The sequence below is a fragment of the Ruegeria sp. AE3 genome, from assembly GCF_056542225.1.
The window spans coordinates 57,672-108,148 of sequence record NZ_JBQFZL010000010.1 but is presented as its reverse complement, the minus strand read 5'-3'; the positions used below and the strand labels follow the sequence as shown (position 1 = coordinate 108,148).

The 50,477-nt window shown below is 55.5% G+C and carries 38 protein-coding genes and 1 pseudogene (1 of these 39 only partly in view); 23 read left to right on the top strand and 16 right to left on the bottom strand.

Translation table 11 applies throughout. The features are described 5' to 3' along the window. Positions 1 to 746, top strand: a pseudogene (locus ACR0NZ_RS16075) (hypothetical protein); the annotation flags it as partial. Between the two features lie 79 nt (positions 747 to 825). Continuing rightward, positions 826 to 2,793 (top strand): hypothetical protein, encoded by a 1,968-nt coding sequence (locus tag ACR0NZ_RS16070; RefSeq protein WP_480520318.1) that lies wholly within the window; start codon positions 826 to 828, stop codon positions 2,791 to 2,793. Between the two features lie 25 nt (positions 2,794 to 2,818). On the opposite strand, the gene ACR0NZ_RS16065 is transcribed toward ACR0NZ_RS16070, so the two are convergent. From ACR0NZ_RS16065 to ACR0NZ_RS16045, 5 genes are all read right to left on the bottom strand, one after another. Then, positions 2,819 to 4,918: a hypothetical protein gene (locus ACR0NZ_RS16065; RefSeq protein ID WP_480520316.1), complete on the bottom strand. Its 2,100-nt coding sequence runs from the start codon at positions 4,916 to 4,918 to the stop codon at positions 2,819 to 2,821. 8 nt (positions 4,919 to 4,926) lie between these two features. Next, complete coding sequence (locus tag ACR0NZ_RS16060) at positions 4,927 to 6,270, bottom strand: glycosyltransferase family 87 protein (protein WP_480520314.1); 1,344 nt, start codon at positions 6,268 to 6,270, stop codon at positions 4,927 to 4,929. Positions 6,271 to 6,470: 200 nt separating this feature from the next. Beyond that, positions 6,471 to 7,412: a sulfotransferase family protein gene (locus tag ACR0NZ_RS16055; RefSeq protein ID WP_480520312.1), complete on the bottom strand. Its 942-nt coding sequence runs from the start codon at positions 7,410 to 7,412 to the stop codon at positions 6,471 to 6,473. Beyond that, positions 7,396 to 8,418 (bottom strand): glycosyltransferase family 2 protein, encoded by a 1,023-nt coding sequence (locus tag ACR0NZ_RS16050; RefSeq protein ID WP_480520310.1) that lies wholly within the window; start codon positions 8,416 to 8,418, stop codon positions 7,396 to 7,398. The genes ACR0NZ_RS16055 and ACR0NZ_RS16050 overlap by 17 nt, the downstream gene beginning before the upstream one ends. Beyond that, entirely contained in the window at positions 8,418 to 9,851 is a 1,434-nt protein-coding gene (locus ACR0NZ_RS16045) for a hypothetical protein (protein ID WP_480520308.1), read from the bottom strand. The genes ACR0NZ_RS16050 and ACR0NZ_RS16045 overlap by 1 nt, the downstream gene beginning before the upstream one ends. An 879-nt stretch (positions 9,852 to 10,730) precedes the next feature. On the opposite strand from ACR0NZ_RS16045, the gene ACR0NZ_RS16040 reads away from it, so the two are divergent. After that, on the top strand, positions 10,731 to 11,249 hold the full coding sequence (locus ACR0NZ_RS16040; RefSeq protein WP_480520306.1) for a VPLPA-CTERM sorting domain-containing protein: 519 nt from the start codon (positions 10,731 to 10,733) through the stop codon (positions 11,247 to 11,249). Positions 11,250 to 11,323: 74 nt separating this feature from the next. Here ACR0NZ_RS16040 and ACR0NZ_RS16035 read toward each other — a convergent pair whose 3' ends face one another. From ACR0NZ_RS16035 to ACR0NZ_RS16020, 4 genes are all read right to left on the bottom strand, one after another. Then, on the bottom strand, positions 11,324 to 12,202 hold the full coding sequence (locus tag ACR0NZ_RS16035; protein ID WP_480520322.1) for a glycosyltransferase family 2 protein: 879 nt from the start codon (positions 12,200 to 12,202) through the stop codon (positions 11,324 to 11,326). Then, positions 12,189 to 13,013, bottom strand: coding sequence for a CpsD/CapB family tyrosine-protein kinase (locus ACR0NZ_RS16030; RefSeq protein WP_480520304.1), 825 nt, complete (start codon positions 13,011 to 13,013; stop codon positions 12,189 to 12,191). Before ACR0NZ_RS16030 ends, ACR0NZ_RS16035 begins: the two co-directional genes overlap by 14 nt. 31 nt (positions 13,014 to 13,044) lie before the next feature. Further along, entirely contained in the window at positions 13,045 to 14,457 is a 1,413-nt protein-coding gene (locus tag ACR0NZ_RS16025) for a GumC family protein (protein WP_480520302.1), read from the bottom strand. A gap of 130 nt (positions 14,458 to 14,587) precedes the next feature. Further along, a complete protein-coding gene (locus tag ACR0NZ_RS16020; protein WP_480520300.1) occupies positions 14,588 to 15,364 on the bottom strand; it encodes an ExeA family protein in 777 nt (258 codons plus the stop codon). 744 nt (positions 15,365 to 16,108) lie between these two features. On the opposite strand from ACR0NZ_RS16020, the gene ACR0NZ_RS16015 reads away from it, so the two are divergent. The 7 genes from ACR0NZ_RS16015 to ACR0NZ_RS15985 all read left to right on the top strand — a co-directional run bounded on the left by ACR0NZ_RS16015 (position 16,109) and on the right by ACR0NZ_RS15985 (position 26,313). After that, entirely contained in the window at positions 16,109 to 16,798 is a 690-nt protein-coding gene (locus tag ACR0NZ_RS16015) for a sugar transferase (RefSeq protein WP_480520298.1), read from the top strand. 83 nt (positions 16,799 to 16,881) lie between these two features. Continuing rightward, complete coding sequence (locus tag ACR0NZ_RS16010; protein ID WP_480520296.1) at positions 16,882 to 19,323, top strand: tetratricopeptide repeat protein; 2,442 nt, start codon at positions 16,882 to 16,884, stop codon at positions 19,321 to 19,323. Positions 19,324 to 19,429: 106 nt separating this feature from the next. Then, positions 19,430 to 20,044 carry a polysaccharide biosynthesis/export family protein gene (locus tag ACR0NZ_RS16005; RefSeq protein WP_480520294.1) on the top strand — a complete coding sequence of 205 codons (615 nt, stop codon included), beginning with the start codon at positions 19,430 to 19,432 and terminating at the stop codon, positions 20,042 to 20,044. A gap of 179 nt (positions 20,045 to 20,223) precedes the next feature. Continuing rightward, entirely contained in the window at positions 20,224 to 21,645 is a 1,422-nt protein-coding gene (locus ACR0NZ_RS16000; RefSeq protein ID WP_480520292.1) for a hypothetical protein, read from the top strand. A gap of 134 nt (positions 21,646 to 21,779) precedes the next feature. Next, positions 21,780 to 23,399, top strand: a complete 1,620-nt coding sequence (gene xrtD / locus ACR0NZ_RS15995; protein WP_480520290.1) for a VPLPA-CTERM-specific exosortase XrtD — start codon at positions 21,780 to 21,782, stop codon at positions 23,397 to 23,399. Positions 23,400 to 23,626: 227 nt separating this feature from the next. After that, positions 23,627 to 25,174 (top strand): hypothetical protein, encoded by a 1,548-nt coding sequence (locus ACR0NZ_RS15990; RefSeq protein ID WP_480520288.1) that lies wholly within the window; start codon positions 23,627 to 23,629, stop codon positions 25,172 to 25,174. 38 nt (positions 25,175 to 25,212) lie between these two features. Continuing rightward, entirely contained in the window at positions 25,213 to 26,313 is a 1,101-nt protein-coding gene (locus ACR0NZ_RS15985) for an acyltransferase family protein (protein ID WP_480520286.1), read from the top strand. 7 nt (positions 26,314 to 26,320) lie between these two features. Here the strand turns inward: ACR0NZ_RS15985 and ACR0NZ_RS15980 are convergent, their stop codons facing one another. Both ACR0NZ_RS15980 and ACR0NZ_RS15975 read right to left on the bottom strand, forming a co-directional pair. Then, the gene (locus tag ACR0NZ_RS15980) at positions 26,321 to 27,571 is read right to left on the bottom strand and encodes a glycosyltransferase family 4 protein (RefSeq protein WP_480520284.1); all 1,251 of its coding nucleotides are present in this window, start codon (positions 27,569 to 27,571) and stop codon (positions 26,321 to 26,323) included. Continuing rightward, positions 27,564 to 28,826 (bottom strand): nucleotide sugar dehydrogenase, encoded by a 1,263-nt coding sequence (locus ACR0NZ_RS15975; RefSeq protein ID WP_480520282.1) that lies wholly within the window; start codon positions 28,824 to 28,826, stop codon positions 27,564 to 27,566. Before ACR0NZ_RS15975 ends, ACR0NZ_RS15980 begins: the two co-directional genes overlap by 8 nt. Positions 28,827 to 29,240: 414 nt before the next feature. On the opposite strand from ACR0NZ_RS15975, the gene ACR0NZ_RS15970 reads away from it, so the two are divergent. The 5 genes from ACR0NZ_RS15970 to ACR0NZ_RS15950 all read left to right on the top strand — a co-directional run bounded on the left by ACR0NZ_RS15970 (position 29,241) and on the right by ACR0NZ_RS15950 (position 34,475). Further along, positions 29,241 to 30,749 (top strand): oligosaccharide flippase family protein, encoded by a 1,509-nt coding sequence (locus tag ACR0NZ_RS15970; RefSeq protein ID WP_480520320.1) that lies wholly within the window; start codon positions 29,241 to 29,243, stop codon positions 30,747 to 30,749. 100 nt (positions 30,750 to 30,849) lie between these two features. Next, the gene (locus tag ACR0NZ_RS15965) at positions 30,850 to 31,842 is read left to right on the top strand and encodes a glycosyltransferase family 2 protein (protein WP_480520280.1); all 993 of its coding nucleotides are present in this window, start codon (positions 30,850 to 30,852) and stop codon (positions 31,840 to 31,842) included. Then, on the top strand, positions 31,839 to 32,771 hold the full coding sequence (locus tag ACR0NZ_RS15960; RefSeq protein ID WP_480520278.1) for a sulfotransferase: 933 nt from the start codon (positions 31,839 to 31,841) through the stop codon (positions 32,769 to 32,771). Before ACR0NZ_RS15965 ends, ACR0NZ_RS15960 begins: the two co-directional genes overlap by 4 nt. Further along, complete coding sequence (locus tag ACR0NZ_RS15955) at positions 32,771 to 33,793, top strand: lipid II:glycine glycyltransferase FemX (RefSeq protein WP_480520276.1); 1,023 nt, start codon at positions 32,771 to 32,773, stop codon at positions 33,791 to 33,793. The genes ACR0NZ_RS15960 and ACR0NZ_RS15955 overlap by 1 nt, the downstream gene beginning before the upstream one ends. Position 33,794: 1 nt before the next feature. After that, on the top strand, positions 33,795 to 34,475 hold the full coding sequence (locus tag ACR0NZ_RS15950) for a polysaccharide deacetylase family protein (protein ID WP_480520274.1): 681 nt from the start codon (positions 33,795 to 33,797) through the stop codon (positions 34,473 to 34,475). 5 nt (positions 34,476 to 34,480) lie between these two features. Here ACR0NZ_RS15950 and ACR0NZ_RS15945 read toward each other — a convergent pair whose 3' ends face one another. The 4 genes from ACR0NZ_RS15945 to ACR0NZ_RS15930 form a co-directional block, all read right to left on the bottom strand. Next, positions 34,481 to 35,410 (bottom strand): sulfotransferase domain-containing protein, encoded by a 930-nt coding sequence (locus ACR0NZ_RS15945; RefSeq protein WP_480520272.1) that lies wholly within the window; start codon positions 35,408 to 35,410, stop codon positions 34,481 to 34,483. 53 nt (positions 35,411 to 35,463) lie between these two features. Then, a complete protein-coding gene (locus ACR0NZ_RS15940) occupies positions 35,464 to 36,765 on the bottom strand; it encodes an O-antigen ligase family protein (RefSeq protein WP_480520270.1) in 1,302 nt (433 codons plus the stop codon). Positions 36,766 to 36,948: 183 nt separating this feature from the next. Further along, the gene (locus ACR0NZ_RS15935; RefSeq protein ID WP_480520268.1) at positions 36,949 to 37,740 is read right to left on the bottom strand and encodes a sulfotransferase family 2 domain-containing protein; all 792 of its coding nucleotides are present in this window, start codon (positions 37,738 to 37,740) and stop codon (positions 36,949 to 36,951) included. Positions 37,741 to 37,889: 149 nt separating this feature from the next. Next, on the bottom strand, positions 37,890 to 39,914 hold the full coding sequence (locus ACR0NZ_RS15930) for a right-handed parallel beta-helix repeat-containing protein (RefSeq protein ID WP_480520266.1): 2,025 nt from the start codon (positions 39,912 to 39,914) through the stop codon (positions 37,890 to 37,892). Positions 39,915 to 40,720: 806 nt separating this feature from the next. On the opposite strand from ACR0NZ_RS15930, the gene ACR0NZ_RS15925 reads away from it, so the two are divergent. From ACR0NZ_RS15925 to ACR0NZ_RS15895, 7 genes are all read left to right on the top strand, one after another. Further along, positions 40,721 to 41,125 (top strand): SxtJ family membrane protein, encoded by a 405-nt coding sequence (locus tag ACR0NZ_RS15925; RefSeq protein WP_480520264.1) that lies wholly within the window; start codon positions 40,721 to 40,723, stop codon positions 41,123 to 41,125. Positions 41,126 to 41,134: 9 nt separating this feature from the next. Further along, the gene (locus ACR0NZ_RS15920) at positions 41,135 to 41,284 is read left to right on the top strand and encodes a DUF5989 family protein (protein ID WP_480520262.1); all 150 of its coding nucleotides are present in this window, start codon (positions 41,135 to 41,137) and stop codon (positions 41,282 to 41,284) included. A gap of 9 nt (positions 41,285 to 41,293) precedes the next feature. Continuing rightward, positions 41,294 to 43,135: a carbamoyltransferase family protein gene (locus tag ACR0NZ_RS15915; RefSeq protein WP_480520260.1), complete on the top strand. Its 1,842-nt coding sequence runs from the start codon at positions 41,294 to 41,296 to the stop codon at positions 43,133 to 43,135. Between the two features lie 81 nt (positions 43,136 to 43,216). Further along, complete coding sequence (locus ACR0NZ_RS15910) at positions 43,217 to 44,743, top strand: alginate O-acetyltransferase AlgX-related protein (RefSeq protein WP_480520258.1); 1,527 nt, start codon at positions 43,217 to 43,219, stop codon at positions 44,741 to 44,743. A 9-nt stretch (positions 44,744 to 44,752) separates the two neighbouring features. Continuing rightward, positions 44,753 to 46,315: a carbamoyltransferase C-terminal domain-containing protein gene (locus tag ACR0NZ_RS15905; RefSeq protein WP_480520256.1), complete on the top strand. Its 1,563-nt coding sequence runs from the start codon at positions 44,753 to 44,755 to the stop codon at positions 46,313 to 46,315. A gap of 97 nt (positions 46,316 to 46,412) precedes the next feature. Beyond that, positions 46,413 to 47,675: a right-handed parallel beta-helix repeat-containing protein gene (locus ACR0NZ_RS15900; RefSeq protein ID WP_480520254.1), complete on the top strand. Its 1,263-nt coding sequence runs from the start codon at positions 46,413 to 46,415 to the stop codon at positions 47,673 to 47,675. 104 nt (positions 47,676 to 47,779) lie between these two features. Then, entirely contained in the window at positions 47,780 to 48,184 is a 405-nt protein-coding gene (locus ACR0NZ_RS15895; RefSeq protein WP_480520252.1) for a GtrA family protein, read from the top strand. Here the strand turns inward: ACR0NZ_RS15895 and ACR0NZ_RS15890 are convergent. Further along, positions 48,152 to 49,849, bottom strand: a complete 1,698-nt coding sequence (locus ACR0NZ_RS15890) for a hypothetical protein (RefSeq protein WP_480520251.1) — start codon at positions 49,847 to 49,849, stop codon at positions 48,152 to 48,154. The two genes, ACR0NZ_RS15895 and ACR0NZ_RS15890, sit on opposite strands and share 33 nt — an antisense overlap. 162 nt (positions 49,850 to 50,011) lie before the next feature. On the opposite strand from ACR0NZ_RS15890, the gene ACR0NZ_RS15885 reads away from it, so the two are divergent. Then, positions 50,012 to 50,477: the 5' portion of a glycosyltransferase family 2 protein gene (locus tag ACR0NZ_RS15885; RefSeq protein WP_480520249.1), read on the top strand. Its footprint extends 569 nt past the window's final position; the window shows 466 of its 1,035 coding nt (coding positions 1-466); it begins with the start codon at positions 50,012 to 50,014; the stop codon falls past the right edge of the window.

Sequence of the window (50,477 nt, the reverse complement as noted above, 5' to 3'; positions counted from 1 at the left end):
TGCGTCATTGGGACGAAAGCGGTGACAAAACAACCGAACGGGTCGAGGGTGAGGAATTCATCAATTCGATGGCCGTGCGCGATCTGATCCATTCCTTTGATCCACCACCACCGCCCGAGGTGGTCGAGGCTGCCGATCGCCTGAAGTATCGTGATTTCCTGATCGTGACCCTGATCCTGGATCACGCCGATCCGTTCCCGGACAACTGGATTTACATCCACAGTCCCAAGGTGAAGGTCGGTCGCATTCAGAATTTCCGCGCCTGGTCCAAGGAGATGCTGCCCGATCAGAATACCTCGTCCATCGGGATGGAGTATTTCTGTCAGAAGGGCGATGGCCTGTGGTCTTCTTCTGATACGGATCTCAAGGAACTTGCCAGCCACGAACTGGAACAGCTGGGCTTGGCCAAAGCTTCCGATGTCATAGACTTTAGCGTGATCCGGCAGCCCAAGGCCTATCCGGTCTATGATAGCGAATATAAACAAGCGCTGGACACTGTCAGTAACTGGCTGAGGACGCTTGAGAATTTCCAGACCGTCGGTCGCAACGGCCTGCATCGTTATAACAATCAGGACCATTCGATGTTGTCTGCCATGTATGCGGCGCGCAATATTATGGGTGAGAAAAATGACATTTGGGATGTAAATGTCGAAAGGTCCTACCATGAGGAGTTCGAGGCAAAGCCCGGGAAAAAAACCTCTGAAAGAGTGTTTGACAAAGGACGCCGCACTCGAATGAGCGGGTGAGCTTCGGGCTCACCTGTCTGTGCAGGTGTTTTTGGACGAACAGCCTCCTGATTTTCGAAACGACGGATCGACTGGAACAGTGAAGCAATTTCGATATCTTGTCTTGCTGGCACTTCTGGTCGGTATTGCTTGGAGTGGGCAGGATATTGCAGGCCCGATTGCGGCAAAAGTCGCATTTGCAGACGAACCCTCGCCCTATTTCATCGCTGGCGATGCGCTGTTTTTGTATGTTTGGGTGCCTCTGGTAGCCCTGTCGGCGTCGGCGCTTATTCTTGCCCCCGGTCTGCTGTTGGCGCTGGGGATTGCCCGGCCCGATGACCGTTTCGAGCTTATCCTGCTAAAAGGGTTTACGCTGTCCCTGTTCGGCGTATCCACGCTAGCGGCCATCGTGCAGGCCATCAGCGGCATCCAGATGACGGGAACGGCCTTCATCCTGCTGACCGCTCTGCTTTGTCTGCCCGGGATTGTCTTAATCCGGAGAAAGCCTGCGTCAGACATCTTCCTGGGCCGGGGGGGGGATGTGGTTGGCATCCTGCTGCTGCCCCTGCTGGTTTTGCTGTTTCTGACGCCCAAATTTTATTGGGAAGCGCTTAATGATGACGGGGCGCACAGCTTACTGAGCGCGACCCTGTTCATCGCCCGTGGTCTACCGTTCTGGCCTCCGGATTCTGGTCCGCTGACCAGCTATCCAAATCCGAAAATGATGACCGAAGTTTTCCTGCAAACCAGCTTTATTCGGGTGTTTGGTTCGTCCGAGGCTGCCCTTCGGTTCGCGTATCTGCCCGGCGTGTCTGTTTTGTTCGGCGTGACGCTGGCATTTATCCGTTTACCGGAAAACCGCACGACTGTGTGGGGCGCTTGCGGGCTGGGTGCGGCCTTGCTTCTGTTTTCTTTCGCGATGGCGTTTAATCCATCCTACAACCCGTATTTTGCTGATATCGCCATGCCGATGACGCGTGAGCCGCTTATCCTGCTTGGGGTTCTGGGCTATATCCTGTTCTTCCGTGACAGAAAATTCGGCTGGATGGCGGGTGTTTCGACGCTGGCCCTTTGCACGGCACCGAACGGCATTCTGCTGATTGGGTTCTTCTTGGTGGCGCATCTGCTTTTGGGCCGGTTCCAACCCATCAAGCAGGTGATCCTGGGCGGGCTGATTGCCCTGGCGGTTTTGATGTTGACCTCTTTGGCCATGGCCGTGCTGGAAAAAACGGGCCTGACAGGCGTTTCCGGCGAATTCAGCACAGGCGCCATTCTGCGACGTCTGCGCTATGTAACGATATTCGATACACATCGGTTTTTGTTCTGGCTGTTGCCCTGTGGGGTTTTACCCGGTCTGGCGCTGTTGGCGTGGCGCTGGCAGGACACGCTGTCCAGAACGCTGACACTGATGACTGTAGCCTATGTTCTGTTCTTCTACGTTCAGGCCTACCGCATTCTGCCACATCATTTTGCCCCGGTGATTGTGTTTCCGTTGGTTGTGTTCTGGCGATTGCGCCCGGTTCAGGCTGCTCCTGCCCCTGCATTTGCCTTGGCGTTAGTGGGTCTTGTCTGCGGTGCCTGGCTCAGCTGGCCCGAGACATTGCGCCCCTTTACCGTGACCCGGGATCTGGGGCAGCGCATTGCGATTGAAATCGAAGCTGACCCGTTTTTTGACCTTGAGGAGATCCGGGTCACGCCGACCCTGATCCGAAATGCTTTTCCTCCGGTATGGTCCGACGCCGAATTGCAGGACCAGTACGTGGCGGGAAGCGTCTCGGTCTATATGTATGCGCGGGGGACGGTTCCGGCTGACGTCACGCCCAACTATTTTGTTCGGCTTGAATCCGTGCCTCTGGCTGCTGGGGAAACACTATTGGGCGACGCCTTCGAAGGAAGAATTCTGGTGACAAATCATTTGCCCACCTATGAAGCGGATCTTCGCAATGCGGATACTCCGGTCAGCATTGCGCCCGCCTACCAAGTGCCACTGGAAATCATTTTTGGTCGTGGGGCCCAAAGCGGTCCGCGACAAGTCTGGGATATCGCAAGGCTGTTAGGGCTCAGATAACCGGGGCCGGGCAAGGTACCTATTTCTAATGAAACGTTTCTTCGCGTTCATCGTAGTAAAGGACGGGACGGCCTGGAAAGGCTTTGATCACTGTCTCATTTGCTTCGTCCCCCAAATTCTTAGCGTAAACCGGCTTGTCTAATGGGAACCAGGGATCATTGAAGAAAAGAGCCGAGGCGATCTGGCTTTTGGCACTGATAAGTACAAGCGGTTGGGCGTCGCCTTCCGTTTCGGGCAACACAAGAGAGCGGTAGTGGTCGTCGTAAGTGCGGTGGTCGTGATACCTTGTGACCCCCCGATAGGACAGAAAGATCGCCACCGAAAACAAACACAAAACAAGAAGTACGGCGTTTAGTTTGTCCAGATTTGACACAAGGCCAAGGGTTTTTAATCGGTTTCCGGTTTCCATAAATCCCCTAGCACTAAGGAACACCAGAGGTACGATCATCATGAACCAATATCGTGGTCCCACATAGAAGATGGAGACGAACCAATAAAAGGTATGCGCACCAGCAATCACCAAAACGACCGCAAGCATCATTCGGTCAGTTACATTGATGCGCCCATAGATCAGTAAAACCCAGACGAATACGAGCGACCCTATCCCCCAACCCATGAAATCAGTATGAAGTGCGCTGATAGTTGTTAGCGTGTTCACCAAACCCTCAAACAGGGAATGCTCGTGCGGGCGCAACTCCATGTTGCCCCAGCCTTCCGGTGCGCCTATGTTCTGGCCGAAGCCAAAGGCGTTGGATCCATCGATCCAGACCCGGTGATAATAATCCGACAATGTTGTCAGAAGCGGGTCGCCAGTGAAGTAGTAATTGTAGAAAAAGATTAGGCTCCCGGTTGCTACACATCCCGCGCTGTAGCTGATCACGATCAAAGGGTGGCGTAAAACACCACCGCGCCACAAAAGAAACAGACCTGTCAGAATGCCAAGCAGCAGGCCGTCGAGGTTGCGGGTCAAAAACAACCACCCCAACGCCAACCCGGCAACGAAGACCGGTAAAACAGCCCGTCTCAGTTCACCTTCGTCGGCGCACAGGATCAGAAGCCACGCCAGCAAAAGCAGAAACAGCGCAAATGTATGGGCCATCAGGGACGCTGACATTGCAATGAACCAGGGGGATGTTGCCAATAGCAGGGTGCTGATGCTGGCCGTGCGGTCATTTGCTAACCGTTGCACCACGCCCTGCGCTAGAAAGATAGACGCCGTGCCTAGGATTGGGTTCACCAGCCACGGCGCGCCCAAAAGAACCCCCACTGCCAGGACCGCTGGCCAGCCGGGCGTGAAGACGGATATCCAACGCCCGTTATGATGGTCGAGCAGGTAGTGTTCAAAAGCTGCCCGGGGGCCTTCCGGTAGTGCTGGCACGTGCAGGGCACCACCCGCATAGGTCTGGGCCTGAAACATATAGGCAAGCTCATCCTGAACATGAGGAACCCGCTCAAAGGCGAACCATTCTGTTACCAGCGTCGCAATCAGAAAGACGGCCGCCATGCAGCCTGCCCATCGCCAGCCTGCGGGTAGCTTTACCCCTTTAGGCAAGGTGGTGGCGAGCGCTATCACCGTCACCAGATTGATGAGCACAAGGATCAACCCCGCCACAAGCTGAAGGGCATAGACGTCGATTTCGTTCAGGCGCAGATGGTTGAGGATCGGCACGGTGAACGCGCCGCTGAGCAAAAGGAATGCAGCGGTGCGTTTCGGGCCCAAAGCTCCAATAATCTGCAAGACTTTGGAGTCGCCAGAATGTCTGAACAGCACAAAGGCCGAAAGAACGGCCTGTCCGGCAATTATGGCATACATTGCCATTTCGATTGCCGATCTGGGCGGTAGGCGCAGAGCGGGATACCAAAGCGGTTGCGTCACATAAAGCTGCGATGCTCCGCCCACAAACATAAGCAGCAACAGCAGACCCGGCAGTGTCAGATTCCTCAGCGCAAAAAGGGAGAAGACGGCCAGCGACAGCGCCACCATCAGCACCCACCAATGCGCCAGATCACGGACACCAGATAGGGCACCCTGTGCAGAACCGGCCAATATCAACACCGCAGCCAGCCCGGCAAAAGCGGCAAGCACAAATCTCAACCGTTGTGACGGCGTGGGCGATGAGTTCATAAAGACGGTCATGCGCGTGAAGGCTTGTTTGATGCGCCGGTGTTTGGGCTGTTCAGGCGCAGAACAGTATCAAGGACCGCTACCAGAAATAGCAGGGCACCGATGGTCGCCAAACGCGAGCTTGGAAAAATCTCGACCCCGTCCACATGAAAGGCCCAGATATCGACAAGGTTTTCCGACCTCCAGATCAGCAAGGCGCCAATCCCTGCAAACAGAGTGCTAACGATCCGCCCCCTGAAAAGCAGCGCAAGCGGGGCGGCCAGCAGCACAAAGTCATAAATATGCAGCGGGGCCAACGCGACGATCACTGCGCTCGCCAACCCGAAAACCTGCCAGGAACTTTCGTTGGCATCGCTGGCCCGCGTCAGCCGGGTGGGGCCATGACAAAGCGTCAGAATGATCACGAGCGTTATTAAAGTCGCCGCAGTGCTCCCGATATCGATATCCGTAAACTCCCATATGATCAGCCGGAGGCCCGTCATGGATTGCGGAAGATTGGCAATTGTAAAGCCGTCATAGGCGGCCAGATTGCGGAAGAAGTCCAGTATGGTGCTTGGGGCGGTGAAAAGCGATGGCAGCGTGAGAAGGACAGAAAAAAGAATGGCCATTAAAACCGCTTTCCGGGACCGCGCATCGAACAACAGGTACAGAACCACAAAGGGTGCACCGATCTGCGGTTTCAGCAATACCAGTGTCAGCCCAACGGCATCAAAGAAGATGTGCTGGTTGACGCGGCCCCACAGCATCAGGGTAATGCCAAGACCTGCGACCAGCGTCGTCTGACCAACGGAAAACAGAATTGCAGTTGCTTCGAGGACCGCCAGAAGAAAGAACAACACGCTGAAGAGGGGGAAATAGGTCTGTCCCCCTGTGAACTCGGCGAGCATCTGACTGCGCTCGGGAAATGTGGTTGTGAAGGCGCTGGTCAGCAAGCCGCAGATTGCAATCACGATGCTAAGGCCGAAGACATTCCAGACGGCATTTGCCGTGTTCAGGTCCAGTGCTCCCAACGGTGCGGCAAACACCCACCATGTCGGTGGATAAGGCCACAGAACCGGGACATGTCCAACGTCTATTTTGGCTTCACCATGCGCCAGATATGTTGGCCCGTAAGGGTTTATGCCTGCATGCCACATATCGCCCGCCACCCAGATGAACCGGAAATCATACCCTGCGGGTAGGGCAGTCAGTTGCATGATCTTCAGCAGCAGATAGGCCAGCGCCAAGGCGCACATGAGCAGCGAAAGACAAAGGGTGACGCGCCGTGCGAGAACGGGGCTCATGAACAAGCGTTGCGGTGTGCTGTCCGGGGTCATTCCGGACGAGGCTGTTGCTTTGTCAGTTTTGCCCATGAAAAACCGTCACCATTAAACTGCCCTTGTCCGGCGTAAATTACGATCAACCGTGTAACAGGCTTAAAAACACAGGGTCTATCCTAGAGCATGCTGCTCAAAATCAAAGTATAGTCGGTTGTGCGAAGGCAAAAATCCAACGCATTGAGCGCTGCATGCATATTCTGTGAGTTTTCGGGAAATTGTTGCCATACGCGCGATCAGGCCCGCCAGGTACTCAGGTCGCGATCCAGAAGGTGTTCCAGATCCTCTATTTCAGGCAGCAGCCTTTCGCGCAGGATCATGCGGGCATGGTCCGGCATCTCAATCTCGCGTTTGAGGTTGAACTGCGACAGGCGATCCCTGATTTTCCAACGCAGTTCCTGTGACATGACGCGGGCAATCATGCCGGTGATCGGGTTGGGCTTCATCAGGAAATCCTGAAACAGACGGCTGCGGGGCACACCGCCTGCATTCACTCGCGACGACAGATCGGACTGGAAACTTGTATCGGCACCGATGAACGCTGTGATGCTGTCGATGACGCCTTCCGGATCGTTCTGGAACTCTTCATAAGTGCGGATCAGAAATTGGCTGCGATCGAACAGGTCAAAATAACGCGACAATTGCTGCGCATAGAGCGGAAAGCGGGAGTATCCGAACAGGGGTTGCCAACCTGCGGCAAGCCGTTCGTCTTCGGCATCCAATGCCGCTGAAAAATCCTCCAACGGCTCAATCCGTTGTTTGACCGCATACAGATAGTGGGACAGGGCCTGATCAATCGGGTTACGCAGAATAACCACCATGCGCACCTGCGGGATACGACGGTAAATGCGCTCGGGTGCTTTGGGCGCATAAAGATAGAGCGGGGACGCTTCTCCGCAGATGCTGTTGCCTGGGGCATTCGCAAACAGGGAGCAATAGGCTTCGATATTTGTGACCGAGTTGTTGACATAATCCGCTCCAGGGCCGGTATACGCCAAAGTTTCACCTTCGAAGGCGAAAAAATTTGGCTCCTTCGCCGTGGGCATGAAAATGCTCGGGTTCTGCCGTAAATAGTTGTAAAGCGCGGTCGTTCCCGCACGCGCCGCACCAATGATCAAAAAATCGGGCAATCTTGTATTGGGTGCTGCCTGCGATGAGGTTTTAATTGCGTGTGACATGGAGTTTCTGTTTCTGCCCCAGCACGTGATATTCGAACAGGCACCAGACATAGATGGTGGCCGAGTAGACATAATAGACCTGGTGATAGAGCAGGCATTTGAATGCGAACCACGGTCCGCCATGCCCGGACATGGCGCGCACCAGATCGAAATTGGCGACAAAGGCGGCTGCAAGCAGCAATAAGGGTAGGGGCCATGCCCCCGGCCAGAATGGCAGGGCCAATATCGACAATAGCAACAGCCCGGCGATTGCCGCCCGTGCCCGCTCGGCCATCGAGGTGTTCAGGTCATCCGTCAGCCCCTCGCGCGAGATCATCAGCCGGGCCCAGGGCAGGGCGCGACAGAAGATATCCGTGCTCAGGCTGTTGCGGATGGTCCAGACTTTCAGATGCTTGCCCTGCAAAAGCGGCTCGACCAGGATGCGGCGACCGGTGCCCGCGATCCGATAGCCCAGTTCGATATCCTCGATCGAGGGGACCTCATAGGTTTTCACGTCGAACCCGCCAACCTCAAGAAACACGTCGCGCCGGATTGCGCCGCACCCAGCCCAGAAGGTGCACGCCTCGCGCCGGGCGCGCTGATGGTGATAGCGGTGCAGAAGGTTCTTGTAACGCGAGAACCACGATTGCCCATCCGGCGCGTCGTCATAGGATCCAAACACCGCCCCAACATTATCCTCGGACATGGCACGGCGGATATGCTCTGGGCCATCGGGCCATGCGATGACGTCGGAATCGACGAACCACAGGATGTCACTGGTGGCGTGTTCGGCGGCCAGGTTGCGCGCAGCCCCCGGCCCGCCATTGACCGGCGTGGTCAGAACCGTGGCCCCCATTTCACGGGCAAGGGCCGCAGTCCCGTCCGGGGACTGGTCATCGATGACCAGAACCTGCTGCACCTGGCCGGTGTTCAGCATTTCAATCAGGGGTGTCAGGACACGGGGCAGCAGATGCTCGGCCTTGTAGGCGGGCATGACGACGCTGATGGAAAGGGTTTGATCCGACATCAGAGATCCTTTTTAGTGGCACTGCGCCGGGTGGCGGGCCACCTTACGACAAGAAGGAAAGCTGCTGTGAAGGGCAACAACCACATCACGCGCGCGCCATAGCGGTCCGCAGGTTGCGATATGCCGCCACAAACCAGCGCGTTGACCGCAATCCCGATCAGAATGAACAGGGCGAACAGTTTGATGTCCCGCGATACGCTGCGTGGTATCAGCAACAGAATCACAATGACCGCAAATGAGGCAGCATAGGTGGTGCCGTGCAGAGTATCGGCTGCCACAATCCACCCACGATCTTTTGACAAGAGGCCGGCCTGGATCAGATTCACTTGCGAATCATCCAGTCTGGCAAGATGACGGGCATTGTCTAGCGCCCGCTCTGTCGGGATTGTCATCCTGATACTGTCACGCAGTATTTGACGATAACCGTTTTTGGCCAGTGCCAGGGACGTGGCCACAGGGTGAGAAAGAAAGACCGCCTTGGCGAATTCGCGCTGGGAAAGTGCGACGTTTTTCTGGTCTTCCGCTGACATGAGCCGGAATGACCCGAGTTTGGGGGAGCGTTCGAAAATGATATGTGATGCTGTCAGCCGGTAGGGGTCATCAGACCACGAAAGCGCCTCGTGCAGGGCGCAGGTCGGTATGTTTTTGTCCGGGCAGACTTCGTTCAGGTAATTCATGCCCGGTCCGTCAACTATCAGCCGCGCAGTGATATGAGGTGTGTAGACAACTTCTTTGTTTGTCTTGGTCTCCACGGCGATCTGAAAGGCTTTACGCTCGGCTACGGCAATCGAGAGAACCATTATAACCAGTATCACCACCCGCCAGCGCCCCGGTGCTTTCACACTCAGGGTGGCTAGAATGACAAAGGGTACCATAAGCCCTGTGATGGCCAGATGCGACGGATGTGAAATGACGGAAAACACAGCCAGACCCGACATTAGCAGCAGTTCCCAAACCCGCATCGATCGACCGAATGCCGTCAGCGCTGCTATCACAATCAACAGAACCGGCGCAAATATGTCTGGCATCATATAAGCGATATAAAAGGGCAACGAGGTGGCTGCTGCAGCCAGCAGCGGAACCGTGATCATCAGAGCTGTGTTATGAGGCGCCTCAAGCGACCGTTTGGCCGCTCGTGCCAGCACCCATACTGTCAGCAAAACCCCTGCCAGATGAAAGAAAGGGATGGCGCGAAAGAAGATGGCCATGAACAGACCGTAGATCAGTGATCGGGAACCGGTGGCTGTATTGTCCTGATCAATACGTACCTCCCCCCCCGTGCTGCCGCCTTCGTTACCCGTTGGCAGAAGGCTGTTGAGCGCCACGTTACCTTGCCGGATATAACTGCCGGTATCATAATAATAAAGCGGCCCACCATTGATCAGTAACGCTGATAGACAGGCAAGCACAGTCGCAATCAGCAACAGAACCACGCCCATCTTCCAAGACGACTTATTCGGCGGACTCGATATGTTCATACCCACCCGACAGCGTTCTCTACCACCGCATTTTTTTGCTGGGCACGGATAACTATTTCCTGAATCCTCTGTCCCGGCAGGCCCGTACAAGAATATGAGTCCAAAACCCCGGCGCTGCCTGTAATCAGAAGCCGCCCGCCAGTCGGAGACATGTCACTGTGATCAAAGTCAGACGCGTTCATCAGCGTTCTCTGCAGTTACGTACCGGCTCGTATCAATCCGTGCCGATTTCAGAAAATGATCAGGCGCTACAAGCGAATAAAATGCATAATCCGGCTGCAAAATTGAGCGCCCGCACTCAGTATGTACATCTTGTTTGAAGCTATACGAAGTTTCTGAAGCGACGAAGAGTAAATATGATAGCACCACGGATTTTGTTAATTTTTCCGGCACGATGCATCAATCTGGATCGGCCATTTGAGATAGGGGCGACAATTCGCCGCTCAGACCGGCATTGTTCCGGAATCATCAAAGAAATCGCATTGATATCTTTGAAATTCTCCAAAGGCCGCAAGTAGATCCCGAAAGGGCGCGATCAACTTCTCGCTGAATCTGACCCAATCGCCATGAGAATCAGGCATCGGATCAAGCTCAATCAGAGGTGGATTCGTTCATATTTGGGAAACAGTCTATGAAAATGAAGGCCATTGGGGCGCCGAATATGCCTAAGTGAACATAAAAAAACCATATTTTCTACGAAATCACTCGCATTGTGATGAAAGATGCGTATTAATTTCCTTAACCTAACGAGTGCCGCGCTTAACATTGCGTTCTGCGGCGTGTCACACTTAAGAGTTACGAGGGTGGGAATAGATGTTTAGAATTTTCAAGACGATGGCGATTGCTTTGGCTGCTACCGTATTCATTTCCGGAACAGCAAGTGCTGTGACAGTGGTAACAGATGGCGCTGGTCCTTACGACATCACCTCAGACAGCCTCTTTATTGGAACAGCAACAAGTCCGGGTGGTCCGGGTTCTTACTCGGTGGATTTCTATTCGCCCATCGATCCGCTGGGAGGTAAGGCAAATGCATCGGTTACGATCAATGTGTTTGGTCTGTTTACCGGGCTGACCATGAGCTGGGTTGAAACTGCCAATCCTAGCAATATCATTGACACGGCTTTGGTTCTGGGCAACGGCCTTCAGACTTCGCTGAACACAATTTTCAGCAGCGCGACCTCCAGTTTAAATCAGACCCTTGTATTCTCGTGGGCTTCTTCGGCGACCCCAGTAAATGGCGGCAACATAGGCTTCGACTTTGACGTGGCCGCAGTTCCGCTGCCAGCAGGAGGTATGCTGCTTCTGACTGCGCTTGGCGGGCTGGGTTTGATGCGCCGTCGCAAGACTGCATAAATAAAGCCTCATAACAGATGTTATGGTAAAAGGGGCTGGTTTCCGGCTCCTTTTTCTTTGGCATCTAATCGGGTTCAGATCTTGCCGCCAGCCGCCTGGCGAAGCATCCAGATCATGCGCATGCATCTGAGCCGGACCAATATCGTGATGGCTCGCAGGGTTTCCCCCGATGACATCAGCTTAGGGCTTGTCAGAATTTTGGGGGTATGCACCACGACACTTGCGGGCATGGCCAGACCACGGAGCCCCCATCGCAGGCGAGCCGCCAGCCCACATCCGTTTAACTGATACGCCTCCTGCGTGGTACGGTGCCATTTCGCCTTGAGTGCCGGCCAATCCTGCCGGGATGGGTGGCTGACCTGAAACTGATCTTCATAGATCAGAGTGTAACCACGAGACACGGCCCGCATAGTCCATTCCCGATCTTCCGATACGCCGTTGATAAACCCCCCAATCGCGTCGAACACATCGCGACGGGTCAGCAGATTACCCGCTCCGGAAAACCCCTGAACCTCAATATATCTGCGGAAATTGAAGGCAAAAACAGCTTCAAACGCCTCAGCGCCGCTACGTGGCGGTGGGGTTTCATCAAAAACATCGACGCGCCCTCCGATCAGATCGGCGCGATCCGCAACCTGGCGCCCGACCGCCAGCCAGTCCGACGCTGGGACGCAGTCGGCATCAATAAAGAACAAACGTGAGGCAGTGGTCTCGGCCACGCCTCTGTTGCGGGCATGAGCGGCACCCTTCTGAGTTTCGGTTATGAACCGTACGCTCGGGAAAGTCCGCCTCAGTTCGTCCAGCGAGACCGAAGAGGCATTGTCCACGACCACGACTTCAGTGCCGGTAATATCATTCTTCATCAACGCCCGCAGGCATCGCTCCAGCCTGGGAAGATCGTTGTAATGAGGGATTATGACCGCATCTGTCGGAGCCGGATCAGTAGGAGCCATACTCATAGCCGAAGGCCCCGCTGATATAGCGACATTTGGTCAGCACAATACCCATGACTTTTGTAAGCTCCGCCAGCTGCTGTTCGGCCACATCAACATGATCAACGCTGGTTTCCTCGGCTGCGGCCAGCAACAGGGCGCAATCGACGTGTGTCAGAAACCCATGGCTGTCGTCACTCGCCATCAGTGGAGGAGTGTCGAACAACATGATATCCGGTTGATACTCTTCTTCAATCCGCTCTAGCGTGTCGATCATTGCCCGGCTTTGCAGAAGTTCCGACGGATTGCGTGTCGAAGAATAGTTCAGCCCAAAAATCACGTTCTGGCCATGGCGCAGTGCATGCTGTTGAAACGAGATGTCGCCGTGAATGACATCGGCCATACTATGGTTGCCCGTCTGCTTGAGAAGTTCGGCCAGCCCCATGCGTCGCATGTCAAAATCAATCACGATCGTGCGCAAGTCTTCTTGCCGCCCCAAGCTAAAGGCCAGATTGGCGGCGGTCGTGCTTTTGCCGCATCCGCTATAGGGAGATGTCAGGGCCACGCGACGCCAGCCGTTGGCCTGTATCTGTTGCAGCATCTTTGTCCGCAGCATATCATAAGGTGCCGCCTCAGCTCCGCCGTGATAGGCAATCAGACGACTGCGCGCAATTATTGGCGAATCAATCTGCAACTCAGGCAGGGCTTCCCACGCATTACCTTGGCTTTCCGGTGAATCTGGCTGCTGAGCCCTGGGGAGATTGAGCGGCCCTGATTGACGGCTTGCGCGCTCATCGCGGGCTTTGCGAATTGCCTCCTGAAGACGGTCCATTACGCCCTATCCAATCCTGTAGAAGCAAAAATCACCAATAAACCTCCAACTTGTCGATCACTTTTTCAGCGATCAGGTCCAGCGGCAAATAATAGGTATGTACGGCCCAGACCGCTGCGGGAACACCGATCATAATAGCCATGATAACCATAACCCAGGCGACCCGGCGCCAGATCATCTCGCCACGTGAGGGCGCATAGGGAATGGTTGCGATCGGCCATACATCAAGCTTGTTGATCAGGTCTTCGGGTCGACGCACGGACCGGTTCAGGACCTCCAGAAGCAGAACCAAAGCCGCGCCCAGCAGAATCCCAAAAGCAATCCCCCCTGCAGCAATGAACATGCGGTTGGGTTTTGTCGGCGAACTTGGTGCCACAGGATATTCGATCACCGAAATGCGCTGGCCCTGCGATGTCACTTCGATCCGTTCACCGGTCGAGGCGGCTGCCAAACGACCGACAGCGCCGTTGTACTGGGCCTGGATATTGTCATGGTCCCGCTGCAGTTCCGCCAGCGTGATCGCGTTGGCCGGGGTCTGGTCGATGGTCAGCGTCAGCTTGGCTAGGCGATCCGCAATCGAAATCCTCTGATCCTCCAGCGCTGCGACCTCGGAATCAAGCTGGGCCAGTTGCAGATCCAGTGACGAGTTCCCCGTCTGAGGGTTGACCGGCGCGGTATTGGCCGCCTGCTCGGCGGCCACCGTCTTTTCCAGCTGCGCGATTCTAGCCCGTAGGAGTTTGATCTGCGGGTTGGCTTCCGAATAGATCGCCAGCTTCGCGTCAAGCTCACGCCGCAACTGCTCCAACTCCAGCTGCGCAGTTGTTTTGTTTTGCGGTGCTACGTTACCGATCTGACCGGTCGAATTGTAAATCTCCAGTAGATTCTCCCGCTGGCTTTTTTTTGCGAAAATCTGCTGATCCGTTTGTTCAAGATTGGTCTGCAACGCCCCCTGCTGCGCTAGCCGGAACTGCAGGCTGCTTGGCAAGGCACTGGAGTTCTCTCTTTCGAACTCCAAAATACGGGAGCTGCGTATGTCTAACTCGTTGCCAAGACGTTCAACTTCCTGTTGGAAAAAGCTCAGCGTGTCCGACGCGCGCCCTTTGCGGTACGATACATCGAGCTTCTGGATTTCCGTCAGATATTCATTGAGTACCCCGGCGGCGATCTGGCCTGTCCGGGCTTCGAAAGTAATGCTCATCAGGCTGGCCTGGTTCAGGCCCGAATTGATGCGGATTCCGGTGTTCGCCCGCATCGCGTCAACGATTTGATCCGGGGTTGCTTCGTCCTGATCAGGTAATACTGAAATCTTGCGGGCGATATCCAGAAGGACCGGCCGCGTGAGCAATCGCTGTTCAACGATCTGCAACTGTTCACCGGCAGAGGTATTGACGGTGCTGGCCGCAAGGTTGCCCGGAATCTGAGGCGATTCAACAATCAGCCGCATCTGCGACACATATGTCGACGGCAAGGTCATCGCGACAATGATGGAAGTTGCCGAAATAACCAAGGCCACAATGAGGAAATACGGGAGCCGCCTCAGGAAAATGGAAGAATAGTAACGAATTGGGCCCATTTCAGACTATCAGCTCCCTCTCAAGCGAGTTGCCACCAAAGAACACGCCATCCGCGATCACCTGATCGACGACGCTTTCATCCACCTTGTCCGCCTCGCTTGTCCAGGCATAGAGCAGAGCAAAATCACAAAACTGGTTCACAAGGCGCGGCACGCCGCGCGTCTGCTGAAAAATCATCTTGCAGGCGTCTGCCGTGAACTCCTCGCCCGAGCCGCCGGCGATCTTCATTCTGTGTTCAATATAGCTTTCGACCGAGACCTCATCCATCCGTTCCAAATGAAAACTTGCGGCCACCCTTTGTGTCAGCTGACGCATTTTGGGATCGAGAACCATGTCGCGCAACTCGGGCTGACCAACCAGGACAAGCTGTATCAACTCGTCCGTGTTCGCGTTGATGTTGGTCAGCATGCGAATTTCTTCCAGGCCTTCGACTGTCAGGTTCTGCGCTTCGTCGAAAATCAGTATCACCCGGCGCCCTGCGGCATATTCCGAGACCAGAAAATCCTGCAGCGCCCGAAACAGCTGCACATAGGTTGCATCTTTTTCGATGGGCAGACCCAAAGCATGCAACACCCACTGCAACAGCTCTCCTCGCCCCCCTTGCGCATTCGAGATTAGTCCAACAGTGATCGATTGCTCCATTTCACTCAGAAGATGTTGAACAAGCGTTGTTTTTCCCGCCCCGATCTCACCTGTCAGCACGGTAATCGGTGCGCAGCTCATGACGCCGAACTGCAAGACGGAATAGCCCCGTTTGTGAAGCGGTGACCAGTACATAAACCCAGGATCCGGCAGCAGCGTGAAGGGCCGCCGGTCAAGCCCGAAGAAATCTAAATAAAACCCGTCGCTGGAAGCCATTGCACCACGGTCGCCTTCCGTCTTGTCAAACCTGATCCTGCCCCCGCTGAGATCACTCGAAATAGCACCCTGAACCACCAGCAAACCCTTATACAATGCAGAATATCATATGAACTGAAAAATACTTGGTAGCTACTCTGCCATAAAATCAAGATAGTGAGCATTACTAAAATTTACAGTCTCCAAATTGACGCTTCAGCCCTCTCAATCTGGCGATAATCAAGGAATTGTTTCCCTCCGGGGCCCTGTGCACACCGCCTGAACGAGCAGCGGTGAGTCTGAAAACCGCCGGCATTCAAAAACACATTTGACCTTGGCATTGGAGCTAAAGTTACCAATACGCACGCACTGTCCCCAAAGAGGAAACAAACATCTCGGATGCATTACTCGGTTGTCGTAAATATTTTGCATTCTCGAACTCCAATGGCTTCGGTTTGCCACGCTTTTGGGGCGACCGCTTCTGGATTAATGTTTTGCAAGCCAGCAGGAATTTGTTAACACTTGGTGGCAGGGATTTGTCGATGATGTGAATATGGGCAGATCTCAAACAGACATAAGAATATAATGTTTTTTGTACGTAAGTAAGTTTGAGGTTGAGCGTAGGAAGTTCCTGAGTTTGGTAGGTGGTTCTTGGGTGTTTTTTGTGTGTTGGGGGTTTAAATAGTGACAAGTCATTCGAAAGAGGTAGCCAACGCTGGCGCGGGCTACCCTCATATCTCTGTTATGCGGGCCCCGACGAAATCTACGGGGTTTTACAGAAGTACGGGGAAACGCGTTTTCGACATTGTATTCGTGCTGCTTGCAGCACCGTTTGTCGTGCCCCTGATTTTGGTCCTGGCTGTATTTCTCGCCTTTCAGGGCGTCACACCATTTTACCGGCAGGAACGGGTCGGCCGAAACGGTCGGGTGTTCATGTTACTGAAACTGCGCACCATGGTGCATGATGCTGAGACGGTACTGAAGGACCATCTGGCGGCTAACCCCGAAGCGCGTGCGGAATGGGACCGGAATCAGAAGCTGCGCAATGACCCGCGCATCATCAAGTTCGGCTCGTTCCTGCGGAAGTCCTCGATGGATGAACTGCCGCAATTCTGGAATGTGCTGCTGGGCGATATGTCCATGGTTGGCCCCCGGCCTATGATGGTAAACCAGCAGAACCTGTATCCCAGCACAACCTACTATCTGATGCTTCCCGGCATCACCGGGGCATGGCAGGTTTCAAAGCGGAACAACTCCTCGTTCGCCGAACGCGCGCATCACGATACCGAGTATTGGAAGAATATGTCTTTCACCTCGGATATTTCCATCCTGGTGCGGACGGTTTCCGTTGTGCTGCGCGGCACCGGCTGTTGACGACCTGACCCGCTGCCGGGTGTAATCAGGCCAACCACTTTTCCTTCGGCACCGGGTAAATGAGCATGTCAATCATAAGAAGAATGTCCCTTCTGGCCAGCAATCGCCTGGCAATTGTTTTTCTTACCCTATCTTTAGTTCTAAGCGCCTGCGACTCGGCCGAAGAGCGCGCAGAAGCCCATTTCCAGGCTGGTCTGGCCCATCTGGAAAAAGGTGATGTCGAACGCGCGCTGGTCGAATTCAAGAACGTATTCAAGCTGAACGGCCAGCACAAAGAAGCCCGCCTGACCTTTGCCAGGGTCGAGCGCGAACGCGGCAACATCCCGGTCGCTTATCGGCAATACCTGCTGCTGGTCGAGCAATATCCGGACAATCTCGAAGGGCATCGCGCCTTGGCGGAAATGGCTCTGGATATCGGAAACTGGGAAGATCTGCGGCGCTACGCCGGAACGGCAAAAGACCTAGCTCCCGATGACATCGAAATCAAATCGCTCAACAATACGCTGGTCTATACCGATGCCGTAAAGGCCAACAACGCCGCCGAGGCTGATCTCGCCATCGGTACTGCCCATGAGATACTGGCCGAACACCCCAACCTGATGACCGCGCGGCAGATTGTTATCGATGATCTGGTCCGGTCTGAGGACTGGGCGGCTGTCTTGCAGGAAACCGATACGGCCCTGAGTTTTGCGCCACATCAGGGCAATTTATACGCAATTCGCCTCCGTGCCTTGCAGGAGCTGCAAAAGCCCGAGGAAATCGAAAAACAGCTGATACGAATGCTCGAGCTCTTCCCTCAAGACACAAGCGTGCAGCAAACTCTTTTCGAGCACTATATTGACCAAAGCAATCTGGATGCTGCCGAGGGTGTGTTGCGCGATCAGGTCGAGGCCCAAGCGCAGGATCTGTTCTCGACACAAAGGCTCATAGCGTTTGTGGCAGAACATCGCGGATCTGCCGCAGCAATTGTCGAGTTAGATGACATCATCGCTTCGGGTGGGGTGAATACACCGCGTTTCAAGACCATGCGGGCGGCCCTGAGATTTCAACTCGGTGACACGCAGACAGCTCTTTCCGAGATGCGGGAATTGCTTGAAGATGCCGACCGAACGACACAGACACGCGAGAATCAGGTCGAGTTTGCCCGTATGCTGCTGGCAGCTGGCAAACCTGAGGAAGGGCAAACTGTGATTGAACAGGTCCTAACCGAAGACCCGACGCAGGCCGAAGCTGTAAAATTGAAGGCAGCCTGGCTGATCGGAGAAGAGCAAACCGGCGATGCGATCGTGCTTTTGCGCGAAGCTCTGCACGAAACCCCCCGGGATTCACAGCTTATGACCCTGACGGCCCAGGCCCATGAACGCAACGGCGACCGGGAACTGATGGGCGAGATGCTGGCGCTTGCAACAGAGGTGTCCCAAAATGCGCCGGAAGAGGCGCTGAATTACGTCCGGTACTTGCTTGCAGAGGATAATCTGGGGGTCGCAGAACGCATTTTGATCGACGCTCTCCGGCAAAATCCCGACAACTCGGAATTGTTGTTGGCACTCGGCAGCGTGTATCTGAACCTACAGAACTGGGAACGGCTTGAAGTAGTGCTGAACACCGTCCGCGATCTGGACGACCCCGAAGCGCGGCGGCGGTCAAACGAGATCAAAGCGCAGATGTTGTCGGCCCAAGAACGCAAGGATGAACTGACGGCTTTTCTGGAAGAACTGGCGAACGACGCTGAATTCGGCCTGTCAGCTGACATTGCACTTATCCGTCTAATGCTGACACAAGGTGACGTGGCCGGCGCCACTAAACGCCTTGATGAGTTGCTTACAGAAGATCCAGACTCGCTGAACCTGCGTTTGGTGAAAGCCCGTGTTCTTATTGGGGAAGGCAAGTTCGACAAAGCCGAGCAGCACTACCGCGCGATCCTCAAAGATCACCCTGATGCGGTCCGCGCCTGGACCAGCTTGTTTTCATTGAAAGTTCAGCGCGAACGGCCAGAACAGGCCCGAGCCATACTGGATGAGGCGTTGGCCACCCTGCCAGAAAACCCGAACCTTTTGATGCTGCAAGCAGCAGAGCACGAACGCGCCGGAGAATTGGATCAGGCAATTTCGGTCTATGAAAAGCTGTACCCGCTCAGCAACCGATCTCTGGTTGTGGCCAACAATCTGGCAAGCCTTCTGACGACTCACCGCAGTGATGACGAAAGCCTGCAACAGGCTCAGGATCTGGCACGACGGCTGCGCGGTACAAGAATACCCGCGTATCAGGATACCTATGGCTGGATTGCCTATCGGCTGGGCCGCTATGAAGAGGCGCTCATTTATCTCGAACCGGCGGCCAGAACTTTCTCAGATCAGCCTTTAGTTTTATACCATCTGGGCAAGACCTACGCCGCAGTGGATCGGAAAGAAGACGCCTTGCGCGCATATCTGGCAGCGCAAAAAACCGGAATTGCCCTAAATGTTTCCCCAACGCTTGAGGAAGAAATCGAACAATTGAGCGCATCAAGCATCGCCGGACAATAAAAGAGCGCTGTATTTCTGCCGCATCTTGCCCTCTTCAGGTATCCTGCGGATTGTTTAGCGAGAAGCAAGAAGGCATAAACAGAGGGAAAAAGTGAAAGATTTGAATATGCGTACAGTTATCGGATCACTCATTGCTCTTGTCATCGCCATGTTTGTGGCAACGGAATCGTGGGCGCAAGGTTCATATCAAATCCAGCCGGGTGATGCGCTTCAGGTGGAGGTGCTGGAAGACCCCACTCTGAATCGGACCGTTCTGGTTCTGCCTGACGGCTCCATCAACTTCCCTCTTGTCGGCTCGTTGCGGGCAGCCGGTCAGTCCACCAACGGCCTAAGCTCGTCTCTCTCTTCGGCGCTGGCCAGGAATTTCAATACACCGCCGACGGTATTTATCTCGATCGCATCGCTTGCACCGCCTCCGTTGCTAGGAGGGCTCGCCTCGACCGGGCCAACGATCGAAGTCTTCATAATGGGTGAGGTCAATGTACCCGGAAAGCATCTTGCAACCGAAGGTACGACCATTCTACAGGTTTTGGCGCAGGCCGGTGGCCTGACCAATTTCGCGGCTCGCAAACGCATCGAATTGCGTCGGGCTGATAATAAAACAGGCGTGATGAACAAATACACCTACAATTACAATGGCTCGGGCGGCGGCATCCAGGGAAATACTGTGCTCAAGCCCGGAGACGTTGTTGTCGTGCCAGCACGCCGCTTGTTCGAATAGGGGCTGTACAGGTGGGGAAGTTCAGGAACAGGCTGTCCTCTGTTCTGGGGGGCGGAGTAGCGTTTGCAATTTCGCTGATGCCAGCATTTGGGCAGCAGGCCCAGCTACCACAGGCTCCCATACCGCAAACAACGGCACAACCAATAACGTCGGCGCAAACAACCCTGCAGCAGACAACCGTGCCATCAACGGTTGTGCAACAAACGCCCAGCCAACAATTGATCACACAACAGGCATTACGAAACCCGGCCCGACAGGTTGGTCTGCCCGCAACCGGTCAGGCGACCGGGATCGGCTCCGGTCTGAGCGTCACTCTGGATTATCTGACATCCTTCAAACACGACAACAATCTCAGGCTGACGGATCCATCGCTTGGGTCGACAACATGGTGGGAAAATACACTGGCCCTGAGCGTCCTGAGGCAGGCATCCGATTCCTCTCTGGCCCTTGATCTTTCAGGTTTGTATCGGATCGCCAACGAACCGATTATCGGAACAGAATCGTCGTTTTCGGATCCATCCGCGCTGCTGGCATATCAGCGCACGCGCTCGAACAGCCAACTTGGTCTGCTTCTGGAATACCGCGAACAGGATTTGGCCTTCAACCGATCGCTGACGGACACTAATTTTGATGGCATCATAGACTCCGCCGACGTGATCGGAACTGTCGGAGATCAAGTCAACACCCGCGCAGGCCTGAATTGGGCTGTCGGCCTGAACGCCCCCTTGGGATTCCAGTTCGACTACCGCCATCGCGAACGCAGCTACAAGAATACGATCGATCCAAGCCTGTTCGAGAACAGGTCAGACATTTATACCGCGACCACGCTGTTCCGGGTTTCTCCAATTTTACTGGGCAATCTGCGAGTCAATTACGAAGACTTTTCAGCGGATGACAGCGTACAAACCGACCGGCAGACAACAACCGTTTCAATGGGCGGGACATATAATATCTCTGCCACAACCACTGTCACCGCAAATGCCGGGTACACTCAGGTTGACGATACAGAACGCGCAACCAACACGAATAATGTAACCGAGGACTTTGTCTGGAATTTCTCATGGAACAAGGCGCTCTCCGATGGAAATGCGGATATTCAAATTGACCAGATTTTCGGGGTGAACGGCTCCAGAATTAATGCAACTGCCGGACGCAGCTATCAGCGGGCCAATGGATCGTTGAGTTTCAATGCTGGCTTTACCCGCGGACCGTTCGATGAGGTCACCCCGATCGGTCAGATCGACTATTCCTACCGGCTGCCCAATTCCCGGATCGGGGCGACGATCCAACGCCGTGTCGGCACCAGCACAGACAGTTTGGAAACCCGCCAGACACTAGCCTTCCTGACATACGACTACGTCATCAATCCCGTGTCCGCCCTTTCCTTCAGCATCGATGTAATTGATCAGGAAACGGAAGGCTCAGGCGCATCGAATCCACGCACACGAGGCACGTTCAGCGCATCCTACAGCCGCGCGATTACAAGAGTCTGGGCTATGAACCTGGGGTACCAATACGAAAGAGATGACCAGAACGGCTTTACCGCAAGTTCAAGCTCGGTCTTTTTGACCCTTGGGCGGCGGTTCATCCTCAAGCCCTGACCCGTTTTCAAAACTGTCATTAATTTAGAACAAACCCACCCCAATAAGGTGATTGTTTCAACGCTAGATCAGAAATACGCGACCTCAAACCACCGTAATTCCAGATCACATCCGATTGTGCATGATAAAAAGCGATGCAACATTTCGAATCAAATAACAGCCGTAACAAGATGATTGAGGCGGCCCGAATGGCCTTGCCAGCCATCGACACCGTCGGGCTGTTCTTGTTTACCCTGCTTCTGATCGGGTCGGTCCCCGTTTTCTGGATCGGGATTGTCTCGCTGGGCGCGGCGTGGAGCACGCCGGAATACAGTCACGGACCGCTGATCCCTATCATCTCGCTGTACCTGTTCCTGCGTGAACTACGCGACATGCCGGTGCCCAATCCCATCGTGCGCGACCGCTGGCCTGGCGTGGCCGTGATTGCCGGGGCCCTGGCCATCGCCATTCTGGGAAATCTGGCCCGAATTCCGGATATCGTCACCTATGCGATGATCATCTGGACCGGTGGCGTCATGGTGACCGTCTTCGGCTGGCAACGCGGGAAATACCACCAATTGCCCGTAATCCATCTGATCTTCATGCTGCCCCTGCCCCAGTTCGTCTACTGGAAGCTCACGATCTTCCTGCAATGGATATCGTCCGAGCTGGGCGTCTGGTTCGTGCAGCTCGCCGGTGTTTCGGTCTTTATCGAAGGCAATGTCATCGATCTGGGAGTCTACAAGCTGCAGGTGGCCGAGGCCTGTTCCGGGCTACGCTACCTGTTCCCGATCCTCAGCTTTTCATACCTCTTTGCCCTGCTCTACCGCGGCCCGATCTGGCACAAGGTGGTTCTGCTGGTCTCGGCCGCGCCGCTGACCGTTCTGATGAACTCCATCCGCATCGGCGTAATCGGTATTCTGGTCAATCAGCATGGCATCGAACAAGCCGAAGGGTTCATGCATTTCTTCGAAGGCTGGATCATCTTCCTGCTCTGCGTCGCCATTCTGTTTCTCATGGCGCTCGGCTTGCAGCGTCTGGCCCCCGATCCGAAACCGTTCACCGAGGCAATCGACCTGGATACCGAAGGGCTGGGTACCGTCGCGCTGCGCATTTTCAGCATTCGCGCTTCGGTCGCGCTGGCGGTGGCGACCCTGTTGACTCTTGCGGCATCAACCGCCTGGACCCTGCGGCCGGCTTCGGACGTGCGACCCATCGAGCGCGATCCCTTTGTCCTCTATCCGCGCCAATTGGGCGACTGGTCGGGGTCGACCACCAGCCTTGATCCCAAGGTCGAACAGACCCTGGGCGCGGACGATTATCTCAATGCCACCTATATCGACACCGAGTCCGGTGATTTCGTGAACATGTTCGTGGCCTTCTACAACAAACAAACCGATGGTGATGGCATCCATTCACCCGAGGTTTGCCTGCCCGTAGGTGGCTGGGAAATCTTCAGCCTTGAGCCATATGAGATCAATCCGGGCGACACCCCTTACGGCAGCTTTACCGTCAACCGCGCGGTCATCCAGAAAGAGCTGTCAAAGCAGCTTGTTTACTACTGGTTCGAACAGCGCGGCAAACGCATGGTCAACGATTTCCGCGCCAAGATGAGCGTTATTCAGGACGGGTTCACCATGGGCCGGACCGACGGCGCATTGGTTCGTTTTGTCACCCCCATCCTGCCTGGCGAAACCGAGGCGGACGCGGATGCCAGACTGCAGCGTTTCATGGAACCCAGTCTGAGGCTGCTACCCCGCTTTGTCCCACAATGACAGCCATGCCAGATATGAATGATCAACCTGTTCTCTCCTTGGATCAGCAAGACGCATTCAAAGCAATATCAAATATACGGCTGCCAAACCTTTGCCGCATGGTAGGTGTAGCTAAAATTTCAAACCACCTCTGAACATAATAGCTGTATGGTTAGGTGCTTCTGATTGTTAGCCGACAAAACGTTCTGATTATTGAGTATATGAAAAAGTATGAGTGTACGGCAGAGATGAATACGTCGATCCGAAGTGACGGCCAGCGCGCGGTTCTAGTACTGACCATATGCGTCAGCCTCATTCCGTTGTTCGTGACGCCTGTCCTGCCCCTGACGGATTTCTACGCCCACATCGCGCGCTACTATGTTCTGGCAAACCTGCCGGCTTCGAATACGTTGCAGCAATATTACGAATCCGCCTGGCAGCTGCTACCCAATCTCGGCCTTGATGTTGTGGGGATGAGCATCATGAAGATTCTGCACCCGCTGCTTGGAGCCAAGCTGATCGCCGGACTTATCATCGCTGCGCCCTTTGCCGGTGTCCTGTACCTGTCGCATGTCCTGCATGGCCGGATCACAACGCTAAACGTGCTGCTGGCCGGGCTGGTGGCCTATAACCACATCCTGATCTGGGGGTTTTCGAACTTTCTGCTGGGGCTGGGCGTTCTTTTGGGCGCAACCGGATACTGGATCGCTGCGCAGGACCGTCCGGCGCGCCAGTTGCTCGTGACGGCTACCCTGGGTCTTCTACTGTTTTTCATCCACGGCTTTGCATTTGCGCTTTGGGGTCTGATCCTGGGCATGGTCGAGCTGTCGCTTGCGCTTCGGGTAGGGCATTCGGGGTTTGCCGCCCTTGCACGACGGGCCGGCAGGCTGGCTTTGATCGCCATCGCCCCGGTCCTGCTGTTCCTGCAGACGAAAACCGCAGGTGGTGGTGCGACCTCACCGGTTACAAACCTGCTGGCGCATGCTGAAAAAGGAACCTTGTGGGACCGGCTGAGTACCGAGGTTTTCCTGCGCATCGACGGCTTTCTACGGGTGGCGGATTCAACCTGGCGCTCGTTCGACTATGGGTTCGGCGTTATTTTGTGGGGCGCGCTGATCTGCGGCCTGCTGGCCGGTGTCTGGCACATCGACAAGCGCATGAAGCTTGCCGTTGCGCTTTGCGCCGTGCTGGTTCTGATCATACCGCCCAACCTGTTTGGCGTCGGGCATCTCAGCGAGCGTACCCCGCTTTTGTTGCTGACGCTTCTGGCGGCCAGCCTGTCTCTGAACCCGGACGCAAAACTATCTTACCGGCAGGCAGCGATCGCAACGCTTGCCGGGCTGTTGCTGGTTCGGAATCTGGTGCTGACCACCGGATGGTATCAGGATGGCAGGAACTACGCAGCATTCCTCGACGCGCTCAACACGCATGACACGCTCAGCCTGGGCGCGGGGGCCTATCTGGAAGACACCAGAAACCCGCAGATGTTCAGGCCCAGCTGTATCCCTTTGTCGTTTCTCATGGTGTTCAACGGAACCGCTGTGCCGACATTTGCCAATCCCACGCAACAGCCCATCCGGCTGGTCGGGCCATTGAGCGATATACAGACGGCAACCCGGCAGATCAGCGGGGATACCGAATACACGGTGCCTTCTGCTCTGGCTATCCTGTCACAGGCAAAGGCGGATACCGTCGTGGTCTGTGCGGTGGATTCTTTCCGGCAGCAGGTCGATGGTTTCAGGATACTGGCCGCAACCGAACCGTGGACCCTGTATCAACGTGAAGCTGCCCAATAGCCCCGCCTTAAGGATATGATCGACCCAGAGACCCGTAAATGAAAGCAAGCGTTGCGAGCATATCACCCACAGAGACCGCCAGGTTCATCGCGGACCGCGCGGACGGTCGCGATAATAATTTCAACCTGATCCGCATTCTTGCGGCCAGTGGTGTGTTGGTGTCGCACGCTTATCCCATCAGCTGGGGCAGTGGGGCACCCCAGCCCCTTGAAAACCTGCTGCACGGCCTGACATTGGGAACGGTCTGCGTATGGATTTTCTTTGCCATTTCCGGGTTCTTCATCACGCGCAGCTTTGACCGGCAATCATCCGTGGTTTCGTTCCTGACAGCCCGGGTTTTACGGCTGTTTCCCGCCCTTGCCACGGTTCTTATCGTGACCATCATGGTGGCCGGTTTCGTGCTGACAAACGCCGAACCTTCTGTGTTCTGGGCCGCGACCAGCGAATATTTCATCCGCAACATGCTGTTGTTCGACTTGTTATACGGCCTGCCTGGCGTGTTTGAATCCAACCCCGGCGGAGCCGGGATCAACGGGTCGCTCTGGTCTCTGTCCTATGAAGTCACCTGTTATGCAGGTGTCTTCATTTGCGGTCTTCTCGGTCTGCTGGGAAACCGAAAGATCTTTGCCGGATTAGTGCTGCTGTTCCTGTGCATCTACGCCGCAACAATGGTTCTGGACCTGAACACGCGTATCGAGCAACTCGCAAAGCTTGGGCTGACGTTCCTTACAGGAATGGTGTTTTACATCTGGCGCGACAAAATCCCCCTGTCCTGGGGCATGCTTTCCGGAGTGGCAGCCGTGACCGTCGCCGCCTGGTTCACACCGCTGTTTATGCCCGTATTCGCTGTCAGCCTGTCTTATGCGGTGTTCTTCGCCGGATACGCCAAAGTACCGCTGCTGCTGAACTACAACCGGCTGGGCGACTATTCCTACGGCGTTTACATTTACGCTTTTCCCATCCAGCAGCTTGTGGCGCAATCGGGGGTGACAACACCTGCCATAAACATGGCCATCGCGATGCCCTTCACGCTGATCTGCGCCATTCTGTCCTGGCATCTGATTGAAGCGCCTGCCATGAAACTGCGGCACCGGATCAAAGCGCCGGGGCGCGTCAAGGCCAAGCAAGTCGCCAAATAGGCTGGCCCTACCCTTTCCAGATCCGCTGATACGCCGCAATCAGCGCGGGGACCTGATGGGGCCAGGCCATCTCGGCTTCGACCCGGGCGCGGCCATAGCGGCCCATGGCGGCGCGGCGGTCGGCATCTGCCAGCAGCTCGGTGATCTTGTCGGCCATATCCACCGGATCGTTGGCCTTGGCGTAAAGCGAGGCTTCCTGTGCCGAGAACCGCCCTTCGGTCACGTCGAACTGAACGATGGGTTTCTCGAACGCCATGTATTCAAGGATCTTGTTCATGGTGGATTTGTCATTCATCTCGTTCACCCGGTCCGGGTTCACGCAGACATCGGCGGTCGACAGGATCTCGAACAGATCCTGATCCGGCGCGCGGCCGGTGAAGGTGACGCAATCCGACAGGCCCATATCAGAGGACTGTTCCCGCAGCTTGTCCAGGCTGGGACCGCCGCCCACAAGGCAGAACTGGATGTCGTCGCGCCCCTGAACCTGCACAAGATGCGCCACGGATTCCAGCAGAAGGTCAATGCCTTCCTGATCGCCCATGACGCCGACATAGCCCACCATGTATGTCCGCCCGTTGCGCCACGCGGGGTTTGGCGGCAGGTGCTGCAACCGGCTCAGATCGGGGCCCGAGCGAACCACAAAGACATCCTCGGGCGCCATGCCGCCGCGCTCGATGGCGATCTTGCGATAGCTTTCATTGGTGGCAATCGACACCCGTGCCGAGGCGAAGGTCAGCCGCTCGAACGTCTTCATCAGCTTCCAGAAGAAGCCGCGTTTGTCGAACTTGGCCTCGTAAAGCTCGGGGTTGATGTCGTGGTGATCGAACAGATAGCGCACGCCAAACAGCTTGAAGGGCAGCGCCACCAGAAAGATCAGATCGGGCGGGTTGCAACCATGGATGACGTGAAACCCACGGGTGAACTTGATCTTCAGTGACAGCCAGCTTTCCCAGAACAGCGCCGCGCCATATTCCAGCAAATATCCCAACGCGCCACTGGCATCCAACGGCAGCGGGTGGCGGTAGACCTTGATGCCTTCATCTTCCCAGACACGTTCCTCATGGCCCTTGCCGGTGGGGCAGATGACCGAGACCAGCGCGCCTGCAGCAGCCAGCGTGCGCGCCTCCATCCAGACGCGGCGGTCAAAGGGCACGGGCAGGTTTTCCACCACGATCAGAACCTTCAGCCCTTTCAGCGGCTGGCTCTGGCGCAGCTCGTCGAACGAGATCGGCTGAACGGCGGACACAGGGCTAGTCATATTCATAGGTTCTTATCACCTCTGCATCGCCAAGGTTCAGCTCGTTCACGATCCGGTTCGATCCGACCACCAAATCCCATGGCCCGGCCTCGGCCGCGGCGCGATCAACCAACAGGCGGCCCACATTGGGCAGATGGGTAAAGGCATAACCCAGGTTCTGCCCCCGCAGATCAGCAGGCTTGATGGCCGGATCATAGACCGACAGCTGATACCCCGCCTGCAGCAGCCGCCGGGCAATATCGACATTGGGGCTTTCGCGCAGATCATCGGTTCCGGCCTTGAAGGCCAGCCCCGCCATCAGCACCCGGCCGCCTTCGGGCAGCCGCGCCATGATGTCCTGCGCCTGATAGGTCTTGTGCGCCTGATTGGTCTGCAACAGGCTGTCGATCAGATGGGTATGGGCCCCCACCTCGCCAGCGATATGCTGCAGCGCGCGCACATCTTTGGGCAGGCACGAGCCCCCGAACGCGCCGCCCGGGCGGGTGTAATAGGCCGAGATATTCAGCTTGGTATCCGAGACGAAAATCTCGTGCATGGTTTTGGCGGATACGCCCATGCTGTGGCAGATACGGCCGATCTCGTTGGCGAAGGCCACCTTGGTGGCGTGCCAGGTGTTGTCGACGAATTTGGTGATCTCGGCCTCTTCAAAAGCGGTGTAGAACACCGGCGCGTCCAACCCCTCGTGCATTTCGTCCATCACCGCCGAGCGATTGCCATCGGCTGTACCAACAACGATCTTGGGCGGGTTGAAGAAGTCATCTACCGCCGACGCCTCGCGCAGGAATTCGGGGTTATAGACAATCTCGACCGCCTGACCCGTCCGCTCGCCCAGATAGCTTTGGAAGATCGGCTCGATCAGCTGCCGCACGGTGCCTGGCCGGAAGGTTGACCGATACGCCACCGTCAGAGGCCGCGCCCGATCCGGCGATACGGTCTCGGCAATCTGACGCGTCACCTCGGCCACGAAGCTCATGTTATGCGAGCCGTCAGTGGAACTGGGCGTGCCCACACAGACAATGGCCAGATCCACATCCCCGAGATCCGGCATCTCGACCACGGCGCGGATCAGATTTTTCCCAAGCGCCTCGGTCAGCAACTCTTCAACCTTGGGTTCCTTGATTGGGGGCTGGCCTGCGTTGATTTCGGAAACCTTGTCGGCACTCACATCAATGCCGATCACCTCATGCCCTTCACGGGTCAGACAGCACGCCGCTGTGAACCCCACATATCCCAAACCAAAAATCGCAATCTTCATACTGTCATACCGCTCTAAAACTCAGCACCCAATACCCGGCGGCGACCACGAAATGTGCAAACCGTCACGCTTGGTTTCTTTCTGTATTTGATGTCCAATTCATGACACCAATTGAAAATACACTTTGAAACAGAATTCAATCTACTGGTACGAGATACGAGTATCCTCTGATAAACGAAACAAAACCGTTGCGAGGCAATACAAAATAGCACTATGCGGGCAACTATCAGCCGCCCGGCGGGAATACCAGAATCGCGCTCCTGCACGTCTCGGAGCCTGCCAAAGGATCGCAGATTTGGAAACACTAACGCAGCAATGCGTCTTTTGTTATGAGTTTGGAAAGTTAATCACTTGAAGCAGCCGTCCGATCCTGCTCCGTCAAAAAACACATCTTCCCGCACGTCCGCTCTTGCGGTGGGGGCAACTACATTATTTGCCTCGAGCTTGTTTCGGCAGGTGCTCGGGCTGATCACCCTGATTGTAACCGCCCGGCTGCTTACGCCCAAGGACTTCGGCATCGCCGCCTATTTCCTGGTTGCAACAGCCTTTCTTGAGATGATGCAGCGGCAGATCGCCGTCGTTCTCATACGGCTTGACGACGTCACTCAGGAGCATCTCAGCACGGTGTTCACCTTTCAGGTGATCCTCGGCATTGCCGCAGCGTTGCTGTTTTATGCAACCAGACCTTTGTTCCCGCTTATCGGGCTGCCCGAACTGACACAGCTTGCCCCAGTCCTGTGCGTGCTGTCTCTGATCATCGCCCTGAGAAGTCCCCGTTTCATACTGTATGAACGCAAACTGCGCTTTATTTATGCCGCCGGGGAAGAGACGATCAGCCGGATCGTATATGCGATCATTGCAATCAGCATGGCTTTGATCTGGCGTGACTTCTGGGCAATCATCGCCGCCAATTTCTGCGCCCTTGCAACCCGCAGCATATGGACATTCAGCATAGCGCCAATGACCGTGCGCCTGTCGTTGAAACGCTGGCATGACTGTTTTTCGTTTTCGGTCTGGACCACCGGCGCGCAGATAGCTCAGTTCTTCTCAAAAAACATGCCGCAGCTTATCATTGGTGCCACCCTGGGGCCTTCCGATGCCGGTGTGTTCCGGTTGGGAAATCGGCTGAGCACGCTCGTCACAACGCAGTTGTTTGCCCCCTTGCAGCGTGTGCTTTACCCGGGGCTTGCATACATATCCCGCAATACTGACCGTCAGGATGAAGCTTTCAATCGGCTGAACGAGTTACTTCTGGCAATTGTATTGCCGATTTCGGTCGGAATGGCGCTGGTCGCCAATTACCTGGTGATTGTCGTGATCGGCTGGCAATGGCTGGGTGCGGTACAGGTCATATGGGTTCTGGCACCGCTCAAAGCGCTGGAAACACTTCAGGAAAATGTCCGGTCGGCATCCTATGTCGAAGGCTCGACCAAGCTTCTGTTTATCAGAAATTTTTTCCTTCTGATCCTCGTCTGCCTACTGATGATGGCCGGTGTGCAGTTCGGCTTTATGGGGGCATTGGCTGCGGCGGGTGCTGCCAGCACAGCCGCTATTTTCACCACATTGCTCATTGCCAAGCGATATGGCACGCGCACATTCTTTGGGCCAATCACCGTCGCCTGGCGGTCGATTGTGTCTACGCTGGTTATGATTGCGGCCGTTTTTTTCGTCGACAGCGCAATTGGCAATCAGGACCAGATCGGCTGGGCGTTCGACACGCTCGATGATCTGCCGCTGCTGCGCTATCGGTTTGCAGTCAAAGTGCTGATCGGTGCCTTTGTATATACCGGGATGCATTTCCTTTTGTGGCATCTCGTCAAACGCCCCGAGGGCTTTGAAACTCTGGTTCTCAGATTTGCCCGAAAGATACGCGACCGCATTTTGAACCCGAACGCCAAGAAACATGGCCCGATGGAATCGTAACAGTGTTTTGCACCGATTGTTCTTTGAAATTCTGTGATGACATGGCCACAGGGGCCGACGGCACAGCGCAGCATCCCGGCGGCGGAACAGGGAGGTCCCTGTGAAACCGGCACCTGCACCCAAACTCGACCTCAGTGTCATCATCGTGAACTACAAGACGCCCGACGTGACATCGAAGGCGATACAGTCGGTTCTGGATCATCCGGGCAATTTGGATCTGGAAGTAATAGTGGTCGACAACGATTCACAGGATGGCAGTGTCGAGGCACTGCGCGCAGCCTTCCCGCAGATAACGGTTCTGGATGCCGGTCATAACGGCGGGTATGCGTGGGGGAACAATATCGGCATCCGGCGTGCCCGGGGGCGCTATCTGCTTGTCCTCAATCCTGATGCGCTGGTTTATGATGGCACGCTTGAGCATGCCGTCTCGTATATGCAGGAAAACCCGGATGTTGGCATTTTGGGCGGACATGTGTCGCTTGAAAACGGTACCCAGCAGCCAACCCTGTTCCGTGAGGTCTCGCTCAGCAAACTGTTCTGGAGTCTCGTGGTCCCGAACCGTATCCTACGGCGCAGCCGGTTTTTCGGGGATCAGCGTTATGCCTCTCTGGCACGCGATACGGCGCAGGATGTTGAGGTTGTCGCCGGGTGTTTCATGATGATTTCACGGGAAATCGTCGAAAAGGTCGGCATGCTGGATGACCGCTTTTTCATGTATAGCGAGGAATCCGAATGGTGCTGGCGGGTTCGGCAGGCCGGTCTGAAAGTGCGCTACAATCCTGAGGTTCGCCTCATGCACTACGGTGCCGTGTCCACTGGCCAGACATCGCCGTGGAAATCCGTCGAGATCGCGAAAGGGCATATTCTTTTCCTGCGCTTTACACGGGGGCCCGCAGTCGCGTGGCTTGGAACCGCGCTTATGATGCTGGCAGACCTGTTGCGCGCCATCTGGTTTCTGCCGATCAGTCTGATCCGGCCCGGCCACGAAGGGGCCCGGGCCTGGCGCGCGCGGCTTGCGTTCCTGTTCAGAGCCCTGTTCCAACAACCACAGGGCCAGACCCCCCCGCAACCCGATATCGGCATGGCGACATGAAGGTGCTGGCCAAATCCGCCCTGCGCGGCACGGTGCATACTGTTCTTGCTCCGCTGGAGGCACAGATGCTGGCGCGCCAGCCCGAGGCAAAATGGCCCCACATTTTCATTCTGGGCGCACCCCGGTCCGGCACGTCGCTGTTTTATGAACTCATGACGACGCAGTTCGCGTTTGCCTGTTTCACCAATCTGGCGCACCGGTTTTATAAGACACCATTGGCGGCAACCAGGCTCGGGCGGCCCTTCATCTCGCGACACAAACCCGCCTATCAGAGCGACTATGGGCATATTTCGGGCTGGGCCGCCCCAAACGAAGGCGGATGGATCTGGCAGCGCTGGCTCGAAGATGGCCCATGGGTGGACGAGAGCAAGATCGCGGACCTGCCCGTGGATGAAATTCGGGCGACGCTGGCCGGAATGTCGAACCTGTCCGCAGCGCCTTTCATCAATAAGAACGTGATGCACTCGAACCGGGTACGGCTGCTGGACGCCCTGTTCCCAGGCTGCCTGTTTCTGGAGGTCCGGCGTGACGCCAAGGATACGGCTAGATCCATTATCCGGGCGCAGCGCCGCAACAAAGGACCCGAGACGGATAAAGATGAATGGTGGTCCGTGCGCCCGTCAAATGCAGGGGGCGACACTGATATCGAGCGGGCCTGCCGTCAGGTCGTTGGGGTGGCCGGGGATATCGAACGTGACTGTGTCCATGTTGGGGCGGACCGGCATATCAGAATAGATTACGCAGCCCTTTGCGCGGCCCCCAAGAGCACCCTGTCCGACGTGGTCCGCTTTCTGTCCGAGCACAACGTTCCCACTCTGGCACTGAACCAGGACCCGGTTCCGGAACAATTTACCCTGAGGCCGTCCAGACCGCTTGAGGACACTGAAGAAACCCGCCTGGAGGATTTGCTTCAGGGAGTGGCGGTCTGATGGAACAGAAAACGCTCTCTCTGCGCCCGGTTGCGTCTGAGGACTGGCCCGGCACCAGCGGCCTGTTCGATGACCTTACCTATGAACAAAGTCTGACCTATGCGCAGGCTGCCGCCCACCGCATCGGTGCAACTGCGGAATTTGTGACCATTTACGATGTACAGGACAAACCGGTTGCTGCGGCCTGCCTTAGGATCAAAAAGATCCCGGTCCTGAATCGCGGCATCGCCTGGATTGCGGCGGGTCCGCTGACACACGCAACCGGTTGCCCTGCGCCCGAACCGGAGATGATTGGCGCTGTCCTGTCAAAATTGCGCGATTATGCGCATTCCGCAGGACATGTCCTGCGCCTGCGCTTTCCGGTTCATGCCTCCCCGACAGAAGATGCGATTGCGCGCGCAGGCTTCACACCGACCGAAAAGGCCGCGCCCTATCGCACCGTGTTGATAAACCCGGATCAGCAGGATGACAGCCTGATGCGCGCCCTGCACGGCAAATGGCGCAACCCTCTGCGCAATGCGTTGAAGGCCGGGTTGGACCTTGAAACCGGCCCCATCCGGGAGCTGTCAGGCCGCTTCAGTCGCCTTTATGAACAGGTGCGGAATGCCAAAGGGTTCCAGCCCGATATCCCTCCGGAATTCTACTATGCGCTGTCGGGGCCGGATTTCGACCATGACGTTCTGATTGCCCGCAAGGATGGCGAAGATATCGGCGCGATGACGATCGGAGTGTCTGGCCCAAACGCCATCTATCTGTTTGGGGCCACGTCCGAGGCCGGGCGGAAGCTCAATGCCGGGCACTACCTGATGTGGCAGTCCATGCTGTATTGCCGTGAACGGGGGATAAAGTGCTTCGATCTGGGCGGGATCGATGCCGAGGCAAACCCAAGCGTCACCCGCTTCAAGCTGCGCACGGGCGGCACGGACGTCACGGCGGTGGGTCCCTATGAAGCCCGGCCAAACGGGCCTGGGGTCGGTCTGATCGACCTCGCCGAAACCCTGCACAAAAGGCTAAGGTCCTGATATGACCCGTCTGATCGGTCTGAACTTCCACGGAATAGGCTCCCCGGCCCGCGACCTTGAAGACGGCGAAGCGCTATATTGGCTGTCCGAGACCCAGTTTAGCGGCGTTCTGGACCGGGTTGCGGCAAGCCCCAATCCGAAGGCCTTTGTTCTGACCTTCGATGACGGCAACCTGTCGGATTATGAGATCGCCCTGCCCGCCCTGACCCAGCGCGGGCTGACCGCGACGTTCTTTGTTCTGACGGGGCGGTTGGATAAACCCGGATCCCTGGCCCGCGACCACGTCACGGCGTTGCTGGCCGCCGGAATGGGCATTGGCAGCCACGGGATCGCCCATGTCGCCTGGAGCGCGCTTGGTGCCGAAGCGCTTGAACAGGAGCTGACCCAGTCACGCGCTGTGCTGCAGGACCTGTGCGGCGGCCCTGTGACCGAGGCCGGAATACCGTTCGGCCGGTACAATGCCCGCGTCCTGCGCGCCCTGCGCCGCACTGGCTACAAAACTGCGTTTTCCAGCGATACAGGGTCTATGAATGACACCGCCTTTCTGCGCCCGCGCACATCCCTGCGCGGGGATATGACACTGGCTGAGATCGACGCTATACTTGCGGGACAAATGCCCTTGGCCCGGCGCATGCGCCGTGCGGTTGGCATGATCCGAAAGCAGCTTCTGCCGCTGCGCTAAGACTCTCAGACGGCGTCCTTCGATCCTGTGGCCGAGGACCGGGCATATCCGAATTTATCCAGAACATGCCCCAGTTCCTGTTCGATATAGGCCAGATGCTCGGGCTCCAACTCGTCTTTCCACTGCCCGCTGCGACCGCTGCGGATATGGGCGCGTTCGTTGGTCTTCGTGGCCGAGACCTTGCTGCGCTTGCCGGCCTCGAACAGGCGCATCAGACGAACCCCCAACTCATGCTCCTGCCCCGTCAGCCCCAAGAAAGTGAACATCTCGGAATAGAGGTCATCGCGTTGCTCACCCATCAGATCATCATACGCGACCTCAAGGATATCCGGGTCATCCAGATCCCAGTTCTCAAGCGTTTCGCGGCTGAAAAAGATGAAGTGGCGGATTGTCATGAACAGACCTTCGGTCTTGTCCACGGCCTGAAGTTTTTCCTGATAGGTCTGTCCATTCTCATCCGGGACATGGGCCCACAGCTCATTGGTCCACAGGTGGTAATGATAAGACGACACGATCATATCGCGCGGGTCCCGCATGATATGTATCCCCCGGTAGCGCCCAATTTCAGACCAGGGGGTCCGACTATGGGTCGACAGGAAAACTCGGGTCTTCGGCTGCGGGGCGTCTTTTGAAAGATCCTCGAACCGGGCATTCAGCCCAAAGGCCAGAAGCTTGAGCACCGCCTTGAAATAGGTGGTCATGGCCTTGTGATGCGTGCCGACAAATATTTTGGGCTGGTCTTCCTCCAACCCTCGCGCACGCATCCTGCACGCCAGCAAAAGCGGCATCATCTGCCAGAATTCGGGGTTTTTCAGCAGCCCGTAATTTTTGCGAAACGAGATTGGAACCTGAGTCAGTTTTTTCTGCAACTCCGACCGCTTCGGCTTGCGGCCAATCCCGGCATCTGTCGTGATCTTGCTTTGCTGAACTGACACCTGTCGCCTTCCTTGTACACTTATCACCAAACGCGCCGCACACTCTTGTCTGCTTACGTTCCTTCAGAACCGAACCGCGTATATCTTATCCGACGCGTGCGGCGCTGTTTCTCTTCGGCTTGCGGCTGGTCGCTTTCTTCCTTGGCGTTGGCCATCCAAAGCCCCGCGCCCAACAGGAACATCAAAAGACACGAAGTGGCGTCCCAGACATGCACTGTGATGGCCGCGATACAAAATCCTGACAGAGAGAAAAGATACCCCAACCGGTAGCTTTCCAATCTGCTGGACAGCTGAGCGCGCCCCAGGATCACGAAAACCATCACAATGGCCGACACGATGAAAATCAGTGACGGCAACCCGTAGCGCAAAGCGACAACCAGCCAGAAATTGTCGACGCTTCCAACCATCCAGCGCGGGCGCGACCATTCGTTGAACCCAATCCCGAATATCGGATTGTTCAGGATGTCGTCAGAGGAATAGGTGAAAATGCGAATTCTGTTGAACGCTGTCGATTTCTTAATCGTCAGATACGCCGCAAAAAGCTGAGCCGGAGGCCGGTTCGCAAAAATCTCAAGGAAAATATACAGCCCGGCAAAGAGATACAGCAGCAGGTTCCACTTTTTCTGGAGGAACGAGAATACGGTCTTCCAGGTCATTAATGCCATCTGAACGGCAATCGCCAGCCAGGCCCCTGACGACAGAGAGACAAAAGTGGCAAGCAAGACGCTGCCGGCCCGGCTGACCTTGTAGGTGAACCCCTTGCCGTATCCCAATACGTACCAGGCCAAAGAGAATGCGACGCTGCAGAATACACCGTACAAAATCGGGTGCGGCATCGAACCCTGCGCCCTGTAAAAGCCCAGGCGCGGTTCCTCTTGCACGATGTTATAGACGTTGCCGATCTTGCCGAATATCTCGAGAATCAATGACCGGTCCGTAATAAACTGATGGACGCTGAACGGCAGCATGAGCAGTACGGCAATGAAAATCCAACGCACAAAGGTACGAAATGCGTGCTCATCCCGTATCATCCAGCGTGCGATGAAATACGGGCTGGTCGTCTCGATGAATGAGATGCCGATATATTCCCATCGCCACAGGGCATGGTGGTAGAAAATCGCCAGCGCGCCCCACACTGCATAGCCCAGAACAAGGAAATCCGGCGCGTAATACCCGCCCGAGCCATCAAGCCAGCGGATCAGGGCCGGGAAAAAGAAAACCAGCAGAACAATGCGATAGCCGCTGAGCTGCAGCCCCGCGACTTCAAAATAGAGCGGAAGTATGAAGCCAAGAAACAGAAACGGCACGATAAACGGCCGGGATGTGCGCCCGGTGCTGCCACCCGTCGCCTGCAAACCCCTTCTTGTTGCTGTCGATACCGCCAATGGAACTCACCACCACTCTGCGTGCATATTACCAGATGTATTCCTTATCTGCCTGTTATCCCGAATACTGATCACGGACAAAAATCACTTTTCATGAATACCATGATTATAACAGGTTTTGTCGGGTCGAACCCGGACCGGAATCGGGTGTGATTATGCGACAACATCCTCAAGCGCTTTCCGGTGCAAAGCAATGTCCGCGGCATAATGGTCCTGCACGAAACCCCGGATTTCGGGTTCGTCAAAAACGGAAGGGGCGGACGAGACATTTGGTTTCATTAATATTTTTCGGGCCGAGACGCGCAGCTTTTCATGAATCGGGCCGGGCAGAACCCGCCTGGCAACGGCGCTTCCCGCGTACATGACGCGGCTCAGGCCCTGATAGCGGAATACCGTGGTGCGATTGGCATGACCGATCTCCAGCGTATCGGTGCCGATATGGCGCGCCAGGTCGGAAACGAAACAATCCATGCGTTCGACAGGGTATAGGTTCCTGACCATGCGCCTGCCATCGACCTCGACGAAACCGGATTGCCGGGCAAAATGGATATAATCCGGCGCGATCACCGCCGGTTCTGACTGAAGATAGGTGATGACCTTGCCGATCTCGTCACGGATATCGCTGTCATCGAGTTGTGCGAATTCCTTGCCCAGATACATCTTGGCCCGTTGCGCCATTGCGGACCGGAACCTTTGAAACGGATCGCGCAACAGCGCATAGCTTTCGTAGCTTTCCAGCTTTCCGAACGCTTCGGGATCCAGTTCGCGCAGCAAGGACAGCGGCAAATGCCGAAAGTCGATCTCACCCAGTTTCGGATGATGCTCTACCGTTTTCAGGAACCGGCTGTCGGCATCATGAAAGGGTAGAACGGCGTTTCGCACCGATGTCCCCGCGCATTTGGGGATGTGGATGAAAATAAAACGATAACGATCAGATAAAATCATAAAGCGAAACCATGAACACGATACAGAACCTACATAGCGTTATGTGGAAGGAACCCGCAAAAAGCCAGATGCGGAAAACAAAGACGGGGCGCAAATTTTGCGCCCCGCCCAAATTCGTGTCGTTTTGCCTGTGGCTGAACGCACTGGCGTCAGGCGATCATGGTGTCGTCCAGAACCGTCGTATCGACAAACTGAACCTCGTCATCGATCGCGAAGGCGCTGACCTCGCCATCAATATCGGCACCCCATTGGGATCCAAGGGTCCAGTCCCGGTTGTGTACATTGCTGAAGTCGAAATCCACTCCGATTTCATCAATGACAACCTGATCATCAACAATAACCTGCAAGCGGTCAGCATCTTCGTCAACCAGAACAGTGATCTTATGCTTATTGAGATCATTCAAACCCAGGTCATTTGCTTTGAAGCCTTTATGGAATTTGGCATCGTTGTTGGCGACCCTCACTTCCAGCCCGTCATCCTTGAGAATCAGACCGATTTTATTGTGGTTCCAGACAAGGCGCTGTGTGCTTCCATCAGCCTCATCACGGGCGAATTCGATCGTAAACCCAAGCTGACTGGAATCTGCGAACTCCTCAAGCCGACCCATATTTAAGTAATCATCATCGCCGTCGAACTGAATAGCAGGTCCAGAGCCGGTGTTCGCGACGGTCGTATCCCCTTTCAGCTGAATCTCGTCATTGCTGAGCAAGGTCGAGATATCCAGAACGAAGTCATCGAAGACCATCCCCGCAGTCGCCCCACTATCCGGTTGGGTTGCCCCGCTGTCCGGCTGGGTTGCCCCGCTGTCCGGCTGGGTGGTGCCGCTGTCCGGCTGGGTGGTGCCGCTGTCCGGCTGGGTGGTGCCGCTGTCCGGCTGGGTGGTCCCGCTGTCCGGCTGGGTGGTCCCGCTGTCCGGCTGGGTGGTCCCGCTGTCCGGCTGGGTGGTCCCGCTGTCCGGCTGGGTGTTTGAGCTGCTGCTTCCGGTCGTAGCAGTCCCAACCCATTGATCGTAAGAGATTGGGAACAGCTGAGCCAGGTCCGATCCGGCATTCAGGTTATCAATGGCGCTGCCTGGTTTGACACCAAACTGGTTGTATCCGTCTTTCGCACCAGTGGCGTGGTACGTGAACACATCATCGTAATAGCCCGGTGCGCTTGGGTCAGTGTTCTGAACAAAGACGTTGCTGGTGACGTTCCAGTCCGATTGCCCATTGTATCCGGTGACCGCGGAAACAACGTTCTGGTCAATCGTGACGTTCTGCGAAGAGCTCGACACGTTGATCTTCGGTATCGACACACCGCCGGTCAGCAAACCGGGAACGGCCACAACCGTGTTGTTCGAAACCGTCAGATCCTTGGCGCCCGACACGGTGATCCCGTGCGTGTGCCCGTTGTAGATCATGTTGTCTTCGATCAGCACATTTGTATAGAACATGGACGGATCATCAGGGCTGGCTTTCCCGCTGCCCATGAAGATTGCCTGGGCATAGTCACCAGACCCCATGTCGATGATGTTATCGCGAATAATGATGTCGCTGCTTGGCCCCAACAGTTTCGAAAACTGAATAAAGTCCCCGTGGTCGCCAGAGTTCAGCGAACGTTCGAAATCATGGAGATAGTTGCCTTCGATCAGAACGCCCTGGTTGCCATCCAGATACATCCCGTCTGACCGGATCGAATGCATGTTGTTGCCCGAGACAGTCACATTGCTGCTGGACCCGATGTTCATCCCCTTCAGCCAGTCCGAAAACTCGTTGTTCGAGATGGTAATGTCGGAACTGCCACGGACGTGCAGCCCCATGCCCCATCCATAGCCATCATCCGTCGAAGAGACACCCGTGGCCCAGTCACCCGAGAACGTGGAGTTATCGATGGTGATATTCGAACTGTTATGGATCTGGAAAGGCTTATAACTTTTAGCCTCTCCACCAAAAGTATAGTCGAAATTCAGATCTTCGAACGTAATGTTCGACGCACCATTTATATACATCTCCGAAATCGTGGCAGGCGCATTCGCATCAGCCGACTTGATTGTTACTGTCGATGCGTAGCTGGCACCGAGTTTCAGTGTGCCATAATCGCCTGCAGCAAGGAGGATGGTTTCACCCCCGATTGCCTGCGACAGAGCCTGGTTCAGCTCTGCTGCGGAAGTTACTGTAATCGTCGTCGACATCTTTCACCTGTGTTTCCAAACGCGCTTACCCAAAGCGCTGAAGATCCCGCTCACCCAAGGCGTATGGAACAGTCGCACAAGGGCGACAGATTGGCCGGAATATGGCTATGTTTGGAAACTGTTGCCTGTATAAGGACAATTATGCCCTTTTGCCGTCATTTCCGAGTGAACTCGATACTCGATACCGGGAATTGTTCCACTTCCCTTAGCGGTTACATCGGGTTTGACGAATTGATTCCCACGCCGCAACAATAGACACCAAATCGCCGTAATTCAGGCGTGTCCCCGCGTATCCGCGTCAGACATCGGCAATGAGTTGCTGGGTTCCGCTACGTCACACCCTCAAAAGGTCACACTGCTTGTGCCATTTGGTCTCATGCCGATACAAACAAGAGGTTTTGACGGATGAGGTTGGGCTGCGGAACGCGGCAGGGATTTCCTGTGTCGCCACTTACGCGTCAGCGGCATCGGCACAGGCTGATGGTTAATAATATTCACAGCACAGCGAAGTAGATGCGTTTGTTCTTTTCGCTCAGCCAGAAAACCCGGAAGCTGTAAGATTCGATCAATCCTGGAGCCCGGCCCCATTTGTTTCATTATTCACAACAATAAGCCGTGGTTTTCCCAGGCAAACAGATCAAAAAACCTGCGCCTGTGCCTCGGGGCCTGTGAATTGGGTTCATTTGCCAAATAATTTGCGACAATGCCACAATCTAGGTGTATAAACTAACAAAGTTGGTTTCCCTGACTGGTTGTGCAGGGCGGCGTATGAGTTTCTAGAGTTATCCGAATGAGATGATCTTATTATGATCGATATCGAGGCACGCCACGAAGTCCAAGGTGGCAGCAACCGCAGCTTTGGATTCGTCTTTGCCACCGTCTTCACCATCATCGGTTTCTGGCCGCTGATCCACAGCGGAGGTCTGCGGTATTGGTCGCTGTTCATCGCGGCCGCATTTCTGCTGGTCACCCTGCTGCGCCCATCAGTGCTGTCAGGCGCAAACCGGCTATGGACAAAATTCGGCCTGCTTCTGGGTGCGATTGTTGCGCCCATCGTAATGGCTTTGGTCTACTTCCTGACCGTGACACCGACCGGGTTGATCATGAGAGCCTTGGGCAAAGACCTTTTAAGGCAAAAATTGAACAAAGATACGAACACATATTGGATTGAGCGCACGGAAAATGTGGGCCCGATGAAAAATCAATTCTAGGAGTGTCAGATGTCGTTTCTGGTAGAGATGTGGCAATTTCTCAAAATTCGAAAGAAATTCTGGCTGCTGCCGATCCTCATCATGATGGTGGTTTTTGGTGGACTGATCGTGCTCAGCCAGGGGTCGGCCATCGCTCCGTTCATTTATACTCTGTTCTAGGGCCGGGCCGTGACAGCAATTCTCGGAATCTCCGCATTCTATCACGACAGCGCTGCGGCCATTGTTGTCGATGGCACTTTGATTGCCGCCGCGCAGGAAGAACGTTTTACGCGCAAGAAGCATGATGCGGGGTATCCGTTTCATGCGATCGAATACGTTCTGGACGAGGCCGGCCTAAAAATCGGCGATGTCGATCACATCGCCTTTTATGACAAGCCGTTTCTGAAATTCGAGCGCCTGCTGGAAACATATGTCTCTTACGCTCCGCGCGGACTGAAGTCCTTTCGGATGGCCATGCCGGTCTGGCTGCGTGAGAAGCTATTTCAAAAAGACCTACTGACCCGGGAGCTGCGCCGCCACGACCCCGAGTTCCGCCCCGGCGACCGGTTGATGTTCAGCGAGCATCATTTCAGCCACGCCGCCAGCGCGTTCTTTCCCTCGCCTTTTGAAGAGGCGGTAGTTCTGACACTGGATGGTGTCGGAGAATGGGCGACGACGACCTTGGCCATCGGGCGCGGCAGGGAATTAAAGATCGAAAAGGAAATCCATTTTCCGCATTCGCTCGGCCTGCTTTATTCCGCGTTCACCTATTACACGGGCTTCAAGGTCAATAGCGGCGAATACAAGGTCATGGGGCTGGCCCCCTACGGCACACCCCGCTTCAAGGATGTCATCCTCGAGAAACTGGTCGACCTGAAAGAGGACGGATCCTTCAGGCTGGACATGCAGTATTTCAACTATGCCGTTGGCCTGACGATGACCAACCAGCGTTTCGCAGACCTTTTTGGTGAACCTGTGCGCCAACCCGAAAAGGATCCGCTAACCCAGTTCCACATGGACATCGCGGCCTCGGTTCAGGCAGTCACCGAAGAGATCGTTCTGCGGCTGACACGTTCGGCTGCGCGCGAATATGGCATCGACAATCTGTGCATGGCCGGTGGGGTTGCGCTGAATTGCGTTGCCAACGGTCATATCCTGCGGGACGGCGCATTCAAAAACATCTGGGTGCAACCTGCCGCCGGAGATGCCGGCGGTGCAGTTGGGACCGCCTTGGCAGCGTGGCATACGGAACTGCAAAATGAACGTCAAAGTGATGGCACATCCGACAAGATGAAAGGGTCTTATCTCGGCCCTGAGTTCGCGCAGGATGACATTGAACAGCGTCTGACCGCCATCGGCGCAAAATACGAGACATTCGAAACCGACGCCATGATTGCCGAGGCGACCGCGGCTCTGGTAGACGGCAAGGCGCTTGGCTGGTTCCAAGGCCGGATGGAATTTGGGCCCCGTGCGCTTGGGGGCCGGTCGATCATTGGCGATCCGCGATCCCCGTCGATGCAAAAGACGCTGAACCTCAAGGTCAAATACCGCGAAAGCTTTCGCCCGTTCGCTCCGTCAGTTCTGCGCGAAGATGTGAGCGACTGGTTCGAGCTGGATTATGACAGCCCGTACATGCTGCTGGTGGCGGATGTGCAGAAAAAACTGCGCCGCGCGATGACCGCAGAGGAAACCCAGCTTTTCGGTATCGACAAGCTCAACGTCGTGCGCTCGGACATTCCGGCGGTGACGCATGTCGATTATTCCGCCCGCGTTCAGACCGTACATTCCGAAACCAACCCGCTTTACCACACGCTGATTTCTGAATTTAAGCAGCGCACCGGGTGCCCGGTTCTAGTCAATACATCCTTCAACGTCCGGGGGGAGCCGATCGTATGCACGCCCGAAGATGCGTTCCGCTGTTTCATGGGCACGGATCTGGACATGCTGGTTGTCGGCCGGTGCATTCTGCGGAAACCCGATCAGGATGAGGCGCTGAAACAGGATTACAAAGAAGCGTTCGAACTTGACTAGCGCGAGCATCTCTCATCGCAACGTTGCCGGTACGTTCAATATGTGCCTGCCCCGTTTTGGGGCCCGCTACATCAGAAAAACATGACATTCGCACACCCCAAATTCGACAACAGAAAGATACTCGGGGTATTCTTCGTGGTCGCATGTGTGGCTTTCAACAAATGGTCGGTGCAGGCGCTGGTCGCGTCGGACGGGGTGATTGAATCAGAGCTGTTCACCTACATGATCATCGGAATTCAGCTTTTGCTTGGGTTTTTGGGGCTGTCCTTCGTGAAACTCTGGCAAAACCGCTTCTGGCTCGGTTTGATCCTACTTGGTTTTGTTCTTTATGTCTGGGTTACGACGCGCCAGCCCACCGAACATTTCGAGAATTTCTTCTTGGTGTATCCGGCAAAGAGCTTTTACTTCAACGTCCTGCTGAGCATCGCGGCCCTGCTGGGGTATTTTTTGACAACCCAAGGTAACCGGCGACTAGACATTGCCCAGAACGTTGCGCTGAGTGTTGCGACATGTGGGTTTGTCGCCCTATTGATCGAACTGCCCGCCCTGATCGGAATCATCGATTACCGGCAGGTCTTTATCCCCAAAGGGGTTGGTCTGACCGGCCCCCACAATCGGATTTATGAACCGAGCGGGTTTTTCCACCGCCCCGCAAACGATCAGTACAGCGAGGTTCGGCAAGGGGATTCCGTGTTAACGCTAGGTGCGCGCACAGACCGTCTTTATGAGGCAGACTACACCTATGATCAAAACGGGTTTCGTAACAGCACTCCAATCGCAAACCCTGATCTGCTGCTTGTCGGCGACAGCTTCATCGAAGGGTACAAAGTCGAGCAGAATGCAACCGTCACCGAGCGGATCATGCGGGACTCCGAGTATACGGCTGTAAATCTCGCCCAAAGCGACTACTCGCTTTATCACGGGCTGAGCGCGATGCTCCACTATATGGATGACTTCACACCCAAGGTTGTGGTCTGGTTTCTGTTTGAAGGCAACGATCTGCCATACTTTCCAATCGATCATGAAGAGTTTGTGTCACGCAGTGCAGCTGCTGCTGAGCCAGCTCGGTTCAGCGCAAGGTCTTTCTTTAGAAATTTATCTTTCAGTCTGGCCTCGTGGAGTTCGTTGGCAATGCGCACATGGCAGCAGGACAACTATGCGCGAACCCGCTCTGGCTATTTTCCAAATGAAACATGGTCTCCTGAAACGGCTATGTATTTCGGATTTGCTCCTCCCGAACGGCATGAAGCGCGCATGCCTTATCTGAAGGAGCTGTTGTTGCAGGGGGATGCCTTTGTTCGGGAAAATGGTGGGAAGCTTCTGGTCGTACACATTCCGATTAAAATAGATGTTTATCGCGATTTATTGGCCTTTCCCGATGACAGCGTTGTGCCAGGCTGGATGTCACTGGAACTGGCCGCCAAACTTCAGACATGGGCAGATGAGAACGGCATAGACTATATGGATTTGACACCTGCCTTGCAGGAGGCCGCCGCTGACGGGACATTGGTCTACTTTCTGGACGATGCGCATTGGACCCCAGAAGGACATCAGGTCGTCGCACGGGCAGTCATTGATCACCTAACGACGAAAGGCTGGTTGGATTAGAGTGCTGGTATGAAAATTCTTTCCTTCAAATCCGGGCATGATGGGGCAGTCGCGGGAATCGACGCGCCAAAACAGCACCTGATGTTTTCTTATGAAGCCGAGAAAGACAGCCTTCCTCGAAACTCACCAATCGACCCGAATACATTGATTGACGCCGGGCTATGGTTCAACGAACTCCCAGACGTTCTGGCCCTGAGCGGCTGGTCAACACGGGGCGAAAGCCATACGACCATATCCGGTGCCGGAAGCTTCGGCATCGACGAAGGCTCTGCCATTGTTGGGACAAAAAATTTCTTTGGCAAACGGCTGGATTTTTATTCGTCCTCGCACGAAAGGGCTCTTATCTGGGCGGCCTACGCGATGTCGCCATTCGAACAGGGCGAGCCTTGTTATGTTCTGGTCTGGGAAGATGAGCTGGGTGATTTCTATGAAATCGACCGCGATCTGAAGATACATCACAAGGGCCGGGTGCTGACCGCGCCAGGGCGCCGGTTTTCTTTTCTCTACGCGCTTGCCGACCCCACATTTTCAGGGACAAGTGAAACCCTTGGAAAGGATTTCTCCAGCAAGCTTCAATCAGCCAGCGCCCATGGGGACGCGAACGCCATTGATGGCGACGCACAGGGCTTAATTGACAAACTATTAAACAACGGCGCGGACGCCGATTTCCTGAACAAGGACATGTTCAGAGACTCGCCCTACCACAACATCGGCGTCACCTCCCCGAAGTTCCACAATCTTGCGACAAAGTATTCCGATGCGGTCTTTTCCCGCTTCCATGACTTCGCGAAAACCAATCTGACCAAGCACTATCCGTTGCTGATTTCCGGGGAATGCGGGCTGAACTATCGCTGGAACACCCGTTGGCGGGGCAGCGGCCTGTTCCGCGACGTCTTCATCCCCCCATGCACCAATGACACCGGCTGCGCGATAGGCACGGCGGTTGATGCCATGCGCCATTTCACGGGGCGGGCCAAGCTGGGCTGGACAGTATATGCGGGCCAGCCCTTCAACGACGACCGGGTTGATATGGAGGATGTCACCCGCTGCGAACTAAATTTAAGCGAGATTGCAGCCGCACTGCACGACGGAATGATCATCGGCTGGGTCATGGGGAACTGTGAAATAGGCCCGCGGGCTCTGGGAAACCGCTCGATCCTCGCGGCTCCCTTTTCGACCGAAACACGCGACCGGGTGAACAAGATCAAAGGCCGCACGGATCTTGCGCCAGTTTCACCCGTTTGCTTGGAGGAAGATGTGTCACAACATTTCGATTGGTCAGGTCCCTCGCCGCACATGCTGCATTTTCAGCAAGTAATCGACCCAAGACTTAAGGCCGTAAGACACGTGGACGGGTCAGCCCGGGTACAGACCGTGACAAAAGACCAGAATGCGATGCTGTACGACCTACTGACCGAGTTCAAGGCGGCCAGCGGCATAGGCGTTTTGTGCAACACGTCGCTGAACTTCAAACGCTCGGGGTTCATCAACAAAACGAGTGATCTGTACAAATTCGCGCGTTCTGTCGGGCTTGACGGTTTCGTTGCCGGCAGATCGTTTTATCGGTTTTAAGGTGCGCTCGCGGTCTGGTGAGAGGGCCGTCATAGACAAGGCTTTTGCATGTCCGTAGTGTTTTCCCTGCCACCAATGTTATGAAGAGCAATCGCCCATGCGACGCACATACATCTCTGTTGGTATCCTGTTTTGTTCCATTATTCTGTTAATGGCAACGGCAACGCCACTGCTTGCGGCCCCGGCCTGTACTGGGGTGAAAGCCGCATCAAAAACCCAAGACAGCCAAGTCATTCATGACGCGCAAGGCCTCTCACAGGCGCTCAGCACTGCCAACGGCGGCGAAACCATTGCATTGGCCGGGGGAAACTACGGCGCTTTGATCGCCAAGCAAGCCTTCAAAACCCCCGTCTTGATCCGGTCCGCAGACCCCAACTCACCAGCCTGCTTTACAGAGTTGCGTCTGAAGGGTGTTGGTAATCTTGTGCTGGATGGGTTGGTGTTCGACTATTCCTACAAGTCTGGCGATAAGCACCGCGCCAACTCTTTCAGCATTGGCAACAGCCACAATATTACCATCACCAATTCCACATTCGATGGGGATTACAACGCGGGCATTGGCCATGGCCGGGGTCTGCTGATCAGGGACAGTTCCAAAGTCACTATTTCAAACAGCGTCTTTCGCAAGTGGTGGAAGGCGCTGACCGGTGTTCATAGCACATATCTGACAGTCCGCCATAACCAGTTCTATGATATCCGGGCCGATGGGATGATCTTCAGCGGCATGGATGATCTGGTGATCGAATTGAACAGGATGCACAATTTCCGCGCCAGCACCAACCGCGACCACCGGGATATGATCCAGCTGATACGGAGCACAAATCGTGGCAGTTCCAATATCGTAATCCGGGACAATATCTTTGACATCGGGGCCGGAGATTATACCCAGACGATTTTCATGGGCAAAAGCGGGAAGAATACAAATGACCCTCTTTTGCGACACAAGAACGTCCTGATTGAAAACAATGTGATCTACAACGCGCATCTGCATGGCATTTCGATCCATGCGGCAGACAATCTTTCAATCCGCAAAAACTCGATCATCCGGGTGCGCCAAGCGAATGATGGCAAGGTCACGATCCCACGCATAAATGTATCGGCATCAACCTATGTGGTGATCGAGCAAAATGTTGTCGGCGAGATCAACGGATATCAAAACCAAAAGGATTGGGCAGTGCTCAACAACGCCATCGTTCAGGACCAGTCCCCATCAAGGCCCGGCTACTATGACCGGGAATTCATCTACTATGCGACCGGAGCCGCCGATGGCTTTCATGAATACGGGGTGCGCCCCGGCAGCGAGGTCGATCGCCTGAATGCTGGTTCCACGCTTGTAAAAAATTACCCGACACGGCGTTGAGACGTCTGAATCTAAGTTGTGCTGAGTGAAATGATTACCTTTAAAAAACAACTATATAACAGCTTCCCCCGTCCTGGCCCCAATCATCGTCCTGCGGCTCTGTCATGATCTCGGACCTTAAAGACAAAGGCCTGTTTTTCAGGTTCCTCAGCATCAGCGCCCTGGGCACAAGCGCAGATTACCTGCTGGCGCTGCTGCTGACTGTGGCTCTGCTTACACCGCCCGTCCTCGCATCGGCCTGTGGCTTTGTCCTCGGCTCGATCATCAATTATTGCGGGCACAATATCGTCAGCTACGACCACACCAGCCGGAATACGATCTCTGTCCGGGGGTACGTGAAGTACTTTTTGGCAGTGGTGTCCTCGCTGGCCGTGCGGCTCGCCGTGGTCGCAGGGCTTGGTTCTGTCACCACCCTGCCCTTCTGGTTCATCCTGCTAGTGGCGATTGGCGTGTCCTTTGCCGCCAACTATGCAATCTCAACCCTCTGGGTGTTCCGCAAGCCGGGTTAGGGCCAGCTCAGCCCTGCGCGCGCGATATAGAACAAAGGTCGCCGCAATCAGGCCGAACCCAGCCAGAAGTACGCCGACCCATTCGCTCCAGTGTCGCGGGAGGATGATCCTAACATCCGCGCCAGTCGGGGCAAATGTGACAAAACCGGTTTCCGGATCCCATGAGAGTGTCAGCGGAGTTCCATCTATGGTCTCGGCCTCCAGATATGACCAATACATCAGTGCAACGTACAGCGGCGTTTCTGGTTGCCCTGGGTCTTCAAGGCGAACGATCCATTGGCGCGGAGCCTCTTGCACAGGCTGGATGAAACCGGACTCTGGCGTTTCGATTTCTGACGCAAGCCCCAGCATATGCCCCGACATTCGCCAGATCGGCTGGCCTTCTGCTTTGACGTCTTCGGCAAGCGGGTCAAACACAGCTGGCGGCAGGTATTCCGGCGCGCCAATCATCGCAACCGGCTGCCCACGCGCCGCAATGCCTTTTGTAATGCGGTCCGGCAGCAACAGCCCCACAGCAAGGAAAGAGATCAGCAGCCCCCCAATACCGACCCATGCAATCAGGCGCAAACGCCGATCCGAAGCAAAAGCAGTGCTCAACGCACCTATGGAAAGAGCAAGCGCCTGATCGGAAATCACAGTCAGCCGGTAGGGAAACTGGACCTTTGCGATAATCCAGTTCTCCCACAAAACCCGTGAGAACGAGCTGTTGAGCAGGATGACAAGCACTGCAGGCACCAATGCCCATATGATCAGGTTTCCCCTGGTTTCGCCGACTGTAACCAAGACGGCCAACCCGGCCACGGCAGCGGCGGTCAACTGGCATATCAGAAGGGCAAGCTTGTACATGCTATCTGGAAGGACATCCGCCCCGATCAGATACCAGCTTTCGGGGATGAGCTGCTGCGTATAAAGGCCTTCGGGCGACACGTCCTCAAGCAGTATAATGGCGGGCAACCAATAGAATGCAGACAAGGCAATCCCCACAATCCCCATGACAGTCAGTGTGACAAGCGACCGAACAAAGCGGGTCCGGAGGGTCAACATCCACGCGACAACGATAACGGCCATAACGTGAACGACCAAAAGCAAGGTCGGTAGATGGCTGAGGCCAAGCCCTGCGAGCCCAACGGGCAAAGACCACACTGGGCGGTGGCTATGCAGGGCCACAAACACTCCATGCGCGACAAGGGGCACGAAAACATAGGCCGCAAACTCACCGGCGGCCTGACGAACCATCCAGTCGATGCCCACATGATAAGGGGCCAGCGCCCACACGAAGGCAGCCACCAATGCGGGCTTTGGGGACAAAAACTGTCTGCCAAAGATCCAGAATGTCATACCTGACAGCCAGCAGAGAAAACCGCCGGATAGCCCAAAAAGCACCTGTGGGCTGCAATCTGGACAAACCCACTGTGCCGGACCAGCGGCGATGTAAAACGGGAGCGGTGCATAAAAGAAGAAGTCAAACCCCCCGACCCCATTCCAAAGGGCAGGCAGAAACCGGGGATAAATCGCGTCGGCGCTCAGCGCGTCTGCAAAGGCTACTGTCCAACTCATGTTGAAACCGTAGGAATGCCCCATCGGCGTGCCAATCACTGCGAAGACCAAAAGGCTGACAGCTAAAGCTGACAGCGCAGTGAGCCCGATCCAGACGTTGCTGCGCACTGACTTATCTCTCCCTGCTCGGCCGGAACTGAGCCTCAAGTTTTTTTCAGATTCCGGGCTGAACCGCGCTGGAACCGGTTGGGTGAAGGGTATCACTGAAAAACAAAAAATACCCTGTTCTTTACCGAATTCTTTGAACCTGCCGCCAAACCGTGATCATTTATGCCAGAGATAAGAGACAAGACATTTGCCACGGTGCCACTGAACATGAACATACCCACCCCCCAGTCACGGGCAGCCAAAGCCGCCAACCTGGCCACGCCGACGCTAAGCATCGTCGTTCCCATGTTCAACGAAGAAGAGGCCCTGCCCGCCCTGTTTAAGCGCCTTGGGCAGGCGATGGATGAAATCGGGGAAAGCTATGAAATCATCTGCGTCAATGACGGCAGCACAGACGGCACCGCCAGAGTGCTGGCCGAGGCGCATGACCGCGACGGTCGGATCAAGGTGCTGAATTTCTCGCGCAATTTCGGGAAAGAGGTCGCGCTCACGGCCGGACTGGATGTCGCCTCGGGCGCGGCTGTTGTTCCGATTGACGCTGACCTGCAAGATCCACCCGAACTGATCGCAGAGTTTCTGGAAAAGTGGCGCGAAGGGTATGACGTGGTTTATGGCGTTCGGCGCAATC

What these genes read in the sequence shown, in the direction of transcription:
- ACR0NZ_RS15925 (WP_480520264.1), top strand. Translation starts at nt 40,721, where the DNA reads ATGATCGATATCGAGGCACGCCACGAAGTCCAAGGTGGCAGCAACCGC.
- xrtD (WP_480520290.1), top strand. Translation starts at nt 21,780, where the DNA reads ATGCAACATTTCGAATCAAATAACAGCCGTAACAAGATGATTGAGGCG.
- ACR0NZ_RS15920 (WP_480520262.1), top strand. Translation starts at nt 41,135, where the DNA reads ATGTCGTTTCTGGTAGAGATGTGGCAATTTCTCAAAATTCGAAAGAAA.
- ACR0NZ_RS16050 (WP_480520310.1), bottom strand. Translation starts at nt 8,418, where the DNA reads ATGTCGGATCAAACCCTTTCCATCAGCGTCGTCATGCCCGCCTACAAG.
- ACR0NZ_RS16025 (WP_480520302.1), bottom strand. Translation starts at nt 14,457, where the DNA reads ATGCGGCTGATTGTTGAATCGCCTCAGATTCCGGGCAACCTTGCGGCC.
- ACR0NZ_RS16040 (WP_480520306.1), top strand. Translation starts at nt 10,731, where the DNA reads ATGGCGATTGCTTTGGCTGCTACCGTATTCATTTCCGGAACAGCAAGT.
- ACR0NZ_RS15910 (WP_480520258.1), top strand. Translation starts at nt 43,217, where the DNA reads ATGACATTCGCACACCCCAAATTCGACAACAGAAAGATACTCGGGGTA.
- ACR0NZ_RS15980 (WP_480520284.1), bottom strand. Translation starts at nt 27,571, where the DNA reads ATGACTAGCCCTGTGTCCGCCGTTCAGCCGATCTCGTTCGACGAGCTG.
- ACR0NZ_RS15955 (WP_480520276.1), top strand. Translation starts at nt 32,771, where the DNA reads ATGGAACAGAAAACGCTCTCTCTGCGCCCGGTTGCGTCTGAGGACTGG.
- ACR0NZ_RS15935 (WP_480520268.1), bottom strand. Translation starts at nt 37,740, where the DNA reads ATGATTTTATCTGATCGTTATCGTTTTATTTTCATCCACATCCCCAAA.
- ACR0NZ_RS16020 (WP_480520300.1), bottom strand. Translation starts at nt 15,364, where the DNA reads ATGTACTGGTCACCGCTTCACAAACGGGGCTATTCCGTCTTGCAGTTC.
- ACR0NZ_RS16030 (WP_480520304.1), bottom strand. Translation starts at nt 13,013, where the DNA reads ATGGACCGTCTTCAGGAGGCAATTCGCAAAGCCCGCGATGAGCGCGCA.
- ACR0NZ_RS15960 (WP_480520278.1), top strand. Translation starts at nt 31,839, where the DNA reads ATGAAGGTGCTGGCCAAATCCGCCCTGCGCGGCACGGTGCATACTGTT.
- ACR0NZ_RS15900 (WP_480520254.1), top strand. Translation starts at nt 46,413, where the DNA reads ATGCGACGCACATACATCTCTGTTGGTATCCTGTTTTGTTCCATTATT.
- ACR0NZ_RS16010 (WP_480520296.1), top strand. Translation starts at nt 16,882, where the DNA reads ATGTCCCTTCTGGCCAGCAATCGCCTGGCAATTGTTTTTCTTACCCTA.
- ACR0NZ_RS15990 (WP_480520288.1), top strand. Translation starts at nt 23,627, where the DNA reads ATGAATACGTCGATCCGAAGTGACGGCCAGCGCGCGGTTCTAGTACTG.
- ACR0NZ_RS16035 (WP_480520322.1), bottom strand. Translation starts at nt 12,202, where the DNA reads ATGGCTCCTACTGATCCGGCTCCGACAGATGCGGTCATAATCCCTCAT.
- ACR0NZ_RS16055 (WP_480520312.1), bottom strand. Translation starts at nt 7,412, where the DNA reads ATGTCACACGCAATTAAAACCTCATCGCAGGCAGCACCCAATACAAGA.
- ACR0NZ_RS15975 (WP_480520282.1), bottom strand. Translation starts at nt 28,826, where the DNA reads ATGAAGATTGCGATTTTTGGTTTGGGATATGTGGGGTTCACAGCGGCG.
- ACR0NZ_RS15930 (WP_480520266.1), bottom strand. Translation starts at nt 39,914, where the DNA reads ATGTCGACGACGATTACAGTAACTTCCGCAGCAGAGCTGAACCAGGCT.
- ACR0NZ_RS16060 (WP_480520314.1), bottom strand. Translation starts at nt 6,270, where the DNA reads ATGGGCAAAACTGACAAAGCAACAGCCTCGTCCGGAATGACCCCGGAC.
- ACR0NZ_RS16065 (WP_480520316.1), bottom strand. Translation starts at nt 4,918, where the DNA reads ATGAACTCATCGCCCACGCCGTCACAACGGTTGAGATTTGTGCTTGCC.
- ACR0NZ_RS16005 (WP_480520294.1), top strand. Translation starts at nt 19,430, where the DNA reads ATGCGTACAGTTATCGGATCACTCATTGCTCTTGTCATCGCCATGTTT.
- ACR0NZ_RS15905 (WP_480520256.1), top strand. Translation starts at nt 44,753, where the DNA reads ATGAAAATTCTTTCCTTCAAATCCGGGCATGATGGGGCAGTCGCGGGA.
- ACR0NZ_RS15895 (WP_480520252.1), top strand. Translation starts at nt 47,780, where the DNA reads ATGATCTCGGACCTTAAAGACAAAGGCCTGTTTTTCAGGTTCCTCAGC.
- ACR0NZ_RS15985 (WP_480520286.1), top strand. Translation starts at nt 25,213, where the DNA reads ATGAAAGCAAGCGTTGCGAGCATATCACCCACAGAGACCGCCAGGTTC.
- ACR0NZ_RS15950 (WP_480520274.1), top strand. Translation starts at nt 33,795, where the DNA reads ATGACCCGTCTGATCGGTCTGAACTTCCACGGAATAGGCTCCCCGGCC.